Annotated in this window: 59 protein-coding genes and 1 pseudogene (2 of these 60 cut by a window edge); 39 read left to right on the top strand and 21 right to left on the bottom strand. The window is 64.5% G+C overall.

Features of this window, described 5'->3' with window-relative positions:
• The 7 genes from RFM98_RS05120 to RFM98_RS05090 all read left to right on the top strand — a co-directional run.
• On the top strand, positions 1 to 883 hold the 3' portion of the coding sequence (locus RFM98_RS05120; RefSeq protein ID WP_320307814.1) for an SMP-30/gluconolactonase/LRE family protein. Its footprint begins 17 nt before the window's first position; only the last 883 of its 900 coding nucleotides appear in the window; its start codon lies beyond the left edge, outside the window; its stop codon occupies positions 881 to 883.
• Positions 884 to 1,102: 219 nt separating this feature from the next.
• Positions 1,103 to 2,386 (top strand): NAD(P)/FAD-dependent oxidoreductase, encoded by a 1,284-nt coding sequence (locus RFM98_RS05115; protein ID WP_320307813.1) that lies wholly within the window; start codon positions 1,103 to 1,105, stop codon positions 2,384 to 2,386.
• Between the two features lie 110 nt (positions 2,387 to 2,496).
• On the top strand, positions 2,497 to 3,384 hold the full coding sequence (locus RFM98_RS05110) for an ABC transporter permease (RefSeq protein WP_320307812.1): 888 nt from the start codon (positions 2,497 to 2,499) through the stop codon (positions 3,382 to 3,384).
• Positions 3,381 to 4,199 carry an ABC transporter permease gene (locus RFM98_RS05105; protein ID WP_320307811.1) on the top strand — a complete coding sequence of 273 codons (819 nt, stop codon included), beginning with the start codon at positions 3,381 to 3,383 and terminating at the stop codon, positions 4,197 to 4,199. The genes RFM98_RS05110 and RFM98_RS05105 overlap by 4 nt, the downstream gene beginning before the upstream one ends.
• 27 nt (positions 4,200 to 4,226) lie before the next feature.
• The gene (locus RFM98_RS05100) at positions 4,227 to 5,297 is read left to right on the top strand and encodes an ABC transporter substrate-binding protein (protein ID WP_320307810.1); all 1,071 of its coding nucleotides are present in this window, start codon (positions 4,227 to 4,229) and stop codon (positions 5,295 to 5,297) included.
• Positions 5,298 to 5,505: 208 nt separating this feature from the next.
• The gene (locus tag RFM98_RS05095) at positions 5,506 to 6,114 is read left to right on the top strand and encodes a cupin domain-containing protein (RefSeq protein ID WP_320307809.1); all 609 of its coding nucleotides are present in this window, start codon (positions 5,506 to 5,508) and stop codon (positions 6,112 to 6,114) included.
• Between the two features lie 61 nt (positions 6,115 to 6,175).
• Positions 6,176 to 7,246, top strand: a complete 1,071-nt coding sequence (locus RFM98_RS05090) for an ABC transporter ATP-binding protein (RefSeq protein WP_320307808.1) — start codon at positions 6,176 to 6,178, stop codon at positions 7,244 to 7,246.
• Positions 7,247 to 7,261: 15 nt separating this feature from the next.
• Here RFM98_RS05090 and RFM98_RS05085 read toward each other — a convergent pair whose 3' ends face one another.
• The gene (locus RFM98_RS05085; protein WP_320308155.1) at positions 7,262 to 7,384 is read right to left on the bottom strand and encodes a hypothetical protein; all 123 of its coding nucleotides are present in this window, start codon (positions 7,382 to 7,384) and stop codon (positions 7,262 to 7,264) included.
• Between RFM98_RS05085 and RFM98_RS05080 the strand changes: the two are divergent.
• The 6 genes and pseudogenes from RFM98_RS05080 to RFM98_RS05055 all read left to right on the top strand — a co-directional run.
• A pseudogene (locus tag RFM98_RS05080) lies at positions 7,377 to 7,571 on the top strand (ABC transporter permease); the annotation flags it as partial. The gene RFM98_RS05085 and the pseudogene RFM98_RS05080 overlap by 8 nt on opposite strands.
• Positions 7,572 to 7,591: 20 nt before the next feature.
• Positions 7,592 to 9,178, top strand: coding sequence for a gamma-glutamyltransferase (ggt, locus tag RFM98_RS05075; RefSeq protein WP_320307807.1), 1,587 nt, complete (start codon positions 7,592 to 7,594; stop codon positions 9,176 to 9,178).
• A gap of 50 nt (positions 9,179 to 9,228) precedes the next feature.
• Positions 9,229 to 10,758, top strand: coding sequence for an acyl--CoA ligase (locus RFM98_RS05070; RefSeq protein WP_320307806.1), 1,530 nt, complete (start codon positions 9,229 to 9,231; stop codon positions 10,756 to 10,758).
• Entirely contained in the window at positions 10,758 to 11,744 is a 987-nt protein-coding gene (locus RFM98_RS05065; RefSeq protein ID WP_320307805.1) for a 2-dehydropantoate 2-reductase, read from the top strand. The genes RFM98_RS05070 and RFM98_RS05065 overlap by 1 nt, the downstream gene beginning before the upstream one ends.
• A 108-nt stretch (positions 11,745 to 11,852) precedes the next feature.
• A complete protein-coding gene (locus tag RFM98_RS05060; RefSeq protein ID WP_320307804.1) occupies positions 11,853 to 12,206 on the top strand; it encodes a SnoaL-like domain-containing protein in 354 nt (117 codons plus the stop codon).
• Between the two features lie 232 nt (positions 12,207 to 12,438).
• On the top strand, positions 12,439 to 12,786 hold the full coding sequence (locus tag RFM98_RS05055) for an ArsC family reductase (protein ID WP_320307803.1): 348 nt from the start codon (positions 12,439 to 12,441) through the stop codon (positions 12,784 to 12,786).
• A 244-nt stretch (positions 12,787 to 13,030) separates the two neighbouring features.
• On the opposite strand, the gene RFM98_RS05050 is transcribed toward RFM98_RS05055, so the two are convergent.
• From RFM98_RS05050 to RFM98_RS05040, 3 genes are all read right to left on the bottom strand, one after another.
• Positions 13,031 to 13,384 carry a DUF488 domain-containing protein gene (locus tag RFM98_RS05050; protein WP_320307802.1) on the bottom strand — a complete coding sequence of 118 codons (354 nt, stop codon included), beginning with the start codon at positions 13,382 to 13,384 and terminating at the stop codon, positions 13,031 to 13,033.
• A 101-nt stretch (positions 13,385 to 13,485) separates the two neighbouring features.
• Positions 13,486 to 14,742, bottom strand: a complete 1,257-nt coding sequence (locus tag RFM98_RS05045; RefSeq protein WP_320307801.1) for an aminopeptidase — start codon at positions 14,740 to 14,742, stop codon at positions 13,486 to 13,488.
• 143 nt (positions 14,743 to 14,885) lie between these two features.
• Positions 14,886 to 15,800 carry a LysR substrate-binding domain-containing protein gene (locus tag RFM98_RS05040; RefSeq protein ID WP_320307800.1) on the bottom strand — a complete coding sequence of 305 codons (915 nt, stop codon included), beginning with the start codon at positions 15,798 to 15,800 and terminating at the stop codon, positions 14,886 to 14,888.
• A 96-nt stretch (positions 15,801 to 15,896) separates the two neighbouring features.
• On the opposite strand from RFM98_RS05040, the gene RFM98_RS05035 reads away from it, so the two are divergent.
• The 3 genes from RFM98_RS05035 (at position 15,897) to sbmA (ending at position 18,848) form a co-directional block, all read left to right on the top strand.
• Positions 15,897 to 16,088: a hypothetical protein gene (locus tag RFM98_RS05035; protein ID WP_320307799.1), complete on the top strand. Its 192-nt coding sequence runs from the start codon at positions 15,897 to 15,899 to the stop codon at positions 16,086 to 16,088.
• Positions 16,089 to 16,307: 219 nt separating this feature from the next.
• Positions 16,308 to 17,465 carry a YbfB/YjiJ family MFS transporter gene (locus tag RFM98_RS05030; protein ID WP_320307798.1) on the top strand — a complete coding sequence of 386 codons (1,158 nt, stop codon included), beginning with the start codon at positions 16,308 to 16,310 and terminating at the stop codon, positions 17,463 to 17,465.
• Positions 17,466 to 17,588: 123 nt separating this feature from the next.
• The gene (gene sbmA, locus RFM98_RS05025; RefSeq protein WP_320307797.1) at positions 17,589 to 18,848 is read left to right on the top strand and encodes a peptide antibiotic transporter SbmA; all 1,260 of its coding nucleotides are present in this window, start codon (positions 17,589 to 17,591) and stop codon (positions 18,846 to 18,848) included.
• A 27-nt stretch (positions 18,849 to 18,875) separates the two neighbouring features.
• On the opposite strand, the gene RFM98_RS05020 is transcribed toward sbmA, so the two are convergent.
• Positions 18,876 to 19,874 (bottom strand): polysaccharide deacetylase family protein, encoded by a 999-nt coding sequence (locus RFM98_RS05020; RefSeq protein WP_320307796.1) that lies wholly within the window; start codon positions 19,872 to 19,874, stop codon positions 18,876 to 18,878.
• 201 nt (positions 19,875 to 20,075) lie between these two features.
• Between RFM98_RS05020 and RFM98_RS05015 the strand changes: the two genes are divergently transcribed.
• Positions 20,076 to 20,741: a tetratricopeptide repeat protein gene (locus tag RFM98_RS05015; RefSeq protein ID WP_320307795.1), complete on the top strand. Its 666-nt coding sequence runs from the start codon at positions 20,076 to 20,078 to the stop codon at positions 20,739 to 20,741.
• Positions 20,742 to 20,747: 6 nt separating this feature from the next.
• Entirely contained in the window at positions 20,748 to 22,175 is a 1,428-nt protein-coding gene (gene der, locus RFM98_RS05010) for a ribosome biogenesis GTPase Der (protein WP_320307794.1), read from the top strand.
• 258 nt (positions 22,176 to 22,433) lie between these two features.
• Here the strand turns inward: der and RFM98_RS05005 are convergent, their stop codons facing one another.
• Entirely contained in the window at positions 22,434 to 23,354 is a 921-nt protein-coding gene (locus RFM98_RS05005; protein ID WP_320307793.1) for a LysR substrate-binding domain-containing protein, read from the bottom strand.
• Positions 23,355 to 23,469: 115 nt separating this feature from the next.
• Here RFM98_RS05005 and RFM98_RS05000 point away from each other — a divergent pair, with 115 nt between their 5' ends.
• The 7 genes from RFM98_RS05000 to RFM98_RS04970 all read left to right on the top strand — a co-directional run bounded on the left by RFM98_RS05000 (position 23,470) and on the right by RFM98_RS04970 (position 29,056).
• Positions 23,470 to 24,744 (top strand): MFS transporter, encoded by a 1,275-nt coding sequence (locus tag RFM98_RS05000; RefSeq protein WP_320307792.1) that lies wholly within the window; start codon positions 23,470 to 23,472, stop codon positions 24,742 to 24,744.
• 150 nt (positions 24,745 to 24,894) lie between these two features.
• Complete coding sequence (locus RFM98_RS04995; RefSeq protein WP_320307791.1) at positions 24,895 to 26,076, top strand: cell wall hydrolase; 1,182 nt, start codon at positions 24,895 to 24,897, stop codon at positions 26,074 to 26,076.
• Positions 26,077 to 26,388: 312 nt separating this feature from the next.
• Positions 26,389 to 26,781: an AtpZ/AtpI family protein gene (locus tag RFM98_RS04990; protein WP_320307790.1), complete on the top strand. Its 393-nt coding sequence runs from the start codon at positions 26,389 to 26,391 to the stop codon at positions 26,779 to 26,781.
• A gap of 63 nt (positions 26,782 to 26,844) precedes the next feature.
• Complete coding sequence (locus tag RFM98_RS04985; RefSeq protein WP_320307789.1) at positions 26,845 to 27,606, top strand: F0F1 ATP synthase subunit A; 762 nt, start codon at positions 26,845 to 26,847, stop codon at positions 27,604 to 27,606.
• Between the two features lie 79 nt (positions 27,607 to 27,685).
• A complete protein-coding gene (locus RFM98_RS04980; RefSeq protein WP_027164582.1) occupies positions 27,686 to 27,910 on the top strand; it encodes a F0F1 ATP synthase subunit C in 225 nt (74 codons plus the stop codon).
• 61 nt (positions 27,911 to 27,971) lie between these two features.
• Complete coding sequence (locus RFM98_RS04975; protein ID WP_320307788.1) at positions 27,972 to 28,553, top strand: F0F1 ATP synthase subunit B; 582 nt, start codon at positions 27,972 to 27,974, stop codon at positions 28,551 to 28,553.
• Between the two features lie 11 nt (positions 28,554 to 28,564).
• Complete coding sequence (locus RFM98_RS04970; RefSeq protein ID WP_320307787.1) at positions 28,565 to 29,056, top strand: F0F1 ATP synthase subunit B; 492 nt, start codon at positions 28,565 to 28,567, stop codon at positions 29,054 to 29,056.
• A gap of 503 nt (positions 29,057 to 29,559) precedes the next feature.
• On the opposite strand, the gene rnhB is transcribed toward RFM98_RS04970, so the two are convergent.
• Positions 29,560 to 30,255: a ribonuclease HII gene (rnhB, locus tag RFM98_RS04965; RefSeq protein WP_320307786.1), complete on the bottom strand. Its 696-nt coding sequence runs from the start codon at positions 30,253 to 30,255 to the stop codon at positions 29,560 to 29,562.
• Between the two features lie 193 nt (positions 30,256 to 30,448).
• The gene (locus tag RFM98_RS04960; RefSeq protein ID WP_320307785.1) at positions 30,449 to 31,603 is read right to left on the bottom strand and encodes a PA0069 family radical SAM protein; all 1,155 of its coding nucleotides are present in this window, start codon (positions 31,601 to 31,603) and stop codon (positions 30,449 to 30,451) included.
• A 150-nt stretch (positions 31,604 to 31,753) separates the two neighbouring features.
• Here RFM98_RS04960 and RFM98_RS04955 point away from each other — a divergent pair, with 150 nt between their 5' ends.
• Positions 31,754 to 32,257: a glycosyltransferase gene (locus tag RFM98_RS04955; protein WP_320307784.1), complete on the top strand. Its 504-nt coding sequence runs from the start codon at positions 31,754 to 31,756 to the stop codon at positions 32,255 to 32,257.
• A gap of 52 nt (positions 32,258 to 32,309) precedes the next feature.
• On the opposite strand, the gene RFM98_RS04950 is transcribed toward RFM98_RS04955, so the two are convergent.
• The 7 genes from RFM98_RS04950 to RFM98_RS04920 all read right to left on the bottom strand — a co-directional run bounded on the left by RFM98_RS04950 (position 32,310) and on the right by RFM98_RS04920 (position 36,245).
• On the bottom strand, positions 32,310 to 32,450 hold the full coding sequence (locus tag RFM98_RS04950; protein ID WP_320307783.1) for a hypothetical protein: 141 nt from the start codon (positions 32,448 to 32,450) through the stop codon (positions 32,310 to 32,312).
• Positions 32,451 to 32,492: 42 nt separating this feature from the next.
• Positions 32,493 to 33,050, bottom strand: coding sequence for a molybdenum cofactor biosynthesis protein B (gene moaB / locus RFM98_RS04945; RefSeq protein WP_320307782.1), 558 nt, complete (start codon positions 33,048 to 33,050; stop codon positions 32,493 to 32,495).
• Positions 33,037 to 33,933 (bottom strand): 4-(cytidine 5'-diphospho)-2-C-methyl-D-erythritol kinase, encoded by an 897-nt coding sequence (locus RFM98_RS04940; protein WP_430682264.1) that lies wholly within the window; start codon positions 33,931 to 33,933, stop codon positions 33,037 to 33,039. Before RFM98_RS04940 ends, moaB begins: the two co-directional genes overlap by 14 nt.
• 22 nt (positions 33,934 to 33,955) lie before the next feature.
• Positions 33,956 to 34,141: a membrane protein gene (locus RFM98_RS04935; RefSeq protein ID WP_027164591.1), complete on the bottom strand. Its 186-nt coding sequence runs from the start codon at positions 34,139 to 34,141 to the stop codon at positions 33,956 to 33,958.
• A gap of 84 nt (positions 34,142 to 34,225) precedes the next feature.
• On the bottom strand, positions 34,226 to 35,083 hold the full coding sequence (locus tag RFM98_RS04930; protein WP_320307781.1) for a S49 family peptidase: 858 nt from the start codon (positions 35,081 to 35,083) through the stop codon (positions 34,226 to 34,228).
• Positions 35,084 to 35,223: 140 nt separating this feature from the next.
• Positions 35,224 to 36,021 carry a tRNA1(Val) (adenine(37)-N6)-methyltransferase gene (locus RFM98_RS04925; protein WP_320307780.1) on the bottom strand — a complete coding sequence of 266 codons (798 nt, stop codon included), beginning with the start codon at positions 36,019 to 36,021 and terminating at the stop codon, positions 35,224 to 35,226.
• Entirely contained in the window at positions 36,021 to 36,245 is a 225-nt protein-coding gene (locus tag RFM98_RS04920) for a putative signal transducing protein (protein WP_027164594.1), read from the bottom strand. The genes RFM98_RS04925 and RFM98_RS04920 overlap by 1 nt, the downstream gene beginning before the upstream one ends.
• A 267-nt stretch (positions 36,246 to 36,512) precedes the next feature.
• Here RFM98_RS04920 and RFM98_RS04915 point away from each other — a divergent pair, with 267 nt between their 5' ends.
• The 5 genes from RFM98_RS04915 (at position 36,513) to RFM98_RS04895 (ending at position 41,477) form a co-directional block, all read left to right on the top strand.
• Positions 36,513 to 37,526 carry a polyprenyl synthetase family protein gene (locus RFM98_RS04915; protein WP_320308137.1) on the top strand — a complete coding sequence of 338 codons (1,014 nt, stop codon included), beginning with the start codon at positions 36,513 to 36,515 and terminating at the stop codon, positions 37,524 to 37,526.
• Between the two features lie 107 nt (positions 37,527 to 37,633).
• Positions 37,634 to 38,299: a GntR family transcriptional regulator gene (locus RFM98_RS04910; RefSeq protein ID WP_320211940.1), complete on the top strand. Its 666-nt coding sequence runs from the start codon at positions 37,634 to 37,636 to the stop codon at positions 38,297 to 38,299.
• 133 nt (positions 38,300 to 38,432) lie between these two features.
• A complete protein-coding gene (locus RFM98_RS04905; protein WP_320307779.1) occupies positions 38,433 to 39,023 on the top strand; it encodes a biotin transporter BioY in 591 nt (196 codons plus the stop codon).
• Positions 39,024 to 39,026: 3 nt separating this feature from the next.
• A complete protein-coding gene (locus RFM98_RS04900; protein WP_320307778.1) occupies positions 39,027 to 39,467 on the top strand; it encodes a DUF1284 domain-containing protein in 441 nt (146 codons plus the stop codon).
• A gap of 234 nt (positions 39,468 to 39,701) precedes the next feature.
• The gene (locus RFM98_RS04895) at positions 39,702 to 41,477 is read left to right on the top strand and encodes a tetratricopeptide repeat protein (RefSeq protein ID WP_320307777.1); all 1,776 of its coding nucleotides are present in this window, start codon (positions 39,702 to 39,704) and stop codon (positions 41,475 to 41,477) included.
• A 367-nt stretch (positions 41,478 to 41,844) separates the two neighbouring features.
• On the opposite strand, the gene RFM98_RS04890 is transcribed toward RFM98_RS04895, so the two are convergent.
• The gene (locus RFM98_RS04890) at positions 41,845 to 42,306 is read right to left on the bottom strand and encodes a GNAT family N-acetyltransferase (protein ID WP_320307776.1); all 462 of its coding nucleotides are present in this window, start codon (positions 42,304 to 42,306) and stop codon (positions 41,845 to 41,847) included.
• Positions 42,307 to 42,499: 193 nt separating this feature from the next.
• On the opposite strand from RFM98_RS04890, the gene RFM98_RS04885 reads away from it, so the two are divergent.
• Positions 42,500 to 43,423: a glycine--tRNA ligase subunit alpha gene (locus RFM98_RS04885; protein ID WP_320308136.1), complete on the top strand. Its 924-nt coding sequence runs from the start codon at positions 42,500 to 42,502 to the stop codon at positions 43,421 to 43,423.
• On the opposite strand, the gene RFM98_RS04880 is transcribed toward RFM98_RS04885, so the two are convergent.
• On the bottom strand, positions 43,420 to 43,602 hold the full coding sequence (locus tag RFM98_RS04880) for a hypothetical protein (protein WP_320307775.1): 183 nt from the start codon (positions 43,600 to 43,602) through the stop codon (positions 43,420 to 43,422). The genes RFM98_RS04885 and RFM98_RS04880 overlap by 4 nt on opposite strands.
• Positions 43,603 to 43,856: 254 nt before the next feature.
• Here RFM98_RS04880 and RFM98_RS04875 point away from each other — a divergent pair, with 254 nt between their 5' ends.
• From RFM98_RS04875 to RFM98_RS04865, 3 genes are all read left to right on the top strand, one after another.
• Positions 43,857 to 44,258, top strand: coding sequence for an endonuclease domain-containing protein (locus RFM98_RS04875; protein ID WP_320307774.1), 402 nt, complete (start codon positions 43,857 to 43,859; stop codon positions 44,256 to 44,258).
• Positions 44,259 to 44,326: 68 nt separating this feature from the next.
• On the top strand, positions 44,327 to 46,501 hold the full coding sequence (glyS, locus tag RFM98_RS04870; RefSeq protein ID WP_320307773.1) for a glycine--tRNA ligase subunit beta: 2,175 nt from the start codon (positions 44,327 to 44,329) through the stop codon (positions 46,499 to 46,501).
• 268 nt (positions 46,502 to 46,769) lie between these two features.
• Positions 46,770 to 47,159, top strand: coding sequence for an ATPase (locus RFM98_RS04865; RefSeq protein ID WP_320307772.1), 390 nt, complete (start codon positions 46,770 to 46,772; stop codon positions 47,157 to 47,159).
• An 81-nt stretch (positions 47,160 to 47,240) separates the two neighbouring features.
• Here RFM98_RS04865 and RFM98_RS04860 read toward each other — a convergent pair whose 3' ends face one another.
• Together RFM98_RS04860 and RFM98_RS04855 are read right to left on the bottom strand one after the other, a co-directional pair.
• The gene (locus RFM98_RS04860; RefSeq protein WP_320307771.1) at positions 47,241 to 47,630 is read right to left on the bottom strand and encodes a hypothetical protein; all 390 of its coding nucleotides are present in this window, start codon (positions 47,628 to 47,630) and stop codon (positions 47,241 to 47,243) included.
• A 277-nt stretch (positions 47,631 to 47,907) separates the two neighbouring features.
• Positions 47,908 to 48,423 (bottom strand): hypothetical protein, encoded by a 516-nt coding sequence (locus tag RFM98_RS04855; RefSeq protein ID WP_320307770.1) that lies wholly within the window; start codon positions 48,421 to 48,423, stop codon positions 47,908 to 47,910.
• 173 nt (positions 48,424 to 48,596) lie between these two features.
• Between RFM98_RS04855 and RFM98_RS04850 the strand changes: the two genes are divergently transcribed.
• The 3 genes from RFM98_RS04850 (at position 48,597) to RFM98_RS04840 (ending at position 51,830) form a co-directional block, all read left to right on the top strand.
• Entirely contained in the window at positions 48,597 to 49,559 is a 963-nt protein-coding gene (locus RFM98_RS04850) for an L-threonylcarbamoyladenylate synthase (RefSeq protein ID WP_320307769.1), read from the top strand.
• A gap of 84 nt (positions 49,560 to 49,643) precedes the next feature.
• On the top strand, positions 49,644 to 51,077 hold the full coding sequence (locus RFM98_RS04845; RefSeq protein WP_320307768.1) for an FAD-binding oxidoreductase: 1,434 nt from the start codon (positions 49,644 to 49,646) through the stop codon (positions 51,075 to 51,077).
• A 186-nt stretch (positions 51,078 to 51,263) separates the two neighbouring features.
• A complete protein-coding gene (locus tag RFM98_RS04840; protein ID WP_320211926.1) occupies positions 51,264 to 51,830 on the top strand; it encodes a DUF6101 family protein in 567 nt (188 codons plus the stop codon).
• A 217-nt stretch (positions 51,831 to 52,047) separates the two neighbouring features.
• Here the strand turns inward: RFM98_RS04840 and ubiA are convergent, their stop codons facing one another.
• Both ubiA and RFM98_RS04830 read right to left on the bottom strand, forming a co-directional pair.
• Positions 52,048 to 53,031 (bottom strand): 4-hydroxybenzoate octaprenyltransferase, encoded by a 984-nt coding sequence (gene ubiA, locus RFM98_RS04835; RefSeq protein WP_320308135.1) that lies wholly within the window; start codon positions 53,029 to 53,031, stop codon positions 52,048 to 52,050.
• A 66-nt stretch (positions 53,032 to 53,097) separates the two neighbouring features.
• On the bottom strand, positions 53,098 to 54,009 hold the full coding sequence (locus tag RFM98_RS04830) for a LysR family transcriptional regulator (RefSeq protein WP_320307767.1): 912 nt from the start codon (positions 54,007 to 54,009) through the stop codon (positions 53,098 to 53,100).
• A gap of 110 nt (positions 54,010 to 54,119) precedes the next feature.
• Here RFM98_RS04830 and RFM98_RS04825 point away from each other — a divergent pair, with 110 nt between their 5' ends.
• A protein-coding gene (locus tag RFM98_RS04825; RefSeq protein ID WP_320307766.1) for a phytanoyl-CoA dioxygenase family protein crosses the window boundary here: on the top strand, positions 54,120 to 54,390 show its 5' end (the start). Its footprint extends 524 nt past the window's final position; 271 of the gene's 795 nt are visible here — the first part of the coding sequence; the start codon lies at positions 54,120 to 54,122; its stop codon lies beyond the right edge, outside the window.

Raw genomic sequence — 54,390 nt, 5'->3', positions numbered from 1 at the left:
TGACCTGGCCTTCGACGCGCGCGACGTTGTCGGGGAGAGCATGGTCTGGGACGACCGCCGCGGCAGGCTGGTCTGGGTCGACATCATCGGCCGCCGGATCCATAGGCTCGACCCGCTGACCGGAAACCATGAAAGCTGGCCAACGCCGGACCTGGTCACCTCGGTCGGTCTGCGCAAGGACGGCGGCGCGATCGTCGGCTTGCGAAAGGAGGTCGCCTTGTGGGATTTCGAAGGACCATTCCGAACGATCGCGACGATCGAGCCGGATCGGCCAGGGACGCGGCTCAACGAAGGCGCCGTGGCTCCGGACGGTTCGTTCTGGGCCGGCACAATGACCAACAATATTGGACCGGACGACGCGCCGATCGCCATTGCGCGGGATGAGGGCCGGCTCTATCGGATCGGTCCGGACGGCGAAGTGACGAGCCTGAGCGAAGACCGGTTCGGCATCACCAACACGATGGTGTGGACAGCTGATGGCCGCTTCATCACTGCCGATACGACGAAGAACGCGCTTTACAGCTATGCCTGGGACAAGATTTCGTCGCGGCTTCGCGAACCGCTGCCCTTCTTCGTCGATTTCGGGCGCGGCCTGCCGGACGGTTCCTGCCCGGACGCCGAGGGCCATGTCTGGAACTGCCGTGTGGTGGGAGGAAGCTGCCTTGTCCGCATCGCACCCGACGGCAGGCTTGACCGCATTGCGGAGCTGCCCTGCAGCTGGCCAACGAGCTGTGCCTTCGGTGGCGAGAATTTTGACGTTCTGTTTGTAACTTCAGCCCGATTTACCATGAGTGCGGATCATCTTCAGGCGAATCCGCAAGAGGGCGGCCTGTTTGCTATTCGTCCGGGTGTTCGGGGCGCCCCAGCCAATAGGTTTGGATAGTCCAACCCCCGTCGCGGCCGAAGACGACCGGCTGCGTCAGCAATGCGGCACCTTTCTACAAATCCCGGCCATGGGTCTACCCGCTTTGGGGTGCGGAAAGGCAAGTTCGTGGACCGCCGAGGTAAACCATTGGGCCAATCTGTGATGCAGGCGAAATCGTCTTTCAAAAAAATGAAATCTTCTCTAGAATTTTCATTTCCAAGCATGCCGAGTGAAGTCTTGTCCGCTGCATTTTCCGATCCGACTTGGCAGAAGCCGTATGCCGCTTTCGCCTCTCGGCCGCTCGTTGCGGGCGGCGGCCCGGTCGACGCGGTCGTCGTCGGCGGCGGCATCATGGGGCTGTCGACCGCCCTGCATGCGGCGCGTGCCGGCCTCTCAATTCAGGTGCTGGACGCCGGCGCGATCGGGCAGGGTGCATCGGGCCTCAATGGCGGCCAGGTCATTCCCGGCCTCAAATACGATCCTGAATGGCTGATCGAGCATTTCGGCAAGGAGCGCGGCGCCGCCCTGGTCGCGTTCGCCGCCTCGACGGCCGATGCGGTGTTCGACGTAATCCGCGACGAGAAGCTGGCCGTGCCGTTCACGCGCAATGGCTGGATCCAGGCCGCGCACACGGAGACGGCCCTGAAGGCGGCCGCCAACCGCGACCGGCAATGGCGCTCGCGCGGCGCCGACGTCGAACTGCTCGACCAGGCAGAGGTCGCTGCGATGACCGGCGCCAGGGGATATCTCGGCGGCTGGCTCGACCGCCGCGCCGGCGTCATCGATCCGCTGTCCTACACGCTCGAACTGGCCCGCGTCGCCTCGGCTGCCGGCGCCAGCATTGCCGAGCAGCAGAAGGTGGTGAAGCTCCGCAAGGAGGCCGGTGTCTGGCGGGTTTCGACGCAAAGCGGTGCCGAATTGCGGGCCAAGTCGGTCGTGCTCGCCACCAACGCCTATACGGACGGGTTGTTGCCCGGCCTCGCCCAGACAATCGTGCCGCTGCATTCCTTCCAGATTGCCACTGCGCCGCTGCCGGCCGAGCTTGCCGCAAGCATCCTGCCGGGCGGGCAAGCCGTTTCCGATTCCCGCCGCATCTTGGTCTATTACCGCAAGAGCCCTGACGGCCGCATGGTGCTGGGCGGCCGCGGCCGCATGGCGCTGCCTTCAACTGCCGCGGACTGGGCGCATTGCGAACGCGCGCTGCTGCGCCTCTATCCGGCGCTCGCAGGTATCGCCATCGAAAAGCGCTGGTTCGGCCGCGTGGCGCTGACACCGGATCACCTGCCGCATCTGCACGAGCCGGAAAAAGGCCTGCTTGCCGTCGTCGGCTGCCAGGGCAGAGGCGTCGGCCTGATGAGCGCGCTGGGCAAGCGCATGGCGAGCTACCTGGCGAGCCGCGATGCCAGGCAATTGCCGTTCCCGCTATCGCCGATCAAGCCGATCCCATTCCACGCTTTCCGCCAGGTCGGCGTTGCCGCGGCGATCGCCTGGTACCGCATGCTCGACGCGTTCGAGCGCTGACGCCGAACGCGTGCAGCGCACAAGCGATTCTGCTTGACAGTTTCATGAATATGAAAAAACAATATTCGATTTCAGAAATCCGATGGGCAGCCCCTAAACAGGCGAATAAAATGTCGACCATCGCTGCAACACGGCCCTTGCCGGAAAACCGCATCTCGCCGGTGTTCCGCTTTGCCATGCTGCTGCCGGGCGGGCTGGTCACATTCTTCCTCATCCTGTTCGCGCTCGGCCTGGTGGTCTTCCTTGCGTTCAGGGGCAATGACGGCTCGCTGCTCGGCATTGGCCTGACGGCGGAGAACTTCGTCACCGTGGCCACCGACCCGCTCTACTGGACGGTGACGCTGCGCTCGCTGGTCATTGCCGGCCTGGTGACGCTTGCCACCGTCGCTACTGCATATCCGGTCGCCTACTATCTCGCGTTCCATGCCGGCCGCCGCCGCAACCTGCTGCTTTTCCTGGTCACGCTGCCGTTCTGGACCAGCTATCTCTTGCGCGTCTTCGCCTGGAAGATCGTGCTTGCCTATAATGGCGTGCTGAATTCGGCTTTCATCGAGACCGGCCTCTGGTCGCAGCCGACGCTTGCCTTCCTCAACACGCCGGCCGCGGTGGTCGTCACGCTCGCCCACGCCTACGCGCCTTTCGCCATCCTGCCGATCTATGTGGCGCTGGACACGATTCCGAAATCGCTGCTCGAAGCCGCTTCCGATCTCGGTGCGCGGCCCTTCACCAGCTTCCGCCGGGTCGTGCTGCCCAATTCCATGCCCGGCGTGCTGGCGGCGGCGCTCGTCGTCTTCGTGCCGACGGTCGGCGACTATGTCACCCCCGCCATGGTCGGCGGTCCGGCCAGCACCATGATCGGCACGCTTATCCAGTCGCAGTTCGGCAAGGCCAATGACTGGCCGTTCGGCGCCGCACTCTCGGTCTGCGTCATGCTGGTCATCCTATGCGTCGTCCTGGTGGCGCGCGGCGCCGACCGCCGGTTTGGCAGCCGCACATGAGCGCGCGAACCGACGTCAATGCAGGCGGCCGCTGGCTCGGCCTCTATGTGCTTGGTTATCTCGTCTTCCTCTATCTGCCGGTCCTTTTGATCCCGCTGTTTTCCTTCAACAACTCCATCCAGGCGGCGTTTCCGCTGCAAGGTTTCACGCTCGATTGGTATCGGACGCTCTACGGCAATCCGGCGCTCTCCGGCGCTTTAGCCAACAGCCTGGTCATCGGCGTCATCGCCGCCTTCGGCGCGACGCTCTGCGGCATCACTGTCTCCTACATGGACCTCTATGGCCGCTCGCCGCTCGCCGCCGCCATCAGCGCCATCGCCCGCCTGCCGATCCTGATCCCCGGCGTCATCGTCGGCATTTCGCTCTTGATCCTGGTCAACCTCATCGGCCTCGGCCCGTCGCGCGTTTCGATCGTGCTCGGCCATATCCTCGTCGCGCTGCCGACGACGGTGGTGGTGATGCGCAGCCGCTTCGCCGCTATCCCGAAGACCATCCGCGAGGCGGCGCTCGATCTCGGCGCCTCCGACTGGACGACATTCCGGCGCATCATGCTGCCGCTGAGTGCGCCGGCAGTGCTCTCGGCCTTCATGCTCTCTTTCCTGATTTCCTTCGACGAGTTCATCGTCGTCTTCTTCCTCGCCGGCACCGAGCCGACGCTGCCGCTCTACATCTGGAGCCAGCTGCGCTTCCCGCGCTCGCTGCCGACCGTGATGGCGCTGGGAACGGTGATCCTCACTGCCTCCTTCATCATCGCCGGCACCGCCGAAATCCTGCGCCATCGCGGTCTCGGCGCCGCGCGCCGCAATCCAGCCTGAACCACAACAAAGAAGAGGAGAACGAAAATGACTGTACACCTGAATTCGATTACCGGACACAAGGCACGGGCGGGCCTTGCTGCTCTCGCCCTAGCGCTGTCGTCGACGGTCGCTCTTGCCGCCGACAAGCTGCAATATTTCACATGGTCTGGCTATGAATTGCCCGACTTCAACAAGAGCTTCCTTGCCGCGCATCCCGATGGCGTCGAGGCGACGATCTTCGGCGACGACGACGACGCCTTCACCAAGGTCAAGGCCGGCTTCCGGCCCGACATCGCGCATCCCTGCTACGACAAGGTGGCGCGCTGGAACAAGGAAGGCCTGCTGCAGCCGATCGACACCAAGCGCATCAAGAACTGGGATTCGATCTTCCCGGTGTTCAAGAACCTGCCCGACCTGCAGGCCGGCGACGGCAAGGTCTGGATGGTGCCGTGGGACTGGGGCAACACCTCGATCCTCTACCGCACCGATCTGGTGAAGAACCCCGAGGCGAGCTGGAACCTTTTGTGGGACAAGCAATATGCCGGCCGCATGGCCACCATCGACGCCGTCCACGACACGCCGATCGTCGCGGCCCTCCTGGCAGGCGTGAACCCCTTCGATATGACGCCGGACCAGATGGACAAGGTGGCGCAAAAGCTGCGCGAGCAGCGGCCGCTTCTGTCGAGCTACACCACCGACATGACCTCGGTCGAGCAGGCGCTGGCGAGCGGCCAGCTGGTCGCCGCCATGACCTGGAATGCGTCGGCTACCTCGCTCAAGAAGCAGGGCGTGCCAGTCGAGTTCATGAAGCCGAAGGAAGGCATGCTGACGTGGGCCTGCGGCTTCGTCATGCTGAAGGACGCCAAGAACGTCGATCTCGCCTATGACTTCATCAACAGCCGGCTCGACGCCGACTCGGGCAAGTTCCTGATCCAGTCCTATGGCTATGGCAGCTCGCTCTCGACCGCCTTTGCCGGCGTGTCGAAGGACGAGCTTGAGAAGCTGCAGCTGCCGGCGGATCCGGACGTGATGCTGAAGAGCACCATCTTCACCGGCCCGATGAAGCAGAACGACGATGTGGCGAAGATGTTCGAAAAGGTGAAAGCAGGCGGCTGAGCTGAGACGCCCCTTCTCCCCTTGTGGGAGAAGGTGGCCGCGAAGTGGCCGGATGAGGGGTGCTCCAGGGAAAGCCGACGTCTCACTCCGCTGGAACACCCCTCATCCGTCTCGTCGCTACGCGCCGATCCACCTTCTCCCACAAGGGGAGAAGGGGGAGCCTGGCGGCGCTGCGCCGCACCGGTGGAAAGACAACGAGGACGAATGCATGGATGTTCTTGACGAAGCAGCCGACAAACCGAAGGACGATGCCGATGTGCGCGTCGGCCGGCGCGTGCGGGCGCTCAGGCTCGAACGTAACCTGTCGCTGGCCGATCTTGCGGCCAAGGCTGGCATCTCCATCGGCGCGCTCAGCCAGATCGAGCGCGGCATGTCCTCGCTGCGCGTCAAGGTCATCTGGCCGCTGGCAGCGGCGTTGGACATCGAGCCTTCGGCGCTGATCACCGACGGCAACGAGGCGGTCAACGACCTCTATTGCGTGCGCGCCGACAAACGCCGCTCTATCCCGGTGAAATCCGAAGGCATCGCCAAGGCGCTGCTGTCGCCGCCCGCGGCGACGCTTACCGGCATGCTGGTCACGGTCGAGGCCGGCGGCGGCACGGCGGAAGCCTATGCCCATGCCGGCCACGAATTCGGCTTCGTCATGACCGGCGAGGTCGAGCTGGTGGTCGACGCCACGACTTATGTTCTGAAAGCCGGCGACAGCTTCGCCTTCAAAAGCACGCTGCTGCATGCCTTCCGCAACCCCGGCGCCGAGCGCTGCCAGGTTCTGTGGGTCAACACCACCAAGCCATCCGAGGTGCGCGATGGCGCCTGATGCCTCAGAGCAATTCCAGGAAAAGTGTGAAGCGGTTTTCCGTCCGCAATTGCGAGAACCATTGGTTCGGCTCGAGAAAGTCTCGAAAGTCTTCCCCGGTGGCATTGTTGGTCTTGATAGCGTTGACCTCGATATCGCGCCCGGCGAGTTCCTGACCCTGCTCGGTCCCTCCGGCTGCGGCAAGACGACGAGCCTGCGCGCCATCGCCGGCTTCGAGAGCCCGACCAGCGGCAATGTGCTGCTCGAAGGCCGCGACATCACCGGCCTGAGGCCCTTCGACCGTCCCGTCAACACCGTCTTCCAGGACTATGCGCTGTTCCCGCATATGGATGTCGCGGCCAATGTCGGCTTCGGCCTGTCGCTGCGCAAACTCGCCAGTGCCGAGCAGGCCAAACGGGTCCGCGAGGCGCTCGACATGGTCGGGCTCGCCGACAAGCTGCGCGCCCGCGTCTCCGAGCTTTCCGGCGGCCAGCGCCAACGCGTCGCGCTTGCCCGCGCCATCGTCTGCGAACCGCGCGTTCTGTTGCTCGACGAGCCGCTGTCGGCGCTCGACGCGCATCTGCGCGAGCAGATGCAGATCGAGCTGAAGCGGCTGCAGGCGCGGCTCGGCACGACCTTCGTCATGGTCACCCACGACCAGACCGAGGCGCTGTCGATCTCCGACCGCATCGTCGTCATGAACAAGGGCCGCATCGAGCAGATCGCGCCGCCGGCAACACTTTACGACCGGCCCGCAACGCGCTTCGTCGCCTCCTTCATCGGCACGATGAACCTCCTGCAGTCGCGCTTTGTCGGCCGTGATGGCGAGCGCCTGCGTTTTGCCGCCGGCGAGCTGCCATTGGAGGCGGTTTCGGACAATGGCGAGGCGCCGGCCGCCGGCGACATGCGCACCATCGGCGTGCGCCCGGAAGATCTTCTGGCTGCCGGCGAAGCCGCCGAAGGAACAGCGCCGGCGCGGGTGAGCGGCGTCGTCTTCCATGGCCGCACGTTGCGCCTTCACGCCGAGCTCGGGCAGGGGATTTCGATCGTCATCGATGCCCCGCGCCGCGCCGACGGTTCTCAATTCAGCGTCGGCGACGTGGCGCATATCGGCCTGCGCCGTGGCGCCAACTGTCCCATGCTTTCCAACTGATACGATAGCATTGGTTCAGGACGCCTTGGCAAAGAATCCCTGATAGTCGGATTTGGCCTGCAGCAGCCGCAGGATGTTCTCGCGCGAGCCGCGCACATGCGCGCGGGCACGCTCGCCGGCCAGTGTGACGTCCTTCATCACCTCCTTCGACGAGGTGGTGGTGTCGCTGTTCATCTCCGGCGGCGAGACCACGACGCTGACGCGCCGCATGTTCAATGCGCTGCGCGACCAGATCGACCCGACGATCGCCGCCATCTCGACTTGCCTGATCGTGCTATCGATCGTCTTGTTGTCCGCCGCCCAGCTTTTCGGCCGCGGACGTTGATTGAGGATACCAAAACCCGCATGCGTGACTTCCAGTTCCCAGGCCGCTCGCCGGTCCGCGCCACCGAGGCGATGGCCGCGACCTCGCATCCGCTCGCCACCTTAGCCGCCATCGACATGCTGCGCTCCGGCGGCAACGCCATGGACGCCGCGGTCTGCGCGGCAGCCGTGCAGGCGGTGGTCGAGCCGCAATCGACCGGCATCGGCGGCGACTGCTTTGTCCTCTATTGCCCGAAGGGTGATGGGAACGTGCTTGCCTTCAACGGCTCCGGCCGCGCGCCCAGGGCCGCGACGGTCGACTGGTATCTGGACAAGGGGTTCAGCGAATTGCCGAAACAGGGGCCGCACGCGGTCACGGTTCCCGGTGCCGTCGACGCCTGGTGCCGGCTGCTGGAGGATCACGGCCGCAAGGGTATAGAAGACGCATTCGCTCCGGCCATCCGCTATGCGCAAGACGGCTATGTCGTGCATGACCGTGTCGCCTTCGACTGGGAGGATCCGGAGACCGACCTGTCGGCCGACGAGGTGGCAACGCGCATCTTCCTGCCGGGCGGCAAGCCGCCGAAAGCGGGCGACATCCACCGCCAGCCGGAACTCGCGGAGACCTTGCGCGTCATCGCCAAGAAAGGCCGAGCTGGTTTCTATGAAGGCGCGGTGGCTGAAGACATCGTCGGTCGGCTTCGTGCGCTTGGCGGCCTGCACACGCTCGACGATTTCGTCGCCACCAAGGGCGATTACCGGACCGCGGTCAGCACGTCCTATCGCGGTTACGACATCCACCAGATGCCGCCCAACAACCAGGGCCTGACCGCGCTTCTGATGCTGAATGTGCTGTCAGGCTTCGAACTGGGCAAGCTCGATCCCGACGGTGCCGAGCGTCTGCACCTCGAGATCGAGGCGGGCCGGCTGGCCTATCAGGACCGCGACGCTTTCTTCGGCGACCAGGACCATGTCGATGTTCCAGTGAAGGCGCTGCTTTCCACCGCCTATGCCGACCGGCTGCGCGCCGCGATCGATCCCGGGCGCGCCATGACCGATCTGCCGCGCCTCGATTTGCCCGGCAGCGACACGGTCTATATCAGCGTCGTCGACCGCGACCGCAACGCGGTGAGCTTCATCAACTCGACCTATTATTCCTTCGGCAGCGGCGTTGTCGGCCCGAAGACCGGGGTCGTGCTGCAGAACCGCGGCTCGAGCTTCCGCCTCGATCCGAAGCATCCGAACGCCATCGCGCCGGCCAAGCGGCCGATGCACACGATCATGCCGGGCATGATGACGAGGAACGGCCGCGCCGTCATGCCCTTCGGCGTCATGGGCGGCGGCTACCAGCCGTTTGGCCATGTGCATCTTTTGACCAACATGGTCGACTTCGGCATGGACCCGCAGCAGGCGATCGACGCGGCGCGCGTCTTCTACAATCACGATGTCGTCGAGGCCGAGCGAAGCGTGCGCGCTGAGACGATCGAAGGCCTGCGCCGGCGTGGCCACCAGGTGGTTGAACCCGCTCATCCGCTTGGCGGCGGGCAGGCCGTGCTGATCGACTGGGAAAAGGGCACGCTGACCGGCGCCTCCGATCCGCGCAAGGACGGGCTGGCGCTCGGATATTGAGCAGGCGATTGCTGGACATAAGCCGATCGTTCGAAACATAGTCTGGAACCATGACAAACAGCGAAAACGCCATCGATCTCGCCCATCGCCTTGCACCTGGTGCAGAAGATGCGCCGGCCATTGCCGCGCCCGAACGGACCGCTCTTTCGCATGGCGGACTGCGCCGCCAGATCCGCGAGACGGTATCGCGGCTCAACGCGCTCGGCATCGGCCGTGGCGACCGCGTCGCCATCGTGCTGCCGAACGGCCCGGAGATGGCGACAGCGTTCATCGCGGTGGCAGCGGCCGCGTCCACCGCGCCGCTCAATCCGGCTTACCGGGCCGACGAGCTCGATTTCTATCTTAGCGACATCGGCGTCAAGGCGATCCTTGTCGGCAAGGACGAGCAGGGGCCTTCGGTTGACGTTGCCGAACGCCTCGGCATCCCGGTGCTGCGGCTGGTGGTGCCGGGTGGCGCGCCGTCTGGTGTTTTCACGATCGAAGGTGGTCCGGTCGGCTCGCCCGTTTCATCGGGATTGGCCGAGGATGGTGATACCGCGCTCCTTCTGCACACATCCGGCACCACGTCGCGCCCAAAACTGGTGCCGCTCAGCCACGCCAATCTTGCGGCGTCGGCAGCGCATATCGGCGCGACGCTCGGCCTGACGGCGTCGGATCGCTGCCTCAACATCATGCCGCTGTTCCATATCCATGGGCTGATCGCCGCAGTGCTGTCCTCGCTCGCTGCCGGCGGCAGCGTTTTCTGCACGCCGGGCTTCAACGCGCTGCGTTTCTTCCAGTGGCTGAGCGAGGCGAAGCCCAGCTGGTACACGGCGGTGCCCACCATGCACCAGGCCATCCTGCCGCGCGCCGCCCGCAATCCCGAGCAGCTTGCCGAGGCGAAGCTGCGCTTCGTCCGCTCGTCGTCGGCGTCGCTCCCAGCACAGGTCATGGCCGAGCTCGAGGCGACCTTCGGCTGTCCGGTGATCGAATCCTATGGCATGACGGAAGCCGCGCATCAGATGGCGTCGAACCGTTTGCCGCCGGGCCAGCGCAAGCCCGGCAGCGTCGGCGCATCGGCGGGACCGGAAGTGGCCGTCATGGCGCCGGACGGGCGGTTGCTGAAACCTGGTGAGATCGGCGAGATCGTCATTCGCGGCCCGAACGTCACCGCCGGCTATGAGAAGAACCCGGACGCCAATGCCAGTGCCTTCGCCCATGGCTGGTTCCACACCGGCGACCAGGGCGTGCTCGACGAAGATAGCTACCTGCGCGTCACCGGCCGGCTGAAGGAGATCATCAACCGCGGCGGCGAGAAGATCTCGCCGCTCGAGGTCGACGGCGTGCTGATGGATCACCCGGCGGTGGCCCAGGTCGTCACCTTCGCCATGCCGCATGATAAGCTCGGCGAAGAGGTGGCAGTGGCCGTCGTGCTGCGCGAGGGCCAGAGCGCCAGCGAGGCCGACATCCGCGGCTTTGCCGCGACGCGGCTCGCCGATTTCAAGGTGCCGCGCAAGGTGCTGATCCTCGACGAGATTCCGAAGGGCGCGACGGGCAAGCTGCAGCGCATCGGGCTTTCGGCCAAGCTCGGGCTCGGCTGATGCGCATTACAGTCTTCGGCGCCGGCGCCATCGGCGGCTATCTTGCCGCCAAGCTGGCGATCGCCGGCTCTGTCGATCTGTCGATCGTGGCGCGCGGCGCGCATCTGGAGGCGATCAAGGCCGATGGACTTCGCCTGATCGAGGACGGCAAGGAGACGGTCGCGCGCGTCAAGGCGGCGGCACGCGCCGAGGAACTTGGCGTGCAGGACTATGTCGTGCTGGCGCTGAAGGCGCATTCGCTGGCGCCGGCGCTCGGCGAGATCGCGCCGCTGCTGGGCGAGGGGACCGCCGTCGTCACCATGCAGAACGGCGTGCCCTGGTGGTATTTCCACAAGGCGGGCGGCGCGCTCGAAGGCACGCGGCTCGCTGCGGTCGATCCGGGTGGAACGATCTGGCAGCGTATCGGGCCGGAGCGCGTCATCGGCTCCGTCGTCTATCCGGCCGTCGAGGTCGATGCGCCCGGTCTGATCCGCCATGTCGAGGGCACGCGCTTTTCGCTGGGCGAACCTTCGGGCGAGAAGAGCGAGCGGGTGACAGCGCTTGCCCGCGAAATGGTCAAGGGCGGGCTGCAGGCGCCGGTGCGCGAGGATATCCGTTCGGAGATCTGGGTAAAACTCTGGGGCAATCTTTCCTTCAACCCGATCTCGGCACTGACCGGCGCCACGCTTGCGGCCATCGTTGCCGATGAAGGCACGCGCGCCGTCGCGCGCGCCATGATGCTGGAGGCGCAGGCGACTGGTGAGCGCCTCGGCGTGCGCTTCCTCATCCCCGTCGACCGCCGCATCAAGGGCGCCGGCGATGTCGGCGAGCACAAGACGTCGATGCTGCAGGATCTCGAACGCGGCCGTCCGATGGAGATCGACGCGCTGGTCACGGCGGTGCAGGAGCTCGGCCGCCTCACCGGTCAGCCGACGCCGACCATCGACACCGTGCTGGCGCTGGTGCGGCGGCTGGCGATCGAGCGCGGGTGCTATTCTCCCTTGTAGATTGAGGCGTCGCCATGCTGACACGAATTGTCACCTACGGAGCGACGTAGCGATGGCAAGCGGACAATCGGTCCCTACTTGATGTCTGGTCCCAACCCGGAGGAAATCATGACCACTGCCGAGATTGCCAAGGATTTCACGGAACTCCTCAAGCAGGGCGACAGCCACAGCGCTGCCGCGAAGTACAATGCCGACGATATCGCCAGCTATGAGGCAATGGATGGGCCGATGGCCGTCTTAAACGGCAAGGAAGCCGTCAAGCAGAAGGGCGAGTGGTGGGAGGCGAACCACGAGGTCCATGGCGGCTCGATCGATGGTCCTTACGTCAATGGCGACCAGTTCGCCCTGCGCTTCAAGTTCGACATCACGCCCAAATCCACCGGCGAGCGCGTCACCATGGACGAAGTCGGCCTCTACACGGTCAAGAACGGTAAGATCAGCGAAGAGCGCTTCTATTATTGAGGCGTGCGGCTTTCGAAGCCGCAATTTTTCGCGGCATGGATTTTGAAAAATGGCGGTCAGGCCGATAGCCGGGCCGCCATGTGACCTCTCAGATCGTCTTCACATAATCCGCAAGCTGGTTGGCCACTGTGCTCCAAGAGCCAAAATCCGGGCACCGCAAGGCGCTGGCAATGCGGGCGGGGCGGACTTAGGGTTCGGCCCGACTCGCAACCCCGTCTGACCGAGGCCTGAATTGACCATCACCATGTACGGCATAACCACCTGCGACACGATCAGGAAGGCGCGCGTCTGGCTGGAGAGCCATGACGTGCCGTATCGTTTTCATGACTACCGGGCCGAGGGGATCGAGGCGGAGAGGCTGAACGGCTGGGTCGGCAAGGTCGGTTGGGAAAAGCTGCTGAACAAGGGCAGCACGACCTTCCGTGAGCTGCCGGAGGCGGACAAGGCCGAGCTCGACGAAAAGAAGGCGAAGAAGCTGATGCTGGCCAAGCCGACCATGATCAAGCGCCCGGTGCTGGAGGTCGGGGATCGGGTTCTGGTGGGGTTCAAGGCGGAGGTTTATGAGGAGGCGGTGAGGTAGGTGGCGGGACGGCGATGCTGCCAATCTCCCCCCTTGCGGGGGAGATGGCCGGCAGGCCAGAGGGGGTGTGAAGGAACGCGACGCTGGTCGAACTATCACGCCCGAACCTGCCTCATTATGCGGCATTGAATGATTGAGAGGTCGGCGGGACAGCACCCCCCTCTGCCCTGCCGGGCATCTCCCCCGCAAGGGGGGAGATTGGATGTCGCTTCGGCCTTCGCCAATCGCAAACGCAGTGAGGGTCTCACACGCCTCGCAAATACGCCGCCAGCGCCACCGCATTGTTGTGCGCCTCGTCATGCGCGCCGTAGAGCAGCGTCACCTTGCCTTCGCGCGACAGGTCCCGCAGTTGCTCCACCGCCTCCTGATTAGCATCAAGCGCGGCCCGATATCGCTTCTGAAACTCCGCCCAGCGCTCCGGATCATGCCCGAACCATTTGCGCAACTCGTCGGTCGGCGCGATCTCCTTCAGCCACAGCGTCAGTTCGGCATCCTTCTTGCTGACGCCGCGCGGCCACAGGCGGTCGACCAGCACGCGCTGGCCGTCCGCCTTCTCAGGCGCCTCGTAGATGCGCTTCACCGCTATGTCGAAGGTCATCGCGCCTCCTTTGCCAAGCAATTCCAGGAAAAGTGTGCAGCGGTTGGGCTCGGCGACTTCGCCGTAGCCGTCCGTTCGGAATTGCGCAAACAAAAGTACTGTTAGGCCCACTCGCCCTTGCGCATGACCGGCACTCGGCTGCCGTCCTTGGCGACGCCGTCTATGTCGATCTTGTCGGAGCCGATCATCCAGTCGATGTGGATAAAACTCTTGTTGCCGCCGCGCTCAGCGATCTCGTCCTGGCTGAGCGACGCGCCATTGACGAAGCATTTCGAATAGCACTGTCCGAGCGCGATGTGGCAGGCGGCGTTCTCGTCGAACAACGTGTTGAAGAACAACAGCCCGCTCTTCGAGATCGGCGAGGAATGCGGCACCAGCGCCACTTCGCCGAGGCGGCGCGCGCCCTCGTCGGTGTCGAGCACCTTCTTGAGCACGTCCTCGCCCTTCGACGCCTTGGCCTCGACGATCCGCCCGCCCTCGAAGCGCACCGAAATCTCGTCGATCAGCGTGCCCTGGTAGGAGAGCGGCTTGGTCGAGGAGACATGACCTTCGACCCGCCAGGCATGCGGCGTGGTGAAGACTTCCTCGGTCGGGATGTTCGGGTTGCAGGTGATGCCGTTCTTCGCCGTCGAGGCGCCGCCCATCCATTCATGGCCGTCGGCAAGTCCAACGGTCAGGTCCGTGCCCGGCCCGGTGAAATGCAGGTCGTGGAAATGATGCTCGTTCAGCCATTTCGTGCGCTCGGCCAAGGCCGCATTGTGCGCCTTCCAGTTGCCGATCGGATCCTCGACGTCGACCCGCGAGGCCGAGAAGATGGCGTCGGCGAGCTTGACCACCGCGACGTCGTCCGGCTCGCCCGGAAACACTTGGCGAGCCCAGGCAAGGTCGGGATAGGCGACGATGTTCCAGTTGATGTCGAAGCCGGTGATCTTCTCCAGCGCCGGCTGATAGGCCATCGAATTCGCCTTGTTGGCGCGCGCCACCTTGGCCGGATCCTGCGAAGAGAGCAGCGAAGGATCCTCGCCGCGCACCGCAAGCCGCGCGGCATTGTTGGAGAAGGCTTTCGCCATGCCTTCGTAGAGCCAGCCGGCGGCGTGGTCGAAACCGGCGTCGGCGCCATAGCGGAAGCGCGCCAGCGTGATCTCGTCGTCGTTGAAGATCGGCGTCACCAGCCCGGCGCCCGCCTTGTAGGCGTGTTCGACGATACGGCGCGTCAGCGGCAGCGCCGCGATCGACGAGGTCAGCACCAGGTCCTGTCCGGGCTGCAGTTGCAGCCCGACCTTGATGGCGACTTCCGCCAGCCTGTCGAGCTTCACCGGGTCGATGGTTGCCGAAACGCCGCGCGAATGTGTGGTCATGATCCTGCCTGTCGTGATGTTGGGGTCCGGTTCTTACATAGACCGGTGAGCTTGGCCTTTCCACCGCGATCGACTGGGCCTGATCAGAGCATGATCCCGAAAAGTGTGTAGCGGTTTTCGGGAAAGATCATGCTCAAACGAGGTTAAGCGGCACTGTCGAGCGCCCGGAACTGCGCCATGGTCGCTTCGGTCTCTTCCCGGATCCAGGCCTTGAAATCGCGCACCTTGCGGCTTTCGCTTTTGGTCGCCGAGGTCACCAGCCAGTAGCCAAGCCCGCTCTCGGCCCGCACACCGAAGGGCGCGACCAGCCGGCCGTCGGCCAGCGCGTCGGCGGTGAGCAACTGCCAGGCGAGCATGACGCCGTGGCCGGCGATCGCCGATTCCAGGCAAAGCATCGGATCGGTGAAGCGCGCGCCCTTCTGGAAGGTGACCGGCTTGACCCCGGCCGCCTCGAACCAGCCGTCCCAGCTGAACATCGCCCGCTCGTCGGTGATGGCGCAGGTCTGCGCCAGATCGTCGATCGACTTCAGCCTGGCCGCGATCGAGGGCGCGCAGACCGGAAACACTTCCTGGGCAAGCAAAAGCTCCGCCCGCCCGCCCGCCCATTTGCCGTCGCCGAGGCGAATGGCGATATCGATGTCGGACCGGTCGAGGTCGGCGACCCTGGCCGAGGCGTCGATGCGCAGCAGCACATTCGGATGGCGCGCGAAGTGCCGCGACAGTCTGGGCAGCAACCATTTCGAGGCGAAGGCCGGCGCCACCGAGACGACCAGCGTGCACTCGTTGGCCTCGTCGGCCAGCGCCACCGCTTGCGCGATCTCGCGGAAGCCGGCGCTGAGCCGCGTCGTGAAGGCGGCGCCGAATTCGGTTGGCACGAGCCCGCCGGGCGTCCGCTCGAACAGCGCCTGTCCAAGTTGCCTTTCCGTGCGTTTGACCTGCTGGCTGACGGCGCTGACCGAGACATTCAGCTCGGCAGCCGCTGCCGCCAGCGATCCCAGGCGGGCGACGGTTTCCACGGCGCGCAGGCCGTTGAGATGGACGCGGTTCAGCATAGCCATTCAGTTTTTCTAAAGTGAACGGGCCGAAATCTCAATTGAAACCCGACAGGAAAGGCAGAATCTAGCAGGAATAGCCTTGAGCCAGGAGGTTGTCCCATGAAGATTTTATCTTTTCTGAAAGGGCTTTCCGGCGCCGAGGCGAGTCCGCGCCACGATGGCGACATCGCCCGCTGGATCGTCGATCCGCTGTCGCATCCCGTGCTCGACACCATGTCGCAGCGCGAGCTTGGCGATATGCCGTTCCGGCTGACCGCCGGCCGCACCGCATACGAAACGGGCTGCCACTAAGCATTGTCCGCTTATTATAGCGAGGCCCCCTCATCCGGCCCTTCGGGCCACCTTCTCCCCGCGGGGAGAAGAGATTGGCGCGGGCGTTGACAATCTCCTCCCCAGGGGGAGAGGTCAGCCGAGCGAAGCGGAGGCTGGGTGAGGGGGTGTCGCGGCTAGCGGCCCTGGCCCAACGCAAGCGTATTGTTTCGCGAACGCGCACACTTATGGTGCGCCGCGATGAACGCCTCGCCGTCTCCCTTGCGTCTCGCCCTTGCCGGCATGGTCGCGCTCGCCGTCGCCATGGGCATCGGCCGGTTCGTCTACACACCAATCCTGCCCGGCATGATGGAGGAGCTACATCTGACGCCGGCCGATGCCGGCTGGATCGCTTCCGCCAATTATCTCGGCTACCTCATCGGCGCGCTTGCCGCGGCCGGCGGCTGGGCGCATGGGCGCGAGCGCATGCTGATGTTCGCCGGCCTCGCTGCCAGCGCGGTGCTCGCGGGTCTCATGGGGCTCAACGAGACGATGGCCGCCTTCCTCGTCATCCGCTTCCTCGCTGGACTCGCCAGCGCCTTCGTCATGGTGTTCATGGCCTCGATCGTCTTCAGCCATCTGGCAGCGGCTGGCCGCGGCGATTTGCAGGCGCTGCATTTCGGTGGCGTCGGCCTCGGCATAGCCGCGTCCTCCGCCCTCCTGGCGATCCTCGTCTCCGAGCATGCCGGCTGGGCCGCAGGCTGGCTTTGGTCCGGAGTGCTTTCGGCGGTTGGCCTGCTCATCGTCATGCTGCTTGCCGGCTCGACGACACCGGCCAATGGCGTTGACGGGCGCGAGCCGGCGCTGCCGAAGGACCGCTCCCTGGTGAAGATGATCATCGCCTACGGGCTGTTCGGCTTCGGCTATGTCGTGACGGCCACTTTCCTGGTTGCCATCGTTCGCCAGGGCGGCGGCGGGCGCGTCTTCGAAGCCACCGTCTGGATGGTCGCCGGCCTTGCCGGATTTCCCTCGACCTGGTTCTGGCAGAAGCTTGCTGCCAGGATCGGGCTCTATGCCGCTTACGCCGCGACCTGCCTGATCGAGGTGGTCGGCGTCACCGCCAGCGTCGTCGTCAAGGGGGCCGCCGGACCGCTGATTGCCGGCGTCCTGCTCGGCGGAACCTTCATCGCCATCACGGCGCTTGGGATCCAGATGGGCAGGCAACTCGCCCCGCAGGCGCCGCGCCGCATCTTCGCCGTGATGACGGCAGCCTTCGGCCTCGGCCAGATCGTCGGCCCGATCGCTGCTGGCCTGCTGGCCCAGGCCTCGGGCAATTATGTGCTTGCCTCGATCATGGCGGCGGCGGCACTCCTGGCCTCCGGCGTCGTTGCCTGGTCGGCCGCGCCAAAATCGCCATGATTTGCGGCCTTGTTCGATGCCGGGCATCGGGCAGAGGCATTTTCTTTCCCGCTAATGTGTGACCTTATGCCCGCCGAACAGCAACGCCGCTGATTTGCGGTCAGACCAAGGAAACCCGCCACAGTGTTCGTATCTTTCTTCCCGCAGCCGAAGCTTTTCTTCACCTCGGCCGCCGTCTGGAGTCTTGCGGCGATCTTGTTCTGGTTCTTCGGCGGTGAGCAACTGGGCGCCGTCTTCGGCCTGCCCCCGGCAGCGGCCGGCACTCCGCCGATCATCGGCATCGCGGTGCTGTGGTCGAAGCCTTTTCTGTGGTTCTACCTTTATTTCGCTTTTTGCGTGGCGGCGTTTTACGCGTTCTGGAGCTGGTATGCGCCGCATCCCTGGCAGAACTGGTCGATCCTAATGACCGCCGTCGTCCTGTTCTTCATCTATTTCAACGTGCAGGTCTCCGTCGCGGTCAACAACTGGTATGGTCCTTTCTTCGACTACGTTCAGGGCTTGATGTCGGGAACGACAGCCTCGACCGACACGGAATTCTACAAGGGGTTGGCCGATTTCTCTTGGCTGGCGTTGGTCGGCATGAATGTGCAGGTGGTCAATGCCTTCATCGTCAGCCACTGGATCTTCCGCTGGCGCACCGCGATGAACAATTACTTCATGGCCAACTGGGGCCGTCTGCGCCACATCGAGGGGGCCTCGCAGCGTATCCAGGAAGACACGATGCGCTTCTCGCAGATCATGGAGGACCTGGGTTCGAGCTTTGTCCAGTCGATCATGACCCTGATCGCCTTCCTGCCGGTGATGATCCAGCTGCAGGCGCATATCACTGAGCTGCCGATCATCGGCGCGGTCCCGCAGCCTCTGGTGGTTGCCGCGCTGGGCTGGTGCATATTCGGGACGGCATCCGTTATGCTCGCCGGCCTCAAGCTGCCGGGCCTCCAGTTCCGCAATCAGCGGGTTGAGGCTGCCTACCGCAAGGAACTCGTCTACGGCGAGGACCATCCCGACCGGGCGCAGCCGGCGACGACAACGGAGCTGTTCGCCAATGTGCGTCACAACTACTTCAGGCTCTATTTCCACTACATCTATTTCAATATCGTGCGTTACACCTACCTGCAGGCCGATAATATCTTCTCGCTGCTGATCCTCGGGCCTTCGCTGGTTGCGCACAAGATCACCTTCGGTGCCCTGAACCAGATCTCGAACGCCTTCGGCAAAGTGACGAATTCGCTGCAGTTCCTGTTGAATTCCTGGTCGACGATCGTCGAGCTGCAGTCGGTGCATAAGCGCCTGCGTGCCTTCGAGGCGACGCTTCAGGGTGAGCCGCTGCCCGATATCGACCAGCGCTATCTCGCAAGGCAGAGCGCTGAGGATCCGGCCTGATATCGTCAGCGGAGGTCGGCGGGCGGCTCAGCCGCCCACCGCTGCCTGCGCCTGGCCGCCACGTTGCCGCGCGACATAGTCGCGAAAACTGATGCACTCGACGTCGGCTTTCACGCAAACCTCCCCGGCGAAGCGCTCCAGCGCGTTCCAATAGGCGCCGTTGTTCATCAGCGTGAAATGGAAGCCGAGCTCCAGCGGCAGGCGTTTGCCGTTGTACTCGGCATCGAAGGCTGCGCGGAACGCCTGATAGGCGCGCCCGGTGAATTCGTCCGCCATGGCCGGTTTTTCGGTGGCGCCTGAATGGCGGACATAGAGATTGTAATCCATGGCGACCACCGGCTTCGCCCTCGGTCCTTCGGGGATGAGCGGCAGGGCGAAGTGGGTTATGCCGTTCCTGGTCGGCGGCAGCTCAGGGCCATTCGAAACGCCGCTCGCGTCATATTGGAAGCCGGCCTGGGGCAGCGCCTCGTAAAGTGCGGCGTCGGTCGAAAGATAGGGCGCCCGAAACCCGACCACCGCATGATGCGCGAAATCATGCCAGCCGGCCGGTTCCGGGATGCCGTTGATCGCATAGGCGTTTTCGAAAATGCGCCGGACGGAGGCGAATTCGGCCAGCCAGTCGGCCTTGCTCCATTCCTTGCCGTCGAAATGGCCGCAGGCATGGCTGCCGATGTCGTGGCCTTCGGCTGCAGCCAGCCTGACCTGTTGCAGTCGCTCGGCGACGTCCTGTTTCGAAGCGCCGAAGCCGACATTGGACTTGCCGGGGCCGGCATATTGCTGTCGCGTTTCCGGCGAGAGCAGGAAGACGCAGGACAGGAAATAGGTGAAATGCGCGCCCGTGCGCTTTGCCAGCGCCCGGCTGCGTTGCCACTGTGAGATCTCGCGGGCGGCGTCGAACGAGATCAGCACGACCTGCTTGGGTTTGGCCGGCGAAACGGTTGGCGGTTTCGGCGGATCGGCAAAGGCCGCATTGGCGCAGGCAAGCGAGGCGAGACTGAATGCAAGGACGCGGTACGAACGAAGCATTGGCAACCTTCTGGCAGGACCCTTTCCGGCCGATTGGAAGCCGGCTATCGCGCAAATGTGGCGTCGATGCGTTCCGGCAAGCCCTGTGGGACCTCTGCCGTTCTCCGCCGATTTTCCTGCCAGCCCCCTTCCATGCCGACAAATTTTCGCTAAAACGCGGGCTCAAGAAGCGCCCCACCGGGGCCGCAATGGTTTTGATTGATGTCGGACGACAGTTTTATCCGCGAAGTCAACGAAGAGATCCGGCGCGAGCAGGCGCAGAAGCTGTGGGACCGTTTTGGTCCGGCCGTGCTTGGTCTGGCGATCCTGATCGTGCTGGGAACGGCCGCCGTCGTTGGCTACCGCTACTGGGACGAGACCCGCGCCAACCGCTCGGGCGATGCGTTCTCGGCGGCCCTCAAGCTCGCCAATGACGGCAAGAACGATGAGGCGATCGCCGCGCTCGACCAGCTGGAAAAGGACGGCTACGGCGCTTACCCGCTGCTCGCCCGCATGCGCGCCGCGACCGTCAAGGCCGACAAGGGGGACGTCGAGGGCGCGGTCAAGGATTTCGACGAGGTCGCCGCCGACAACGCCATTCCGGCCGGCATTCGCGACATGGCGAGGCTCAGGGCAGCGCTGCTGCTCGTCGACCACGGCTCCTTCGCCGACGTCTCCAGCCGCATCGAGGCGCTTACCGCCGACACCAATCCGCTGCGCCACTCGGCGCGCGAGGCGCTCGGCCTTGCCGCCTGGAAGGACGGCAAGTCGGCCGACGCTCTCAAACTGTTCGACCAGATCTCTTCGGATGACGGTGCCCCGCGCAATGTGCGCCAGCGGGCGCAATTGATGTCCGAACTGATCCGTGGGTCGGGCAACGCGTCGTGATCTTGGATGGGCTTCAAAGTCGCCATCATCGGTCGGCCTAACGTCGGCAAATCGACACTTTTCAATCGGCTGGTCGGAAAGAAGCTGGCGCTTGTCGACGACACGCCGGGCGTCACGCGCGACCGCCGTGTCCATGCCGCCAAGCTTTACGACCTCTATTTCGATGTCATCGACACGGCAGGCTTCGAGGACGCGGCGGCCTCGACGCTGCCCGGCCGCATGCGCCAGCAGACCGAGATCGCCATCCGCGAAGCCGACCTCATCTTCTTCACAGTCGATGCCAAATCGGGCCTGATGCCGGACGACCGCACCTTCGCCGAAATCGTGCGCAAGTCGGGCAAGCCGGTGGTGCTGGTTGCCAACAAGGCCGAGGCGCGGGGCGCTCAAGGCGGCATGCTCGAAGCCTGGGAGCTCGGTCTCGGCGAGCCGATCCCGGTCTCGGCCGAGCATGGCCAGGGCATGCCCGACCTGCGCGACGCGGTGATCGAAGCGCTTGGCGAGGAACGCGCTTTCGGCGAGGACGAGGAAGAAAGCGACGAGATCGCCGCCAGCGAGGTGCTGATCGGCGAGGACATCGCCGACCCGGACGCTGAAGCACCCTATGACGACACCAAGCCGCTGCGCATCGCCGTCGTCGGCCGTCCGAACGCCGGCAAGTCGACGCTGATCAATGCGCTGATCGGCGAGGAGCGGCTGCTGACCGGTCCGGAAGCCGGCATCACCCGCGATTCCATTTCGGTCGACTGGGACTGGCGCGGCCGCCGGATAAAGCTGTTCGACACCGCCGGCATGCGGCGCAAGTCCAGGATCCACGAAAAGTTGGAGGTGATGTCGGTGCAGGACGGCCTGCGCGCCATCCGCTTCGCCGAGATCGTCATCATCGTGCTCGACGCCACCATTCCCTTCGAGAAGCAGGACCTGCAGATCGCCGACCTCATCATCCGCGAGGGCAGGGCGCCGGTGATCGCCTTCAACAAATGGGACCTGATCGACAACCCGCAGGAGCTGCTGGCCGAGCTGCGCGAAAAGACCGGGCGGCTGTTGCCGCAGGTGCGCGGCATCCAGGCGGTGACGGTATCGGCTGAGACCGGGCGCGGCCTCGAAAAGCTGATGGACAGCGTCATCAAGACGCACAAGGTCTGGAACAGCCGCGTCTCGACCGGCAAGCTCAACCGCTGGCTGGAAGGCATCCTGGCGCATCATCCGCCGCCCGCCGTCGCCGGCCGCCGGCTGAAGATCAAATATGTCACCCAGGCCAAGACCCGCCCGCCGGGCTTCGTCGTCTCCTGCTCGCGGCCGGACGCCATGCCGCAATCCTATGTCCGCTATCTGACCAACAGCCTGCGCGAGGCCTTCGACATGCCGGGCGTGCCGATCCGCATGGCGCTGCGCACCTCGGACAATCCCTTTGCGGGCAGGGCTAAGAAGCGCTGAGATTTATCCTCCGTCGCGAGGTGAAATCCTCGCAACGCTGGTGGGACAGCACCCCCCTCTGCCCTGCCGAGCATCTCCCCCGCAAGGGGGAGATCAGCAGCTCTGCTGACGGCGCTCGTCCTACAACGTCGGCGATTGGCGAAAGCGGTCGCGACATCCAATCTCCCCCCTTGCGGGGGAGATGTCCGGCAGGACAGAGGGGGGTGTGACGGAACGCGACGGCCGGTAACCAATCCGCGGCGCTGCTTGTCCGAAAAGCTAGGCAACCTTCGGCAGCTTCTCTTTCACCTCAGCCCCCGCCGGCAGCGTATCCAGCGCTGCTTGCAGCAATATCTCCGCCAGCCGCGCCGCCACCGGGTCGAGCTCGGCGTCCTTCTGGTGCAGATGCAACGCCATCATCGGCAGGGCGGGAAGTCCCAGCACCCCCGGCGCGATTGCCCTGACATTGGCGGGCAGGCCGATATCGGTGCGGATCGTCAGGCCGAGTCCCGCCGCCACCGCCGCCCAGATGCCGCCGAGGCTGGGGCTGGAGAAGGCCATGCGCCAGGCAAGGCCTGCGCGGTCGAGCGTTTCGGTCGCCACGGTTCTGAGCAGGCACGGCGCCTCGAACATCACCAGCGGCAGCGCCTCGCCGTCGCGGAAGCCTGCCTCTATCGGCTTTGCCGGACCGATCCAGCGCGCCTGCACGTCGGCGACATGGCGGCTATAGGGGAGCGTCATGCCATCGTGCCAGGCAAGCGCGATGTCGAGGCCGCCTGAAACGACACGCTCGGCAAGCTCATGGCTGCGCCCGATCCGCGCCTCGATCCGGACCTTGGGATGGGCGCGGGCGAAGCGGCCGAGCACGTCGGGCAGCACGGCCTCGCCGAAATCCTCCTGCAGGCCGAGCCGCACCCAGCCCTCCAGCTCGACGTCGCGGATGGCGGAGGCCGCCTCGTCGTTGAGCTCGACCAGCCGCCGCGCATAGCCGAGCATGGTCTCGCCGGCTTCGGTCAGCGCGAGGCCACGTCCAGCCTTGCGAAAAATGGGCGTCGCCGCCTGTTCCTCCAGCTTCTTCAATTGCGCGCTGACGGCGGAAGTCGAGCGGCCGAGCCGCTCAGCCGCCTTGGCGAAACTGCCCAACTCCATGCCGGCGACGAAAGTTCTGAGGACATCGAGGTCGAATGTGACGCGGCGCATGAGATCGTCCTGATTTTCAGGATTGTTTGTCAAAAACTTCCTGATTTTATGAACGAAACTATGGCGCTACATCCCTCCCGTCAAGGCCGTTAGCCGGCCGCCAGGGAATGGAACCATGTCCGCCATCGTCACACGAAACGACTGCCAGCCGCCCGCGGGAGACATTGCCGGCGCCGCTGCTCGCCGCGCCTTCGGACCAAACCATCGCTGGAAGGTGCTGGGCATCGGCGTCGCGGCCAATGCCGGCTTCTCCGCCACCTTCTCCGGCATTCCGGCGACCGCGGTGGCGATGCGCCAGGGTTATCATCTCGGCAATGCCGAGCTCGGCCTCGCGCTCGGGCTACTCGGTCTCGGCGTGGCGTTGAGCGAATTGCCCTGGGGGATGCTCACCGACCGCTGGGGCGACCGCCGCGTGCTCCTGACCGGTCTCGGCGCGACGGCGGCATGGCTGTTCATCATGGCAATGCTCGTGGTGCCGACGAAGCTCTCCATTCCCGGCGTCACGCTGCTCTCGGCAAGCCTGCTCATCGCCGGCCTGCTCGGCGGCAGCGTCAACGGCTCCAGCGGCCGCGCCATCATGGGCTGGTTCGGCGAGGGCGAGCGTGGCTTTGCCATGAGCATCAGGCAGACGGCGGTGCCGCTCGGCGGTGGGCTGGGCGCGCTCGTCCTGCCTTCGCTGGCGCTCGCCGTGGGTTTCACCGCGGTCTTCGGCCTGCTGGCGGCCGTCTCCGCCCTCTCGGCCTATTTTGCCTGGCGCTGGCTGCACGAACCACCGGTCGAAAGCGTCGGTCGCGCCGCCGCGGCAAGCGGCCCGGCGCCGTTGCGCAACGCCCAGGTATGGCGCATCTCGACCGCGATCGGCCTGCTCTGCTTTCCCCAGGTCGCGGTGCTGACCTTCGCGTCGGTCTTCCTGCATGACTTCGCCGGCATGGGCACCTGGGTGACCAGCGCCAGCCTGGCCGCCGTGCAGACCGGCGCCATGGTGATGCGCGTCTGGAGCGGCCGCTTCACCGACCGTAACGGCAACCGCCGTCCATTCCTAAGGTTCTGCAGCGCGTTGAGCGCGCTGGCCTTCCTGGCGCTTTGGCTGTTGGTGATCGCCACCGCCGCAATCCCGGCGCTGGTGCCGCTGCTTCCGTTGATGGTCGTCGTCGCCGGCATATCCGTCTCCGCCTGGCACGGTGTCGCCTATACCGAGCTTGCCACGCTTGCCGGCGCCGGCCATGTCGGCACGGCGCTCAGCCTTGCCAACAGCTTCGTCTTCATCGGCTTCTGCCTGGTGCCGATCGCCATTCCGTGGCTGCTGCTCGTCTTTGCATGGCAGGGCGTGTGGTTGGCGGCCGCCATCTGCGCGGCGATCGCTTGGCCGATCTTCCTGCGCCCGGCCTGAGCCGCCAGCCTGATTTTCCGCCGGCTTGCCATTGCAACGGCGAGTTGGCTTTCCTCAAACATGAAAAGAACACGATCGATGTCGTTAACCCCGCATCAAGGTTAATGCTTCATTTTGGCTCTTCGGGTCAGTAGCGTTCTGGAGAGTTCCGTGCATCGACGCGTTTCATTGCGGCTTGCCGCCGCCGCCGTTGCGAAAAAACGTTCCTTCCTTCCTCCTTTGGTGCTTGGCCTCGGCATTTGGATCGGCTTTCCGTCGGTCGTCGCCTATCAGGATATGACCAGCCTGATCTCCGGCCTGGAGTCGCCCAACGCGCGCTGGAACGCCTATATCGAGAAATCCGCCGCAGGCTCGGTGCATGCCGCCGAAATGCCGTTCGTCGATTCCACCACCACCGGCTCGATCTCCGGTTCCGGCGTGAATTTGCCGGGCGTGGGCACCGTCGCCTTCCGCGGCAAGGGCAGCGCCGTGGGCGCGACGCCCGATGAGGATCGTGTCATGCGCGCCGACAAGAAGGGGCGCCTCGTCCAGGTCTCGCCGGTCGCGCCGCCGAAGAATTTCAGCGCCGGCTCCATTTTCGAGCGCACGTCCTCGCTGCTTCGTCCGAGCATGGACAGCAGCCTGAAGCTCACCTTCGCCAAGCCCGGCATAAAGGGCAAGGAAGTCCAGATCGCCCAGGCCTTCCATCTGCGCGAGGACAAGCAGCCTGATCCGGCCCTGCCGGCGGCACTTGTCGCCCTCGTCAACAACGACAAGCCGGATATTCTTGCCACGGCCTATGCCCAGTCAGCGCCCGACTACGCCAAGGCCTCGCCCTTCGAGGCGCTGCTGCAGGACGATTCGAACGATGGCCGCTTCATCCCGCCGATGGGCAAGGGCGACCATGCCTGGCTGCAGAACCCGCTGCCGGCGAGCGTCTTCTCCAAGCCCGAACAGGCCTGCCTTGCCAAGGGCATCTATTTCGAGGCGCGCAGCGAACCTGTCCGTGGCCAGGCGGCGGTCGCCCAGGTGATCTTGAACCGCGTCCGCAATCCTACCTATCCGAAGACGATCTGCGGCGTCGTCTATCAGAACGACAACTGGTTCAACCGTTGCCAGTTCTCCTTCGCCTGCGACGGCAGGAAGAAGACCGTCACCGACCAGGCTTCCTACAAGACCGCGCAGGAGGTTGCCATGGCGGTGACCGCCGGCAAGATCTTTATTCCCGAAGTCGGCTCATCGACGCATTACTACGCCAACTACGTCCATCCCGGCTGGGCGCGCGCCATGCACAAGATGACCAGGATCGGCCTGCATATCTTCTATCGCACCTATGGCGGCGGCTGGAGCTGACCCGTTTAGCCGGCTCAAGTTGAGCCGCTTAGGCGGTTCGAGCCGAACCGCTTAACTGACCGCTCGGGCAGTGCTCTTTACGGCTGGCCGCTCACGCCGATCGAGGCGAGTTGTTGCGCGGATTCGCGCCGAGTCCTCACGCGGGCGTGAAGGGCACGATGTCGCACCTCGATAAACCATTGATTTAACTAACGAAAATACATCGTTCCGAAGTTCGGTACGTGGCTTGACGGGCGCGGACCCTCTAACTATGTTGCCGGCGACTTTAGAAGCGGACGGACGGCAATCGTCTGCCCGGGCAGGGGGGTTGCGATGGCCGATAAAAACGGGCCAGACGGAACCGGAGAAACCGGCCGCGGCAGGCAGCCAGAAGCCACCATCCGCGACGACGAGCTTGAGCGCCGCCGGCGCGATCTTGAAGCATCGCTTGCGACAAGACGCACCGATCGGCTCGAGGGGAAAGACGAAGCAAAAGCTGCGACCGGTTACGGTCAGGCGCTGAAACTGTCCAGCGAGTTCATCGCCGGAGTGGTGGTCGGTGTCGGCTTGGGCTGGATCATCGACCGCCTGGCGGGAATCGCGCCCTGGGGTCTGATCGTCGGCCTGCTGCTGGGCTTTGGCGCCGGTATACTCAATGTCCTGCGCTCGGCGGGACTGGCATCGGAATTCGGCCAGGGCGGCAAGCCGCGCGAACCGAAACAATGAATGAGGCGCCGCAAGGTGCTAAGCAACTTAAGAAGCCGGTTGTGGCTTTGACGGGGATTTAAAGTGGCTGCTGCTGACAAGGTCGATCCGATCCACCAGTTCCAGATCCATCCGATCATCCCGCTGCATATCGGCGGCTACGACGTCTCTTTCACCAATTCCGCTTTGTTCATGGTCGTGACGATCGTCGTCGCTTCGGCATTCCTCTACATGAGCACCGCCAGCCGCGCGCTGATTCCGGGCCGCCTGCAGTCTGTGTCCGAAATGGCCTATGAGTTCGTCGGCAACATGCTGCGCGATGCCGCCGGCAAGCAGGGCATGCAGTTCTTCCCGCTGGTGTTCTCGCTGTTCATGTTCGTGCTGGTCGCCAACCTGATCGGCCTGTTCCCCTATTTCTTCACCGTCACCAGTCACATCATCGTCACCTTCACGCTGGCGATCCTGGTCATCGGCACCGTTGTTGTCTACGGCTTCGCCAAGCACGGCTTCGGCTTCCTCAAGCTGTTCGTGCCGCATGGCGTGCCGGGCTATCTCCTGCCGCTGGTGGTGGCGATCGAAATTATTTCCTTCGTCTCGCGCCCCGTCAGCCTCTCGGTTCGTCTTTTCGCCAACATGCTGGCCGGCCACATCACGCTGAAAGTGTTCTCGGGCTTCGTCGTCAGCCTCAGCGCGTTTGGCGCCGTCGGCATCGCCGGCTCCGTGCTGCCGCTTGCCATGGCGGTTGCGCTCTCGGCGCTCGAACTGCTGGTCGCTTTCCTGCAGGCCTACGTGTTCGCGGTGCTGACCTGCATGTATCTGAACGACGCGCTGCACCCGAGCCACTGATCGATTTTCACCGGCGCCCCGGCGCCAGCATACCCAACGTACCAACTGCAACGAACAAGCAAACCACAGGAGTTTTGAAATGGACGCAACTGCAGCAGCTGCTATCGGCGCTGGTATCGCCTGCATCGGCATGGGCGGCGCGGGCATCGGCCTCGGCAACATCTTCGGCAGCTACCTCTCGGGTGCGCTCCGCAACCCGTCGGCTGCTGATGGCCAGTTCGGCCGCCTGATCTTCGGCTTCGCCGTGACCGAAGCTCTGGGCATCTTCTCGCTCCTGATCGCCCTGCTCCTGGTCTTCAAGTAAGAGCCGGAGCTGACGAAAGGGGCCGCATGGTGCGGCCTCGATCTAGGGACAGGGGAATGAGATGTTCGTGACATCTGCCTATGCGCAAGAAGCAGCGCCGGCCGCGGCCGAGGGCGATACGCATGCGGGCACTGCGGTGCCTGCCGCGGAGCATGAAGCGTTCCCGCCGTTCGATGCCAAGACCTTCCCGTCGCAGATCCTGTGGCTGGTCATCACCTTCGGTCTGTTCTACCTCTTCCTGAAACGGGTTGTGATGCCGCGTCTTGGCGGCATCATCGATGTCCGCAACGACCGCATCACTCAGGATCTCGACCATGCCGCAAGGCTGAAGGGCGAGGCGGACGCCGCCGTTGCGGCCTATGAGCAGGAACTGGCGGAAGCCAAGGCCAACGCCAACAAGATCGGCCAGCAGGCGAATGACGCCGCCAAGGCGCAAGCCGAGGGCACGCGCAAGAAGCTCGAGGCCGAGCTTGAGAAGAAGCTTGGCGAGGCCGAGGCGAGCATCGCCTCGATCAAGGCCAAGGCGATGAAGGAAGTCGGCACGATTGCCGAGGACACCACGTCGGCCATTGTCGAGGCGCTTGTCGGCGGCAAGACCGACAAGTCCGAGATCGCGGCCGCGGTCAAATCCGCGAGCCGGTGAGGAGCGGGATCATGGACGCCACATCACTCGCCACGCTTTGGGCCGCTATCGCCCTGTTCATCTTCCTCGGCGCCATCATCTATCTGAAGGTGCCGGGCATGCTCGCCAAGTCGCTCGACGCCCGCGCGGCCAAGATCAGCGGCGAGCTCGAGGAAGCCCGCAAGCTTCGTGAAGAGGCCCAGCAACTGCTCGGCCAATACCAGCAGAAGCGCAAGGAAGCCGAGAAGGAGGCCGCCGACATCGTCGCCGCCGCCAAGCGCGAGGCCGAATTGCTTGCCTCCGAGGCTGCCAAGAAGACCGAGGACTATGTCGCCCGCCGCACCGCGTTGGCCGAGCAGAAGATCGGCCAGGCCGAGCGCGAGGCCGTCAGCGAAGTGCGCGCCAGCGCCGTCGACATCGCCGTCGAGGCTGCCCGCGCGCTGCTCGCCGCCAAGGTCGACGTCAAGGCCGGCGCCGATTTGTTCAAGTCGGCGCTGGACGACGTAAAAGCCAAGCTGAACTGAGCTGGCTTCGAAGCTTCGAAATCAAAGCCGCCTGGGCAACCTGGCGGCTTTTTTGTTGTCGGAGAGGCGGGCGACGACGCTGCCAAACTTCCCATTAGGGAGCCGTTCGCGCAGCGGACGGGAAGGCTTTCCGAGCGACAAAAGCCCGGCAGGGCAGAGGAGGGCGCGAAGGAATGCTATGTTTCCGTCGTCATTCTAGGGCGGAGCAAGGAGCGAAGCGACGCGCGCAGACCCTAGAATCCATGCCGTGACGTTAAGGCGTTGCGGCGGTTATAGAATTCTGCACCGTTGCGCTCTCAGCCAGAGGTCACGGCATGGATCCTCGGGTCAAGCCCGAGGATGACGAAGCGCGGGGTTCGGCCCATCTACCACGCCCGGATAGGCTGGCGGGACAGCGCCCCCTCTGTCCTGCCCGTCCTCCGCAGCAGCTGCGCTGCAGCTGCGGAGGGTGGACCGGACATCTCCCCACAAGGGGGAGATTAGCCGTCACGGGCGCCGCCGCCTCACTCCAGTCCGGCGAAGCTCTCTTCCTCAATCGGCTCCGCCCCACCCAACCGGAACGGCGCAAACGAGGCCCGATGCAGCCTTGCCACCGGCCCATGCGCCTCGATCGCGGTGCGATGGCGGACCGTGGCGTAGCCCATATGCACCTCGAAGCCGTAATGCTCGTGATGTCCGCCGCAGCCGCACATCATGCGGTCGCGCATCACCTTGGCGACGATCGAGGCGGCGGCGATCGATTGCGAGCGCTGGTCGCCCTTGATCAGCGCCCGGCCTTCGCAGGCGAGACCAGGCGGGATATCGCGGCCGTCGGCCAGAGCCAGTTTCGGCTGCAGCGAAAGGCCGGCGGCGGCGCGGCGCATCGCTTCCAGGCTGGCTTTCAGGATGTTGCTGTTGTCGATGCCCTCGGCGCTGATCGAGGCCATCGACACGCTGAGCGCCGAGCCCAGGATCTTCAGGAACAGCGCCTCGCGTTGCAGATGGGTGAGGCGCTTGGAATCGTCGAGGCCTTCGGGAATGTTGGCGGGGTTGAGCACCACCGCGGCGGCCACTACCGGCCCGGCGAGCGGACCGCGGCCTGCCTCGTCCATGCCGGCGACCGGCCACAACCCGTCGGCCATTGCCTTCGTCTCGATCGAGAAGTCGGGCTTCTCGACCATTTCAAAGAGAAGCGGAGAATCGGAACGCGCGCGAGCCATGGTGCGGCGAGGTTCGCATCGGCTCCGATTCTCCGCAAGTCCTTCCGGGTCGGATGGGGCGTCGGACCGGGAAGGCTCCGTCTCACGGCCGGGGGACAAGGGCCGGACGGGATTCTTGAAAAGACTGCAATTCCAGACGGAAATCACTTTGCCTGGAATTGCTTAGCGCCGGCCGTCATGGCCGGCACAGGCGTCAAAGCAGCGTCAACTGCTCGCCGGCACCGGAGCCTGCGACGAATTGGTCGGTGCGAAGCTGCCGCCGCTCGACGTTGAGGCCGAGCCGCTTGGCGGCGATCTCGAAGCGCCGGCCGATCTGCCAGGCATAGGGACCGGCGCCCTTCATGCGCTTGCCCCATTCGGAATCGTAGTCCTTGCCGTCGCGCATCGAGCGGATCAGCGACATCACATGCCGGTAGCGATCCGGATAGTGACGCAAGAGCCAGTCCTTGAAGATCGGCGCCACTTCGAGCGGCAGGCGCAGGATGACGTAGCCGGCCTCCCGCGCGCCGGCGGCGCGCGCCGAATCGAGGATGCGTTCCATCTCCGGATCGGTCAGGCCGGGGATGATCGGCGCCACCATCACCGATGCCGGAATGCCGGCATCCGAAAGCAGCCTTATCGCCTCCAGCCGCTTCGTCGGTGTCGATGCGCGCGGCTCCATGGTGCGGGCCAGCATGCGGTCGAGCGTCGTTACCGACAGCGCCACCTTGGCAAGACCGCGCTCGGCCATGCGCGACAGGATGTCGATGTCGCGCGTCACCAGCGCCGACTTGGTGACGATGCCGACCGGATGGCCGCGCGCCTCCAGCACCTCCAGGATCTCGCGCATGATCCGGTATTGCTTCTCGATCGGCTGGTAGGGATCGGTGTTGGTGCCGATGGCGATCGTGCGCGGCTGATAGCCTGGCTTCGATAATTCCCTGTCCAGCATGCGCGCCGCATCCGGCTTGGCGAAAAGCTTCGATTCGAAATCGAGCCCCGGCGACAGGCCCATGAATGAATGCGTCGGCCTGGCGAAGCAATAGACGCAGCCATGCTCGCAGCCGCGATAGGGATTGATCGAACGGTCGAAGGAAATGTCCGGCGATTCGTTGCGGGTGATGATGGTGCGCGGCTTTTCGACCTGCACTTCGGTCTTGAATGGCGGCAGCTCCTCCAGCGAGTTCCAGCCGTCATCGAAGACATGCCGGCTGACCGGCTCGAAGCGGCCGGACGGATTGATGCCGGCCGAGCGGCCGCGATTGCGGTCGGGCCGCACGCGCATGCCGCTTTGTTCGATCATCGCGTTTGCCATCTCGGCTCTGCCTGCTCCGAAGGCAGCAATGTCGGCGCGGACGATCTGTTCCATTTTCGCCCTCTCCCAGGGACTGTCGGCAGGCTGTCGAATCGCTCTGTTCATGAAACTATTCCTATTTTGTTGACGAGAACAAAGCAAGAACTTTTTCGGCTGCCACGCGCAACTGGCGCAACGCGCGGCTTTCCGCTATTCGGCTAAACGATGCTCAGCGTTCTCATCGAAACCCGCAACGACGAAGAAGGCCTTGCCCGTACGCTCGCCTCGCTGGTCGGCGGCGCGGTCGAGGGTGTCGTGCGCGACGTCATCGTGTGTGATGCCGGCTCGACCGACCAGACGCATCGGGTGGCCGAACATGCCGGCTGCCACTATGTGACGGGCGGGATCGGCGCCGGTATCGGCGAGGCCAAAGGCGATTGGCTGCTGCTTCTGGAACCCGGCGCCAGGCTCACTGAAGGTTGGATCGACGAGGTCGTTGCCCACACGGCAAGGCAGACAACGCCGGCGCGCTTTTCACGCGCCCGGGCCAATCGCGCGCCTTTGCTTGCCCGCGTCTTTTCAGGCAACCGTGCGCTCGCCGAGGGTCTTGTCATCAGCAAGCGCCAGGCCTTGGCGCTTGCGAAAAGCGCGCGCAGCGCCGAGGCCTTGGCGCGCGGCCTCGCGACCAGAAGGTTGAACGCCGAAATCTGGGTGGCGCCGCCGAAATGATGCACAGGCTGGCCGGTGGATCGATTGTGATCCGTTGAACGGGAAGGCCGGCTCACATCCCCCGGAGGCGGATATTGCCGCAATGGCAGCCGCCGCTGTGAACGGTCATGGCGGATTTTCCCTTGTGTTCTGCCGCAAGGTACTTTGCCGGCACCAGCTTCGGAAATGGCGCCTCGAAGGCTGAAAGCGACATTCCGCCTGCGAACCGGGTGCCGATCGGGTGCCTTGCCCGCGGTTACGACCCAGGCTTGCCGCCGCGCCGTAAATGTTCATCGAGCCGCGGCATGATCTCGACGAAGTTGCAGGGCATGTGCCGGTAGTCGAGCTGCGCCTTGATGATGCCGTCCCAGGCGTCCTTGCAGGCGCCGGGCGACCCCGGCAGCACGAAGACGAAGGTGGCGTTGACGACGCCGCCTGTTGCCCGGCTCTGGATCGTCGAGGTGCCGATCTTGGCATAGGAGATGCGGTGGAAGACTTCCGAAAACCCGTCCATGCGCTTTTCGAAGATCGGCTCCAGCGCCTCCGGCGTCACGTCGCGGCCGGTGAAGCCGGTGCCGCCGGTGGTGATCACGACGTCGATGTTGCCGTCCTTCGACCAGCCAAGCACCTTGTCGCGGATCTTGTCGCGGTCGTCAGTCACGATATCCCGATCGGCGAGCGTATGGCCGGCTTGCGTGATGCGGTCGGCCAGCGTCTGGCCGGATTTGTCGTCGGCGAGGCCGCGCGTATCGGACACGGTCAGCACCGCGATGCGCACCGGAATGAAGGGCCGGCTCTCGTCAAGCTTCGCCATCGCTCACCTCCATGCTGCGCGTCGCGGCGACGAACCAGTCCGGGTGGCGGGCTCGGATCTCGATCGCCGCGCGCTTGGCGACATTGCCGGTCTCGAACAGGCCGAAACATGTGGCGCCGGAGCCGGACATACGCATGAACGCGGCATCGGCACGCTTGAGCGCCTTGAGCGCTTCGCCGATCGCAGGTTCAATCGAGCGGGCGGCAACCTCGAGATCGTTGCGCGTCGTCTCCAGCCAGTTGCGGATGGCGTGGAAATCGAGGCGCTTCGGCAGCGGCGGCAGTGCCTCGTTGTCACGCCGGGACAGCGCCTTGAACACGTCCGGCGTCGAGACGGCGACACCAGGATTGACCAGCACCAGGCCGAGCGCCGGAAACGCGGCCAGCGGCGACACGTCATCGCCAATGCCGCGCGCCACCAGCGGCTTGCCCTTGAGGCACATCGGCAGATCGGCGCCGAGCGAAAGTCCGATCCGGGCCAGCGAATTGTCGTCGATATCGAGCTTCCAGAGCCGCGCCAGGCCGTTGAGCGCGGCCGCCGCGTCGCTCGATCCGCCGCCCACGCCCGAGGCGATCGGCAGGTTCTTCTCCAGCCTCAAGGCGACGGGCGGCGTATGCTGTGCCCCGGCTTCCCGGCGCAAGGCATCGCGTGCCTTGACCACCAGATTGCCGTCGTCGAGCGGCAGGCCGGCGGCATAGCGGCCGGACACCGAGAATTCATCATGCTCCGCCGGCTCGATCTCGAGCCGGTCGCCGAAGCGGGTGAAGACGGCAAGGCTGTCGATGAGATGGTAGCCGTCGTCGCGTCGTCCGGTGACATGCAGCGCCAGATTGATCTTGGCAGGCGCAAGCCACGTCCGGACTTCTATGCCGGGCTCGAGAATGTCGGCTGCTGGCGAGATGGCTTCAGTCCTTGGCGAGACGATATTCGCCGGTCTTGGGATCCTTGACCAGCGTGCCCATCGTGCCGTTCGCCGCCTGTTTCTCGGTGCGCCGGATCTTGGCCGTCACACGTTCGGCCTCGCGCACGAAAGCGCGGTAGCCAAAGTAAGCGGCGGCGCCGACAACGGCGAAGAAAATGATCTGCGGCATCTTGAAACTCCTTCCGCGCTTCTCGCGGCAAGGCCGGCCGAATGGGTCGGTCAAGCACTCATGCTAGCCGCATTCATGGCTTTTTCAAAGCCCGAAGCGCGCCCACAGCGCGCGCTCTTCCGCCGCATCAAGGACGCCGCTGGCCGCGGCCGCGGCAATATCGGGCGCCGAAACACGTGAGCCGAACAGGCCGAAACGGCCGAACAGACCGCGCGGCGCGGTGATCAGCTTGAGCTGCGTCTTGTCGCCGAAACGGGTCCTGAGCACGCTGCGCATATCGCCCAGCGCATCGACAAGGCCGAGTTCGAGGCCTCTCTTGGCGGTCCAGAACAGGCCGGTGAACAGGTCCGGGTCATCCTTCAGCTTGCTGCCGCGCCGCTCCTTGACGAGGTCGATGAAGGTCTCGTGCACTTCGAGCTGCAGCGCCTTCAGCCGCTCGACATCTTCCTTCTTCTCGGGCTTGAACGGGTCGAGCACGGCTTTGTTCTGCCCGGCGGTGTGGACGCGCCGCTCGACGCCGATCTTCTTCATCAGCTCGGGAAAGCCGAACGAGGCGGACACCACGCCGATCGAGCCGACGATCGATGACGGGTCGGCAAAAATCTCGTCGCCGGCGACCGCGATCATGTAGCCGCCCGAGGCCGCCACGTCCTCGACGAAGACCAGCACCTTCTTGTTCTTTTCAACCGCCAGGTCGCGGATGCGCTTGAAGATCAGCCGCGACTGCACCGGCGAGCCGCCGGGCGAGTTGATCGAGATGGCGACCGCCGGCGCATCGAAGCCGAACGCCTTTTCGATGAGGCCGGCCGTCGAGGCGAGCGACAGGCTCGGCCGGAACTGGCCGCCGCCGGCCATGATGGCGCCTTGCAGCCGGATGACCGGAATGGTGACGACTGTCGAGCGCCAAGATTTCGGCAGCAGGCGGTTGAAGAGGCGTTTCACGAACCATTGTCTCCGGACAAAATGCAAAGGAGCAAGACGAGGTCAGTTAAGTTGGTAATGTCTCTCGGGCGCGACGTCATCTGCTTTGGGCATGTAAGGAACTCGCCAGCCAACGGCAATGCCGCATCGCCAGCCCCGGATCAATCGCCGAACAGCGATGCCAGGCCGTTATTGATCATTTCCGTCCGCTCCGCCGGCGCGTTGCCGGATGGCCCGTGCAAGGTGAGCGGCGGGCGGATCGATAGTTTTCCGCGCGCGCCAAGCACCGCCCTGACGACGATGCGGATAGCCGCTGCGTCCGGACGCGGATGCACGCAAAGCAATTCGGCATCGCCGAAGCGCCCCTCGAGCGCATCGAGAATGGCGACGAGCTGCTCGGGCCGCGCGATGATGGCCAGCCCGCCGCGCGGCTTGGCGACGGCGGCGGCGCTCCTGATCCAGCGCTCGAACAGCCCATCCTCCGTGACATGCGCCTGCCTGCGCAGCGCGTTCGGCGTCGAGCGGTCTTGCGCCGCGTTGAAAGGCGGGTTCATGATGACGAAGTCGAATTGGTTGTCGGCAATCCCGGCTTGGCCACGCGCCCGGCCGGTAAGTGTAACGTCCGCCGTCAGTACCGAAGCGCGGTCGCCGAGATGCGCATTGCCGGGATGCGAAAGCGTGGCGGCGGCGAACCCGGCCATTTCGGGGGAGCGCTCGACCAGCACGGCCTGTGCCGCCGGACAACGCGACAGCACGGCAAGGGCGGCCGCGCCGGCGCCCGCGCCGAAATCGGCGAGCCGGCCGGAAAAGCCCGACGGCACGGCGGCCGCCAGCATCATGGCGTCCATGCCGGCGCGATGACCGCCCCGGCTCGGCTGCACCAGCCAGAAGCGTCCGCGATGGAAGGCATCGACCGTGTGCGCCGGCGTATCAGGGACGGGGGCGGTGCTCGCTGCCATTATTTCTTGCGGATCTCGTTCTCGATACCGGCGTCTTTGAGGATGCGTCGTGCCGCATCGACCTTTTCGGCATCGACCATCACGCGCCGGGGCAGGATGCCGAGCGAACCGTCGAGCACGCTCATATTCTGGTCGGCGACGAAACAGGCGATGCCGGCGTCGCGCATCAGCGATTCGACAAAGGAGATGACGACGGCGTCGTTGGTGCGGACAAGCTCGATCATGGAACGAAAATCGCAGGTTGTGGCGTTCCTGTAAACGTCGGGGCGAACCCGCGCGCGAACAGCCGCGCCAATTCGCCTCTTGCCGTGCCCGGTTGTACCGCCCTAGTGTCGGCCCGGGACTAGTGCATGTCGCCCGGAAGTGCGCAGCGGTTCCGGGACAACGACATGCATCAAAACAAAGACTTGAAGCGCGTCGCCTGAATTCGTTTCAGCGCGAGGCGCTTCAAGGGTGCCATCGTGCGCGTCAATGGGACGGGAGTTGTCGTGGTGGGTGTCGTTCTCAACATCGAAGGCAAGCGGGAACCCGCTTCCATCAAGGATCTCATCGATCTGACGGCGGCCGACATGGGGCGCGTCAACGAGCTGATCCTGTCCAAGGCCGGCTCCGACGTCGAGATGATCCCGGAGATCGCCAATCACCTGATCTCCTCGGGCGGCAAGCGGCTCAGGCCCATGCTCACGCTCGCCGCCGCGCAGATGTTCGGCTATGCCGGCGAAGGCCATGTCAAGCTCGCCACTGCGGTCGAGTTCATGCACACCGCGACGCTGCTGCACGACGACGTGGTCGACGAGAGCGCGTTGCGCCGCGGCAAGAAGACGGCGCGCATTATCTGGGGCAACCAGGCAAGCGTGCTGGTCGGCGATTTCCTGCTCGGCCAGGCTTTCCGCATGATGGTCGAGGTCGGTTCGCTGGAAGCGTTGGACATCCTGTCGAGCGCCGCCTCCATCATCGCCGAGGGCGAGGTGATGCAGCTTGCCGCGGCGAAAAACCTCGAAACCACCGAGGACGAGCATTTCGCCGTCATCAAGGCCAAGACCGCGGCGCTGTTCTCGGCCGCCGCCGAAGTCGGGCCGGTCATCGCCCAGGCCTCGCGCACCGATCGCGCGGCGCTTCGCTCCTACGGGATGAATCTCGGCCTTGCCTTCCAGCTCATCGACGACGCGCTGGATTATGGCGGCTCGAGCAAGGATCTCGGCAAGAATGTCGGCGACGATTTCCGCGAGGGCAAGGTCACGCTGCCGGTGATCCTCGCCTACCGGCGCGGCACCAAGGCCGAGCGCACCTTCTGGAAGCGCGCGATCGAGGACAACGTCACCGACGATGCCGGGCTCGAAAAGGCGATCGGCCTGATGGCCCGCCACGGCGCGATTGCCGACACGATCGGCCGCGCGCGCCATTTCGGCGAGATCGCCCGCGATGCGCTGGCGCCGCTGGAGGCGACGCCGCAGAAGTCGGCGCTGATCGACGTCATCGATTTCTGTATCAGCCGCGTCAACTGAGCCTGCCGGCCTTCCCGGCGCGGGTCTGGCATCCGCCGGGCAGTGCGCCTGTGAATCCCGCTTTGGCCGTCTCGACAAACAGCGGCTCGGCAAATTATCTATAAAATATGGCCAGCACCGAAGACACGATCGCCGTCCGCATCAGCAAGGAGCTGGCGGACCGCATCATTTCGGGCGCCATCGAGCCTGGTTCGCGGTTGCGTCAGGACCATGTCGCCGAGGAATTCAACACCAGCCACGTGCCGGTGCGCGAGGCCTTTCGCCGCCTGGAGGCTCAGGGGTTGGCGATCAGCGAGCCGCGCCGCGGGGTGCGCGTCGCCTCCTTCGATCTCGGCGAGGTCAGGGAGGTTGCCGAAATGCGGGCCGCCCTCGAAGTGCTGGCGCTGCGCCATGCCGCGCCGCATCTGACGGCGTCGATCCTCGACCAGGCCGAGGAGGCGACCAAGGCTGGCGACAAATCCCGCGACGTGCGCTCCTGGGAAGAAGCCAACCGCACCTTCCATCGACTGATCCTGACGCCCTGCAACATGCCGCGCCTGCTCTCGACCATCGACGACCTGCACGCGGCAAGCGCGCGCTTCCTGTTCGCGGCCTGGCGCTCCGAGTGGGAAACCCGCACCGACCAGGATCACCGTGCGATCCTCAGCGCGCTCAGGCAAGGCAACACCGAATCGGCCGCCGCCACGCTCGGGCGGCATGTGCAATGGATCGGCCAGAAGCCGGTCAAGACCGCCTCCGGCAGGACCCGCGACGCCTTCGCCATCGTCGGGTGATGCTGGCTCGACCTCCACGCGAAATCCGGTGCCTGTTCCAGGTCAGCGCTTGCCATCTTCGCGAAAATGTGGATTCGATAATAGATCGAATGCAGAAATTATCTATAATTTTCACTCAGCCGGGGAAGACACCGTGACCAACGCAGCCGTTTCGACCTATAAGCCCTCCTTCAGCCCGCTTCGGCTGCACAGCCGTTCGCTCGCCTGGCGGATCGGCGCCGTGATCCTCGGCTCGCTGTTCCTGGCGCTGTCCTCCTATATCGAGGTGCCGATGGTGCCGGTTCCGGTGACCATGCAGACTTTCGCCGTCACGCTGGTCGGCGCTCTCTACGGCTGGCGCTTCGGCGCGCTCACCATTGCCGCCTGGCTGGTTGAAGGCGCGGCAGGGTTTCCGGTGCTGGCGGGCGGGGCGGCCGGCCTGCAGCATTTCGTCGGCCCGACCGGCGGCTATCTCTTCGCCTTCCCGGTCGTCGGCGCCGTCGTCGGCTGGCTGGCCGAGCGCGGCTGGAACGGCAACCGCGTCATGCTTGCCTTCGCCGCCATGCTCATCGGCAACTTGCTCTGCCTAGTTCTGGGCACGGCCTGGCTTGCCGTCATGATCGGCGCCGAGAAGGCCATCACCTTCGGCTTCATGCCCTTCATCGTCGGCGGCCTGCTCAAGTCGGCGCTGGGCGCGGCGACGCTGAAGCTGTTTTCGGGCAACCGGCCGACCGATCCCCGATAACAGATGACCGTCAGGCTGCGCGCCCATCATCTGCTTTGCCTGCTGACCTATGTCGGCAAGGGCTACTCGCCGGCCTTCACCGCCAACTATGACAAGGTGGTGGAGCGCCTGGCTGGGGGCGAGGATATCCTGATCGCTCGCGGTCCGGACGATATCTGCGCCCCGCTGCTGGATGAGTCGGACCCGCACTGCCTGGGCGAGAGCGCTGCCGCGCGCGACGAAGTTGCGGCATGCGATGTCGCCGATCTTCTGGGCCGGCCGCTCCTGGCCGGTGCCCGGCTTGAACTGGATGCCTCAACCGTGGCGCGGATGCGCGAGGCGTTTTCTTCCGGCCTGACGCGCAAAGCCTGTCCAGGCTGTGAGTGGTTTGAACTGTGCGGCTCAGTCGCGGCGGGCGGCTTTCGCGGAACGCGCCTTCGGAGCAATTCCAGGAAAAGTGCCTAGCGATTTTCCGTCTGGAATTGTGCGAAACAACCCGCTCATCCCCGCATCTGTCGAAATTCAGCCGTCCAGCCGCATATTTTCTGTGCTCGCCATCGTTTGTTAAGCGGGATGATTGGATTGTGATTCGCTTGCCGATTGAAGCCTGACCCCAAAAAGGCCATGCTTTGTCGGGAAAAGTTCGAGTCTAAGGGCGGCCTGCCAAGGGCGGGATCGCGTCTGGCTGAAAGGGATACGATGCGGCAAGGACGTGCGCGCTGGCTGACGAGGCTGGCATTTTTGACCGGTGTGGCGCTTTGGGTGCTGCCGGTCCAGGCCAAGGAAGACGCCAAACCGTTGCAGATCACGTCTTTCTCGGGCGCCTATCTCGCGGCCCATATCGCCGAAAGCGACAACGATCTTGGCGACGCGATCGCCTACTATAAGCAGGCACTGGCCTTTGCGCCGGACGACAAGGAGATGCAGCAGAGCCTGATGCTGGCGCTGGTCGCTCAAGGGCGTTTCGAGGAATCGCTGGTCTATGCCGACAAGCTGAAGGAAGTGCCCGATGTCGAGCGCTTCTCGCGCCTGGCGCTAGCGGTCGATTCCTTCCACAAGAAGGACTACACCAAGGCGCAGTATTGGCTGAAGTTCTCGCTCGAATCCGACCTCGACAGGCTGCTCTCCGGCGTCATGGACGGCTGGGCCAAGGACGGCGCCGGCAACGCGTCCGAGGCGATGGATTCCATCGACAAGCTCAAGGGCCCGGATTGGTTCGGCCTGTTCAAATCCTTCCACCGCGCGCTGATCGCCGACGCCGCCGGCCTGAACGACAAGGCCGATGAGATCTATGCCGCCACCATGGCCGACACCGCTGCCGGCGGCTCCGCGCCCGAAACCTGGATGCGCAATGCCCAGGCCTATGCCTCGTTCCTGGCTCGCAAGGGTGACAGGTCGAAGGCGCTGGCGGTGTTGAACCAGGCCGAAGCTTTCGCGCCGGGCAAGCTCGAAATCACCACACTGCGTGACCGCATCGGCAAGGGCGACAAGATCGAGCCGCTCGTCGCCGGCCCGGCCGACGGTGCGTCCGAAATCCTGCTCGACCTTGCCACAGCGCTCAACCGTGGCGGCGGCGAGCCTTTCGTGCGGCTTTACCTGCAATACGCGCTGGCGCTGAAGCCGGACAGCGATGCCGCACTTGTGCAGCTTGCCGCCGTTGCCGAGCAGTTGAAGGATGGCGAAGGCGCCGTCGCGCTCTACCGCCGCATTCCGGCGTCCTCGCCGCTGAAGGAGCTCTCCGACCTGCAGATCGGCCTCAACCTTGCCGATCTCGACAAGCATGACGAGGCGATTTCCCACCTCAACGCCTATCTCGACAAGCATCCGGACGACATGCGCGCCTATCTGGCGCTTGGCGGCGTCTATGGCTCGAAGGAAGATTTCCGCTCGGCCGCCAATCTCTATGACAAGGCCGCGGAGCAGCTGAAGACGCCGACCGCCGCCAACTGGAACATCTTCTACCAGCGCGGCATCGCCTATGAGCGGCTGAAGGAATGGCCAAAGGCAGAACCCAATTTCCGCAAGGCGCTGGAGCTGCAGCCCGATCAGCCGCAGGTCATGAACTATCTCGGCTATTCCTGGGTCGACATGAACATGAACCTCAAGGAAGGCCTGGCGATGATCCAGAAGGCCGTCGATCTGCGGCCGAACGACGGTTACATCGTCGATTCGCTGGGCTGGGCTTACTTCCGCATGGGCCGCTTCGACGACGCCGTGCGCGAGATGGAGCGCGCCGTCTCGCTGAAGCCGGAGGATCCGGTCCTCAACGACCATCTCGGCGATGCCTACTGGCGCGTCGGCCGCAAGCTCGAAGCCACCTATCAGTGGACCCAGGCGCGCGACCTGAAGCCCGATCCGGACGTGCTTGCAACCCTGCAGCAGAAGCTGCTCAAGGGCCTGCCGCCGATCGAATCCAACACCGCGCAGGAAACCCCGAAGATGAAGCCGGAGCCGGCGCCCACGCCGAAAGGCTGAGTCCTGCGGTAACATTCGAGGAAACGGGGCTCCTTGAGCCCCGTTTTCGTTCAGCCTGGCGTCTTAAATTAGCCGAAACGCCTGTTGCGATCGTCATTCTAGGGCGGAGCAAGGAGCGAAGCGACGCGGCGCAGACCATAGAATCCATGCCGTGACCGTAACGCGCCGCAACGGTGCAGAATTCTGCTCCGCGGCGCCGTTCGATCAAGGTCACGGAATGGATTCCAGGGTCTTCGCGACGCCGCTTCGCGGCTGCTCCGCCCTGGAATGACGAGGTTCGGGCGGCTTCAGCCAATCCTCGGTGTTTGTGCCGATTTCACGGAAAAGATCTTGCCCGTCGACAAACAGCGGCCCCTGTGTCGAGGAACTAAAACATCCTCCGATAGACGACGAACCCCGACCGCTCGCCGATGCGGTCGTAAAGCTGCATGGCGGTGTGGTTCGTCTCATGCGTCAGCCAGTAGACGCGGTTCGCGCCCGCTTCGCCGGCGCGGTCATAGACGCCTTCGATCAGCGCCCGGCCGACGCCCTGGCCGCGCGCGGCCGGCGTGGTGAAGAGATCCTGCAGGTAACAGCTCGGCGCGATCGACGTCGTCGAGCGATGGTAGAGATAATGGACGAGGCCGAGCAGCTTGCCCTCGCGCTCGGCCACCAGCGCATGCATCGGCTCGTAGGCATCGAAGAAGCGCGACCAGGTCATCTGCGTGATCTCGCCGGCAAGCGCCGTCGCGCCGGAGCGTCCGTAAAACGCGTTGTAGCCGTCCCAGAGCGGCAGCCATTGCTCGTAATCCTGCCTTGTGACGGGTCGGACAGTGAGTTGACCGGACATGACGGAACCTTCGTTGTTAGAGCTCGGCGGAGCAAAGGGGTCGCCGCCGCCCGCCGGCAATGGGCCAGCCGGCCGCAAAGCGTTCAACCTCGTCGGATGCGGGTCGCCGCCTTGACGCTCGGCGGCCCGGCAACTAGGGAAGCGTCATCCTGCGCTTTCCGAGGCCGCCGTGACCATCGAGATTCCCGCCCATATGCATCCCAGCCGCTCCTTCCAGGGGCTGATCCTGACCTTGCACAATTACTGGGCGGACTATGGTTGCCTCATCCTGCAGCCCTATGACATGGAAGTCGGCGCCGGCACCTTCCATCCGGCGACCACCTTGCGGGCGCTCGGTCCGTTGCGCTGGAACGCGGCTTACGTGCAGCCTTCGCGCCGCCCGAAAGACGGCCGCTATGGCGAAAACCCGAACCGCCTGCAGCACTATTACCAGTATCAGGTGATCCTGAAGCCCAATCCGCCGAACCTGCAGGAGCTCTATCTCGGCTCGCTCGAGGCGATCGGCGTCGATCCGTTGCTGCATGACATCCGCTTCGTCGAGGACGACTGGGAAAGCCCGACGCTGGGCGCCTGGGGGCTCGGCTGGGAGTGCTGGTGCGACGGCATGGAAGTCTCGCAATTCACCTATTTCCAGCAGGTCTGCGGCATCGAATGCGCGCCGGTGGCGGGCGAGCTGACCTATGGTCTGGAGCGGCTCGCCATGTATGTGCAGGGCGTCGACAATGTCTACGACCTGAACTTCAACGGCCGTGAGGGTTCGGAAAAGGTCACCTATGGCGACGTCTTCCTGCAGGCCGAGCAGGAATATTCGCGCCATAATTTCGAATTCGCCAACACCTCGATGCTGTTGAGACACTTCGAGGATGCGGAGGCCGAGTGCAAGGCGCTGCTCGATGCCGGCACGCCCAAGCCGAGCGACAATCTGGCAATGCACCGCATGGTCTTTCCGGCCTACGACCAGTGCATCAAGGCAAGCCATGTCTTCAACCTGCTCGACGCGCGCGGCGTTATCTCGGTCACCGAGCGCCAGAGCTACATCCTGCGCGTACGCAATCTGGCCAAGGCATGCGGCGAGGCGTTCCTGAAGACGCGGGCGGGCGGGCTGGCGGCGGCTTAGGCCAATACGGTTTTGGCGGTCTCGGCAACGGCGCCGACCGGCAACACGATCTGCGCTGTTGCGCCGTCGATCGTGCGCATGGCCTGCCTGACCCCCGGCATCGTGATCGTGCCATGCGCCTGGGCGGCGAAGCAGGCGCTGAGCGCCAGGATCTGCAGGGTTCTCGATGCCGTCTTCATCGTCGTTCAGCCAATAGGTCTCTGCCTGAGCGTTTGTCGCTTCAGCGCAGCGTTCGGTTCATGGGAAGTTCTGCTTCAAGGACGGGCGGGTTCGCTTCGTCCCGACAGCGGGTCGAAAGATTCCGCGAAATCGATCGAAGAGGCGATCTGCTTGCGGGGTGACAGCGGCCAGCCGAGTTGCTAAGCGCTCCTACCTCCCCCTTGATGGGGGAGGTCGCCGCGAAGCGGCGGGTGGGGGTGACTGGCGCTTCCCTATGCCAAAACTTGATCGTTTCAGGCTGCAGTCCGCACGAAGGCTTCGCGCCGCGATGACGGATGAAGAACGGCTGCTATGGCGGCACCTCTGGCGCATTCCGGTCGAAGGGACGCACTTCCGCCGACAGGCGTCAGTCGGTAGCTACTATCCCGACTTCGTGTCCCATCGGCTGAAGCTGATTGTTGAGGTGGATGGCTCACATCATGCCGCCGACGATCAATTGCGCCATGATGAAGTTCGAACGCGGTGGTTTGAGAGTCAGGGCTATCGCGTTATCCGCTTCTGGAACCATGAGATAAAAAACGAACTGGATTCCGTCCTCGATACAATTTATGCGGCGGTGGAAGAACGGAAATCACACCTGCGTTTGCGCGACGGTGCCGACGGAATTGGCGGCTGAGAGGGCGCCACCCCACCCCGGCGCTGCGCGCCGACCCTCCCCATCAAGGGGAGGGTGGGAGCTCAACTATGCCTGACCTACTGCTTGAACTTCGCTCGGAAGAGATTCCCGCCCGCATGCAGCGCAAGGCTGCCGGCGACCTCAGGAAGATGCTGACCGACGGTCTGGTCGAGGCGGGTCTGACCTATGAGGCGGCGCGCGAATATTGGACGCCGCGGCGCCTGGCGCTCGACCTAAGGGGCTTGACCGCGCGCTCGAAAGACATCCGCGAAGAGATCAAGGGTCCCTCGACCACGGCGCCCGAGCAGGCGGTGCAGGGCTTCCTGCGCAAGGCCGGGCTTTCATCGATCGCCGAGGCGCATGTCCATTCCGACCCGAAGAAGGGCGACTTCTACGTCGCCCACATCTCGAAGCCGGGCAGGGCGGCCGAAGAGATCATCGCCGAGCTGGTGCCGGGCATCATCCGCGCCTTCCCCTGGCCGAAGTCGATGCGCTGGGGGCCGGCCTCGGCCAAGCCCGGCTCGCTGCGCTGGGTGCGGCCGCTGCAGTCGATCGTCTGCACCTTCGGCCCGGAGACCGAGGAACCGGTGGTGGTCGATTTCGAAATCGACGGCATTCGCTCCGGCAACGTCACCTATGGCCATCGCTTCCACGCGCCGGGCGCGATCACCGTGCGCCGCTTCGACGATTATGTAAGCAAGCTGGACGTGGCCAAGGTCGTGCTCGATGCCGACCGGCGCAAGGAGATCATCCTGGCCGATGCCCGCAACATCGCCTTCGCCAACGGCCTCGACCTGGTCGAGGACGAAGGGCTGCTGGAGGAAGTCTCCGGCCTGGTCGAATGGCCGGTCGTGCTGATGGGCGAGTTCGAACAGGATTTCCTCACCATCCCGGGCGAGGTGATCCGCCTCACCATCCGCGCCAACCAGAAATGCTTCGTGACGTCGCGCCCGACCTTCTCCTCGGACGGGGAGATCGGCCAATCACCGCTCTCGAACCGCTTTATCCTGATCGCCAACATCGAAGCGAAGGATGGCGGCAAGGAAATCGCCTACGGCAACGGCAAGGTGGTGCGCGCGCGCCTGTCCGATGCGCTGTATTTCTGGCGGACTGACCAGGGCGACCTGCCGGACCTCGATCAGCTCGCGGAATCGGCGGTCAAGTTCGAGCTGGATTTGAAGAAGCCGCTCGATCAGCGTATGGCACGCCTCGATCATCTCAGCGTGACCTTCCATGCCAAGCTCGGCACGCAAGGTGCGCGCGTCGAGCGTATCGTGCGGCTGGCTAAGGAGCTGGCCCCGGTTGTCGGCGCCGATCCCGCGCTGGTCGCCCGCGCCGCGGTGCTCGCCAAGGCCGATCTGCAGACCGAAGTGGTCGGCGAATTTCCCGAATTGCAGGGCGCCATGGGCCGTAAATACGCGCTGTTGCAGGGCGAGCATCCATCGGTCGCGGCGGCGGCCGAGGAGCACTACAAGCCGCAGGGCCCGTCGGATCGCGTGCCGACCGATCCGGTCTCGGTTGCCGTGGCGCTCGCCGACAAGCTCGACACACTCACCGGCTTCTGGGCGATCGACGAAAAGCCGACTGGCAGCAAGGATCCGTTCGCTCTCCGCCGGGCTGCGCTTGGCGTCGTCAGGATCCTCGTTGAGAACCGTATTCGTCTGGCGCTGACGTCCGTTTTCGCCAAGGCCTTTGCAAGCTTCAAAGGCGGCGCGGATCAGTCACCCGACCTCCTCGCCTTCTTCCACGACCGCCTGAAAGTCTATCTCCGCGACCAGGGCGCGCGGTACGACCTGATCGACGCCGTCATTACGCCGCAGTCCGACGACCTCCTGCAGATCGTCCGCCGCGTCGAGGCGCTGGGTTCGTTGCTCGACACCGACGGGGGCAAGAACCTGCTCGCCGGCACCAAGCGCGCCGCCAACATCCTGGCCGCCGAAGAGAAGAAGAAAACGCTCGTCGCCGAGACTGTTGAGCCGGCATTGTTCCGCGAGGAAGCGGAAAAGAAGCTGTTTGCCGCGGTGAATCAGGCCGAGAAGGAAGCCAGCCAAGCAATTCAAAACGAAGATTTTTCCGCCGCCATGCTGACGCTTAGCGTGTTGCGCGAACCGGTTGATTCATTCTTTGAGCGTGTTCTCGTGAATGATGAGGAGCAGGCCGTGCGCGCCAACCGTCTGGCGCTGCTTGCGCGCATCCGCGCCGCCACCGACCAGGTTGCGGATTTTTCAAAAATCGTCGGCTGACGGCTCGAAAAATAGCGCCTTGGAAGCTGCCTGTATCCCCTAATGCATGTCGCCCAGAAGTGTGCAGCGGTTCTGGGACAACGACATGCATCAAAACAAGACCTAAAGCGCGTCGCCTGAATCCGGTTCAGCGCGACGCGCTTTAGGATGCTGGCAGCCTTCGACAATTTGGCGCCCGAAATTTAATGCGCCGGAGCCGGCTTACAGTCATATGACGATGACCTTCGCGTGGGACAACAACGTGTTCCCCAAACCACGGAGGCATGCCATGAATTCCGTTGACGATCTCGACTTGATTGAAGAAACCCCGGCCGCCGCCGAGGCCACCGAAGCCGCTTCCGAAAACGTCCTTGACCGCGCAGCCGCCGCGGCGGTCGAAGCCGCCGATCCCTCCGAAGACGACGAGGAACACAGCGAGGACGACGAAGACGAAGACGAAGACAGCGACGACGAGGATGACGAAGGCGCCGACAAGGAAGCCTCTGCCTCGGCCGAGTCGGAAGACGAGGATGGTGATGACGAAGACGGCGACGACGAAGATGAATCCGACGAAGAAGCCAAGGCCTCGGGCGACGATGAGTCCGACGACGAAGATGAAGATGGCGACGACGAAGACGATGACGACAAGGACGATGACGACAAGGAAGAAGCGGCCTGAGCCGTTTCTTATCGTCTGAAAAACGAAGGGCGGCGCGATATGCGTCGCCCTTTTTCGTCAGTCTTCCAGAAGCTGACTTTGTCAGTCTTCCACTATGCTGACCCGCACGCTGTCGGGATAGACATCGACCTCGACCAGCGGTTCGCCATTGACGATGGCGCGCCGGGTCGCGCTGCTCATGGCGCCGCCGCGCTCCAGCATGCGCTGCAGGTCGGCGCGCGAACCGTCGCTGCGGAACCATTCGTCGCCCTGGTCATCGCTGTCGCGCCGGTGGAACTTGTGCCAGTTGGCGCGGTCCTGCCGCACCATCTGCGCCGCGCTGCTCAGCGGGTAGCCGTCGCTGGCGCGATGATCACGATCCGAAATTCGCGCCGTGTAAGAACCAAGCATATCGTCGGCCTGCGCCGTACCCGCACCCAGGGCTGTTGCCGCCATTAGTCCGGCAACGGCCATTGCTTTCGAAACTGTCATGAAACCCCCTTTTGAAACACCAGCACCATCGTGCCCGATCCGGATGACGGAAATCGGACAGGGCTGCTGGAGCAATTCCAGGAAAAGTGTGAAACGGTCAGGCTCGGCGACTTCGCCGTAGCCTTCCGTCCGGAATTGCGTCCAAACAAACAGCCAAGCAATTCCAGGAAAAGTGTGAAACGGTCACGCTCGGCGACTTCGCCGTAGCCTTCCGTCCGGAATTGCGTCCAAACAAACAGCCAAGCCCCTAGCACATCGAAGCGGGACCCCGTGTGATCTACATCGCCTTGCCGACGCGCGGCAGCGGCGTGGCATTTTGCGGCTTCGCCTGTGGCTGTCCGTCGCCCGACGCATTGGCTGTCGCGGCCGGTTGGCCGCCGGTTTTGTTGTTGCCGTTCGAGGCGGAGGCGGAGGCGGTGCCATTGGCGGGCGATGCCGGCGAAGTGCCGTTTGCCGGCGCGGTGGCTGCGGGGGTCTGGGGCTTGGCCGACGCGGTCGCCGCTGGCGTTACGAAAGCGCCGCCGACAATACCGCCGCGAATGATCATCGGGGCCTGCTGGTGCCGGGACTTTTCGGGAATTGCCGCGACCTTTTCGTCAGTGACGGCGGGCATTGGATCGCCCAGCGCTATCATCGATGGCGTCGAGACAGCGGAAAGCCATGGCGGTTCGATCGCGTTCAGCCTGATGACCGAAGGCGTCGAGGTCGAGACGCCAAGCACCACGATCGACGAAGCATATGCCGCGCCGTTCATCGCCAAAAGGCTGATACCGAACGCTCCAAGCAAACGCATCACAAGAACTCCCCAGCCCGCAATGACACCAACCCGCACCTTAAGGCCGGCGAATTGAGGCCGGCTTGCGCGGAAACTTAACATTTTAAGGATTGATAAATCGCCAATGCCCGCACTTGCCCGATGGAAGCGGCCGTATTACGGGACCGGCATGTTCAAGACTGGTGGCGGATTTGGCTGAGATACTGGCGGTCGGCGAGGCTATGGAGCAGGCGTTGGCGTTGCTCGAAGGCGGCGACGTCGTCGCCATCCCGACCGAGACGGTTTACGGCCTGGCTGGCGATGCCACCAACGGCGTTGCCGTGGCGCGCATTTTCGAGGCCAAGGGCCGGCCGCGCTTCAACCCGCTGATCGCCCATGTCGCCGATCGCGCGATGGCGGACCGCATCGCCAGCTTCGATCCCCTGTCGGCAAAGCTCGCCGAAGCCTTCTGGCCCGGCCCGCTGACGCTGGTGCTGCCGCAACGTGCCGACAACGGCATTCATCCGCTGGTCACCGCGGGGCTGGACACCATCGCGCTGCGCATGCCGCGCGGGTTCGGCGGTCAATTGATCGCGCGGCTCGGTCGTCCGCTTGCCGCCCCCAGTGCCAATTCTTCAGGCAGGATCAGCGGCACGACGGCAGGCGCGGTCGCCGCCGATCTCGGCGCCAGGATCAGGCTGGTCGTCGATGGCGGCGCGACACCCGTCGGGCTGGAATCGACTATTCTCAAGGTCGAGCATGGCAAGTTGCGGCTGCTGCGGCCCGGCGGCATCGGCGCCGAGGAGATCGAGGCGGTGGCCGGTGCCAAACTGTCGCGCGGCGCCAGCGGCATCGAGGCGCCGGGCATGCTTGCCTCGCATTACGCGCCGGGCGCCGCGATGCGGCTGAACGTCGAGAACGTCGCCAAGGGCGAGGCGTTGCTTGCCTTCGGTGGCAACCGCGCCGAGGGCTGGGAACATGCCGTTGCGCTGCGCAATCTCTCCGAAGCCGGCGACCTGCGCGAAGCGGCCAGCAACCTGTTCGCCTTCATGCAGGCGCTCGACCGTGTCGGCGCCTCGACCATCGCCGTCGAGCCGATCCCGTTCGCAGGACTGGGCGAGGCGATCAACGATCGGCTCGCCCGCGCTGCCGCGCCGCGTGACAAGATCGCCTGAGCGCCCCCCAAGTCAAAGAAGTGGAGCATGATGTCGTCCGAAAACCGCTTCACACTTTTCGGCATCATGCTCTAGTTTGGCCTCATGAACGACCAGCCCTTCGATCTCGATCCCGCCGTCATCGACCGTTTCGCGGCAATCGTCGGCGACAAATACGCGCTGCGCGATCAGGCCGATATTACACCTTACATCACCGAGCGGCGCGGGCTTTGGCATGGCCGGACATCGTTGGTGCTCAGGCCCGGCAGCGTCGAGGAGGTGAGCCGCATCATGCGGCTGGCGACCGAGACCGGCACGCCGATCGTGCCGCAAAGCGGCAACACCGGGTTGGTCGGCGCCCAGGTGCCGGACAAATCCGGTCACGACATCGTGCTTTCGCTGTCGCGGCTGAACCGCATCCGCGAGATCGACGTCTTGTCGAATACGGTGACGGTCGAGGCCGGCGTCATCCTACAGACGCTGCAGGAAGCGGCTGACGCCGCCGACCGGCTGTTTCCGCTGTCGCTCGCCGCGCAAGGGTCCTGCCAGATCGGCGGCAACCTCTCCTCCAATGCCGGCGGCACCGGCGTGCTCGCCTATGGCAATGCGCGCGAGCTCTGTCTTGGCGTCGAGGTCGTGCTGCCGACCGGCGAGGTATTCGACGATCTGCGCAAGCTGAAGAAGGACAACACCGGCTACGATCTGAAGAACCTCTTCGTCGGCGCCGAAGGCACGCTCGGCATCATCACCGCCGCGGTGCTGAAACTGTTCCCCAAGCCGAAGGGCAGGGAGGTCGCCTTTGCGGGCCTGCCGTCGTCCCCGAAAGACGCGCTTTCCCTGTTCACCCTGGCGATGGACCGCGCCGGCGCCTCGCTCACCGCCTTCGAGCTGATCGCGAAAAGGCCTTACGATTTCACGCTGAAGCATGGTCAAGGCATCACCCGGCCGCTGGCCGACGACTGGCCCTGGTATGTGCTGATGCAGATTTCTTCTGGCCGTTCCGAAGAGGACGGCAAGGCGCTGATCGAAGAGATTCTTTCGGCCGGCCTCGAGCAGGGGGTCGTCGGCGACGCGGTGGTCTCGGCAAGCCTTGCCCAGGGCGACGCTTTCTGGAACTTCCGCGAGACGCTGCCCGAATGCCAGAAACCGGAGGGCGCTTCGATCAAGCACGACATCTCGGTGCCGATCGCCTCGATCCCGCAGTTCATCGAAAAGGCGGCCGGCGTCGTCGAGACCGTCTGCCCCGGCGCGCGCGTCGTCTGCTTCGGCCATATGGGCGACGGCAATCTCCACTATAACATCTCACGCCCCGTCGATTGGCAGGACGAGGCGTTCCTCGATCTCTACCATCCCATGAACAAGGCGGTGCACGATGTCGTGCGCTCCTTCCACGGCTCGATCTCGGCCGAGCATGGCATCGGCCAGTTGAAGCGCGACGAACTGATCGCCACGGCACCGCCGATGGCGATCGACCTGATGCGTCGCGTGAAGGCGGCCTTCGATCCCGCCGGCATCTTGAATCCCGGTAAGGTTATCTGATCCTTCCTGGATCCAGCGGCCGGTCGCATTCCGATAACCATCGGCTCCGATCAGCAAAATTTAACCGACTTTCTTAAGCGCGCCGGTAAGAAGCGAGCGCTAATGTTTCTTCCCATAACGAGGCCGGAAAAACCGGCCCTGAGAGAACCGGAAAACGGCCCTCAGGAGTAACAGGGAAGACATTCGATGAACACTGGATTGAAGCCAGTCTGGGCCGGGCGCAACATGCGCCTCGATCCGTTTCGCCTGCCGCAGATGGTGAGCTATGCCACCCGCGACGATTATGGCGATGTCACCTTCACCATCGACCAGCGTGGCGCCGTTATCCGCCGCATGCTGGAGATGAGCGGCGTGCCGGCGATCATCGCGCTGCCCCCCAATGCGTTCCGCGGCGTCGCCGCGCGCGCCATGGAGGATCCGGACGGCAACGTGACGGTGACGTTGGAGTTGCTGCACAACGACCCGATGCTGTCGGTGCCGCTTTTGGTCGCCGACGACCTTGACGACGTCGCCGCCGACTGGCGCGCCTGGGCCGATGCCTACCGCCTGCCGATGCTCCTGATCGAAGCCGACGGCATTGCCCGCACGCTGGAGGAATCCCTTGGCGCCGCCATCAAGGCGCTGCCGCCGCAGGAGCGTCGCAAGGGCCGTGTCTCCAACATGCGCCGGCCGCGCTTCCTCGCCCGCCGCAAGGCCGGCAACCTTGGGCTGCGGCTCGTCATCGACGGCCAGGAGATTATTGCAAGGGAGTAGCCGTCGATGACAGCCCCCTTCTCCCCGTCACTATACGGGGAGAAGTGCCCGGCAGGGCGATGAGGGGCAGCGCCAGCCCCTCAAATTGGCCATCTCAAACTTTGATAGGATACACGCGCTCGATCGCCGCCGTGCGGTTCACTTTGTTTTCAAGGTTGGCGCTGCCCCTCATCCGGCTGCCGCCACCTTCTCCCCGTAGAACGGGGAGAAGGGAGAACTACACCAGCGGCTTCAGCCATATCCAGACCGAGCCGCCGATCAGGCCGAGGAAGATCAGCCAGCCGACCTGGTTGTTCGACTTGAACAGTTTCAGGCACTGATCCGGATTGTTGATGTCGAGCCGGATGATCTGGCGCGCCATATGCGCGCCGGCGGCGATCAGCCCGGCCAGCGCCACTACGGGCACATGCGCCGAGGCAAAGGCGATGGCGAAGCAGACCAGCGCGCCGCCATAGAGCCCGACCAGCCAGGTTTTGGTGTTGTCGCCGAACAGCCGCGCCGTCGAGCGCACGCCGACGATGGCGTCGTCTTCCTTGTCCTGATGCGCATAGATCGTGTCGTAGCCGATCACCCACAGGATCGAGCCGATATAGAGCATGATGGCTGGGTCATCGAGGTCGCCGAACTCGACCGCCCAGCCCATCAGCGCGCCCCAGGAGAAGGCCAGCCCAAGCACGAATTGCGGCCAGTTGGTGATGCGCTTCATGAAGGGGTAGACGGCGACGATCGCCAGCGAGGCGACGCCGAGCGCGATGGCGAAGCTGTTGAACTGCAGCAGCACCGCAAGTCCGACGAGCGCCTGGATGATGACGAATATCCAGGCCTGGCGGCGTGTCACCTTGCCCGCCGGCAGTGGCCGCGAGCGGGTGCGCTCGACCTGGTTGTCGATGTCCTCGTCGGCAAGGTCGTTATAGGCGCAGCCGGCGCCGCGCATGGCGACGGCGCCGATAAAGAACAGCAACAGGTACCAGGGCGCCGGCAAAAGCGTCAGCAGTGGATCGGTCGCGCGCGGATAGGCGCCCGCGGCAAGGGCTGCCGACCACCAGCAGGGCCACAGCAGCAGCTGCCAGCCGATCGGTCGGTCCCAGCGCGCAAGCTGCGCATAAGGCCAGAGCCAGCGCGGCAGCGCCCGGTAGACCCAATGGCCGCTCGGCGCATCGGCGACACGGCCCTGGATCGCTTTCGACTGGACGGTTTCCATCACGATGGAGTGGCAGCAGCTAGCGGCGCCGTCAAGCTGCCGCGTTGTCGCTCAAGCGGTGAAAACTCAGGCGGTGAAAACATCGTGACCGGCAAACCATGCCTTGGCGACGTCGATGAAGGCCATAGCCGCTTTCGACAGGCGCTGGCGCGTGTCATGGGTCAGGATGATGCGCTGCATGGGCAGCGGATCGGAGAGCGGCTTGCAGACCAGCGGTAGCCCGTCATAGCTCATATCGCCACGCGGTCGGGTGTAGCTGACGGCGACGCCGAAGCCGTTGGCCACCATCGAGCGCTGCAGCTCGAACGAGCTTGTCGTTGCCCGGGCGATCGGCGACAGGCCGCGGCTGAGGAAGAGGTCCAGCATATGCTGCCAGCTATGCGGCTGGTCGGTGGTGATCAGCGGATGCTGGGCGAGTTCGGCCAGGCTGACGGCATGCTTGTCCGCCAGCAAATGGCCGGCGGGCAAAAGCGCGTGCGGCCGCAGTTCATGCAGAAGAATGCGCTTGAAATGTCCGGGCAGGCCGAGATCGTAGGTGAGGCCGAGATCGACGGCGCTGTCGGCCAGGCGCCGACCCAGCGTGTCGAAGGTCTCGTCGCCGATGACGACGGTGACGGCCGGGCAGCGCTCGGCGAAGGCGCGCATCAGCGCCGGCGCGAAATAGGGCGCCAGATCCTCGAAGCAGCCGAGCACCAATTCGCCGCCGACATCTGCGTCGCGCGATCCGAGCGCCGCCAGTTCATCCGCCTCGCCCAGCACTTGCCTTGCCTTGGCGACGGCCCTGCGGCCGAAGGATGTCAGCGCGACGCCGCTTCCGCGCTGGCGCACGAACAGTTTTTGGCCAAGCGCGTCCTCGACATTGTCGATCGCCACCGAGATCGACGGCTGCGACACGTTGAGCACCGCCGCCGCCGCGGTCACGCTGCCATAGCGGGCGACGGCAACGACATAGCGCAATTGCGTGAGGGTCAGTCTCATAGGCAAAAACTATAAATTAGATGACAAGTTATTATTTTACGCGATGTCCGGCGCTTGCGATAGTCGGGCCACCGACCCACGAGCAATTCCAGGAAAAGAGACAGACCGCCATGGCCAGCCCAAAGATCGATGCTTCGACGATTGCCGATTATCAGCGCGATGGCGCTGTCTGCGTCCGCGGCGTCTTCAAGGACTGGGTCGACGTCATCGCCGACGGCATCGAGCGCAACATACAGAACCGCAGCGCCACGGCTTCCGACATCGCCGGCGGCAAGGGCAGCTTCTTCGACGATTACTGCAACTGGGAGCGCATCCCGGAATTCGTCAGGATCGTTAGGGAATCGCCGGCCGCCGAGCTTGCCGCCGCCGTCATGCAGTCGC

The organism is Mesorhizobium australafricanum (assembly GCF_033977265.1).
GTDB lineage: Bacteria > Pseudomonadota > Alphaproteobacteria > Rhizobiales > Rhizobiaceae > Mesorhizobium > Mesorhizobium australafricanum.
This window is presented reverse-complemented; position numbering and strand designations above follow the sequence as displayed.

Bases quoted from the DNA above. Each gene is read 5' to 3' on its own strand.
- RFM98_RS05110 (WP_320307812.1), top strand. From the start codon at position 2,497: ATGTCGACCATCGCTGCAACACGGCCCTTGCCGGAAAACCGCATCTCG.
- RFM98_RS05105 (WP_320307811.1), top strand. From the start codon at position 3,381: ATGAGCGCGCGAACCGACGTCAATGCAGGCGGCCGCTGGCTCGGCCTC.
- RFM98_RS05100 (WP_320307810.1), top strand. From the start codon at position 4,227: ATGACTGTACACCTGAATTCGATTACCGGACACAAGGCACGGGCGGGC.
- RFM98_RS05095 (WP_320307809.1), top strand. From the start codon at position 5,506: ATGGATGTTCTTGACGAAGCAGCCGACAAACCGAAGGACGATGCCGAT.
- RFM98_RS05085 (WP_320308155.1), bottom strand. From the start codon at position 7,384: ATGAAGGACGTCACACTGGCCGGCGAGCGTGCCCGCGCGCATGTGCGC.
- ggt (WP_320307807.1), top strand. From the start codon at position 7,592: ATGCGTGACTTCCAGTTCCCAGGCCGCTCGCCGGTCCGCGCCACCGAG.
- RFM98_RS05070 (WP_320307806.1), top strand. From the start codon at position 9,229: ATGACAAACAGCGAAAACGCCATCGATCTCGCCCATCGCCTTGCACCT.
- RFM98_RS05065 (WP_320307805.1), top strand. From the start codon at position 10,758: ATGCGCATTACAGTCTTCGGCGCCGGCGCCATCGGCGGCTATCTTGCC.
- RFM98_RS05060 (WP_320307804.1), top strand. From the start codon at position 11,853: ATGACCACTGCCGAGATTGCCAAGGATTTCACGGAACTCCTCAAGCAG.
- RFM98_RS05050 (WP_320307802.1), bottom strand. From the start codon at position 13,384: ATGACCTTCGACATAGCGGTGAAGCGCATCTACGAGGCGCCTGAGAAG.
- RFM98_RS05045 (WP_320307801.1), bottom strand. From the start codon at position 14,742: ATGACCACACATTCGCGCGGCGTTTCGGCAACCATCGACCCGGTGAAG.
- RFM98_RS05040 (WP_320307800.1), bottom strand. From the start codon at position 15,800: ATGGCTATGCTGAACCGCGTCCATCTCAACGGCCTGCGCGCCGTGGAA.
- RFM98_RS05035 (WP_320307799.1), top strand. From the start codon at position 15,897: ATGAAGATTTTATCTTTTCTGAAAGGGCTTTCCGGCGCCGAGGCGAGT.
- RFM98_RS05030 (WP_320307798.1), top strand. From the start codon at position 16,308: ATGAACGCCTCGCCGTCTCCCTTGCGTCTCGCCCTTGCCGGCATGGTC.
- RFM98_RS05020 (WP_320307796.1), bottom strand. From the start codon at position 19,874: ATGCTTCGTTCGTACCGCGTCCTTGCATTCAGTCTCGCCTCGCTTGCC.
- RFM98_RS05015 (WP_320307795.1), top strand. From the start codon at position 20,076: ATGTCGGACGACAGTTTTATCCGCGAAGTCAACGAAGAGATCCGGCGC.
- der (WP_320307794.1), top strand. From the start codon at position 20,748: ATGGGCTTCAAAGTCGCCATCATCGGTCGGCCTAACGTCGGCAAATCG.
- RFM98_RS05005 (WP_320307793.1), bottom strand. From the start codon at position 23,354: ATGCGCCGCGTCACATTCGACCTCGATGTCCTCAGAACTTTCGTCGCC.
- RFM98_RS05000 (WP_320307792.1), top strand. From the start codon at position 23,470: ATGTCCGCCATCGTCACACGAAACGACTGCCAGCCGCCCGCGGGAGAC.
- RFM98_RS04990 (WP_320307790.1), top strand. From the start codon at position 26,389: ATGGCCGATAAAAACGGGCCAGACGGAACCGGAGAAACCGGCCGCGGC.
- RFM98_RS04980 (WP_027164582.1), top strand. From the start codon at position 27,686: ATGGACGCAACTGCAGCAGCTGCTATCGGCGCTGGTATCGCCTGCATC.
- RFM98_RS04975 (WP_320307788.1), top strand. From the start codon at position 27,972: ATGTTCGTGACATCTGCCTATGCGCAAGAAGCAGCGCCGGCCGCGGCC.
- RFM98_RS04970 (WP_320307787.1), top strand. From the start codon at position 28,565: ATGGACGCCACATCACTCGCCACGCTTTGGGCCGCTATCGCCCTGTTC.
- rnhB (WP_320307786.1), bottom strand. From the start codon at position 30,255: ATGGCTCGCGCGCGTTCCGATTCTCCGCTTCTCTTTGAAATGGTCGAG.
- RFM98_RS04960 (WP_320307785.1), bottom strand. From the start codon at position 31,603: ATGGAACAGATCGTCCGCGCCGACATTGCTGCCTTCGGAGCAGGCAGA.
- RFM98_RS04955 (WP_320307784.1), top strand. From the start codon at position 31,754: ATGCTCAGCGTTCTCATCGAAACCCGCAACGACGAAGAAGGCCTTGCC.
- RFM98_RS04950 (WP_320307783.1), bottom strand. From the start codon at position 32,450: ATGTCGCTTTCAGCCTTCGAGGCGCCATTTCCGAAGCTGGTGCCGGCA.
- moaB (WP_320307782.1), bottom strand. From the start codon at position 33,050: ATGGCGAAGCTTGACGAGAGCCGGCCCTTCATTCCGGTGCGCATCGCG.
- RFM98_RS04935 (WP_027164591.1), bottom strand. From the start codon at position 34,141: ATGCCGCAGATCATTTTCTTCGCCGTTGTCGGCGCCGCCGCTTACTTT.
- RFM98_RS04925 (WP_320307780.1), bottom strand. From the start codon at position 36,021: ATGGCAGCGAGCACCGCCCCCGTCCCTGATACGCCGGCGCACACGGTC.
- RFM98_RS04920 (WP_027164594.1), bottom strand. From the start codon at position 36,245: ATGATCGAGCTTGTCCGCACCAACGACGCCGTCGTCATCTCCTTTGTC.
- RFM98_RS04910 (WP_320211940.1), top strand. From the start codon at position 37,634: ATGGCCAGCACCGAAGACACGATCGCCGTCCGCATCAGCAAGGAGCTG.
- RFM98_RS04900 (WP_320307778.1), top strand. From the start codon at position 39,027: ATGACCGTCAGGCTGCGCGCCCATCATCTGCTTTGCCTGCTGACCTAT.
- RFM98_RS04895 (WP_320307777.1), top strand. From the start codon at position 39,702: ATGCGGCAAGGACGTGCGCGCTGGCTGACGAGGCTGGCATTTTTGACC.
- RFM98_RS04890 (WP_320307776.1), bottom strand. From the start codon at position 42,306: ATGTCCGGTCAACTCACTGTCCGACCCGTCACAAGGCAGGATTACGAG.
- RFM98_RS04885 (WP_320308136.1), top strand. From the start codon at position 42,500: ATGCATCCCAGCCGCTCCTTCCAGGGGCTGATCCTGACCTTGCACAAT.
- RFM98_RS04880 (WP_320307775.1), bottom strand. From the start codon at position 43,602: ATGAAGACGGCATCGAGAACCCTGCAGATCCTGGCGCTCAGCGCCTGC.
- RFM98_RS04875 (WP_320307774.1), top strand. From the start codon at position 43,857: ATGCCAAAACTTGATCGTTTCAGGCTGCAGTCCGCACGAAGGCTTCGC.
- glyS (WP_320307773.1), top strand. From the start codon at position 44,327: ATGCCTGACCTACTGCTTGAACTTCGCTCGGAAGAGATTCCCGCCCGC.
- RFM98_RS04865 (WP_320307772.1), top strand. From the start codon at position 46,770: ATGAATTCCGTTGACGATCTCGACTTGATTGAAGAAACCCCGGCCGCC.
- RFM98_RS04860 (WP_320307771.1), bottom strand. From the start codon at position 47,630: ATGACAGTTTCGAAAGCAATGGCCGTTGCCGGACTAATGGCGGCAACA.
- RFM98_RS04855 (WP_320307770.1), bottom strand. From the start codon at position 48,423: ATGCGTTTGCTTGGAGCGTTCGGTATCAGCCTTTTGGCGATGAACGGC.
- RFM98_RS04845 (WP_320307768.1), top strand. From the start codon at position 49,644: ATGAACGACCAGCCCTTCGATCTCGATCCCGCCGTCATCGACCGTTTC.
- RFM98_RS04840 (WP_320211926.1), top strand. From the start codon at position 51,264: ATGAACACTGGATTGAAGCCAGTCTGGGCCGGGCGCAACATGCGCCTC.
- ubiA (WP_320308135.1), bottom strand. From the start codon at position 53,031: ATGGAAACCGTCCAGTCGAAAGCGATCCAGGGCCGTGTCGCCGATGCG.
- RFM98_RS04830 (WP_320307767.1), bottom strand. From the start codon at position 54,009: ATGAGACTGACCCTCACGCAATTGCGCTATGTCGTTGCCGTCGCCCGC.